We start from the raw sequence: 57671 nt of genomic DNA, 5'->3' as shown, positions 1-57671 counted from the left end.
GAAGAAATCGGTGATAACGAGAGGTGTCTTTCCAATATGCAAACCGAACCACAACAACAATCTGCTGAAAAAGTTCTTCGCGTACTCGTGTTTACCCTCATGATTACGGTGATGAGTGCTACGATGTTCAATATCGTGTTACCGCAAATCAGGACAGAATTTCATTTATCCTTTAGCCAAGTAAGCTGGGTTACGTCCGCCTTTTTGTTAATCTATGCGGTCGGAACCGTGATGTACGGAAAGCTAGCCGATTCCTACAAGCTCAAACATTTGCTTACATTCGGTTTAATTGTGTTTGCTATCGGCTCCCTTATCGGATTTTTTGCCCATAATTATGGCATGGTGCTTTTGGGGAGAATTGTACAGGCAGCAGGAGCTGCAGTTGTTCCGGCGACGTCTTCGATTATTCCAGTGCGTTATTTTCCGCCAGAAAGTAGGGGGCGAGCTCTGGGAATCTCGATGACCGGGATGGCGATCGGCAGCGCATTAGGTCCCGTTCTTTCCTCTTTGCTGGTCAGTCTGCTTGATTGGAGATGGCTGTTCTGTATGCCGTTGTTCACGCTTTTTGCCGTACCTTATTTCCGCAAGTATTTGCAGGAGGAGGAGCGGGAAGCCGTCAAAATGGACTGGATCGGCGGTGGGCTTCTCGCCATAACGATTGCGTTGCTTCTGCTGGCTATTACGAATCAGAGCTTGCTGCTCGCAGTGGGGTGCATCCTCTCATTCCTTCTGTTCTTGGTAAGAATTCGGACGACCGCAGAACCTTTTATTCGCCCTAGCTTATTCCGGAGCAAACGCTATTCGCTCGGGCTGGTCATTGCCTTTTTGATGATAGGGAGTGGCTATTCGTTCGCTTTCCTTAGTCCACAATTGTTGGCCAATGTGAATCATCTGGCACCGGGGCTCATTGGCTTTGTCATGGTACCAGGAGCAATTGTGACCGCGTTCTTGGGGAAAAAGGCCGGGATTCTTGCAGATAAGAAAGGGAATTCGTATTTATTTTACACAGCGTCTGCGCTACTTTTGAGCAGCTTTATCCTCTTCTCTTCCTTTGCGGGAGTATCCCCGTTCCTCATTGCGGTTTTTCTGATTTTTGGCAATGTCGGACTGTCGTTTATGATGATTTCGATGTCAAACGCAATCTCGCAGTCGTTACCAAAGGAACAGATTGGCGTCGGTATGGGACTGCTGGCGATGCTGAACTTTATTGCAGGTGCACTTGCAGCTACCTTGTACGGCAAGTCGATTGATGGAGGAGCTGCTGTGAGCTGGAATCTGCTCAATAGCTATCCAGGAGCGTCCGTCTATAGCAATATTTACTCCGCTTTAGTGCTCGTGATACTGGGTCTCGCTTGTCTTTATTACAGACAGTTCGGCCGCAGCTCGGTAAGAGGGTTCAATTAATTGGGTTATTAAAATTATTTTTATTGCTAGCCTCCATTGACAACCAGATAGAAACCGAATAAAATTTCAAACAATAATAAAAATAACGCGAAGAACGGGAACAGTAAGTGGTTTAATCTGTTTAGAGAGCTGCGGGATGGTGCAACGCAGTCTGAGAAGCCAGTGAAGCTCGCCCGGGAGCGGCAGGACTGAACAAGATGTAGCGCTGCATCGAGCAGTAAGTTCTGACGGTTAACCTCCGTGATCGGGTTGTGCTGATCGACTAGGATCAGTACATGAGGTGGACTTCCAGCGAGCAGCTGGGGTCAACGAGAGTGGTACCGCGATAGACAAGGTCTGTCGTCTCTTTGATAGAGACGGCAGGCCTTTTTTGATTGGAAAAACGACATAGAACAAACGCGAAGAACGGGAGCTAGTAAAGCAAATTTCTTGTCCAGAGAGCTGCGGGTAGGTGCGACGCAGTCAGGAAATGCTCGAATCTCACCCGGGAGCGGCAAGGTTGAAAACAGACAGTAGACCTTGACGGATCGTCCCACGTCATCGGGACAGCGAGGTGGATTCTCTTTTGAAAAAAGAGGGGATCAACGAGAGTGGTACCGCGGCAGCCAAAAGCCTGTCGTCTCTTGTATATGGAGACGGTGGGCTTTTTTTCATGAACAGATGATTAAAAAATGAGGAGGCAATACCCATGACAAAACGAATCCATATTTTTGATACGACACTGCGTGACGGAGAGCAAGCGCCTGGAGCGTCTCTTTCTCCAGAGCAAAAAATCGTCATTGCCAAGCATTTGGCAGACCTCGGCGTAGATATCATTGAACCGGGCTTCCCAATCTCCAGCCCTGGTGACTTCATGGCGGTGCAACGTATTTCGCAAGAGGTGCACGGCGTGGAGATTTGTGGCTTTGCTCGTGCGGTGAAAGAGGACATCGACGCTGCCGTTCGGGCTACACAAGCGGCAGAGCGACGCAGACTTCACATGTTCCTGTCATCCTCCAGCATTCATCTGGACTTCCAGCTCCGCAAGTCGAGAGAGCAGGTGATTAAGATCGCCCGCGAAATGATTGCGTACGGCAAACAGTTTGTGGACCGGATTGAATTTTCGCCGATGGATGCGACTCGTACAGGTGATGAGTTCCTGTTTGAGATGATCGAGGCGGCTATTGAAGAAGGGGCAACGATTATCAACATCCCTGATACGGTAGGGTACGCACTGCCAGAAGAGTATGGGGCCATGTTCACTCGTGTCATGAAAAACGTTCGTGGCAGCGACAAGGTAGAGTTCAGTGCACACTGCCACAATGACCTGGGACTCGCGGTTGCAAACAGTTTGGCTGCGATTCGTGCTGGGGTCACCCAAGTCGAGGTAACGGTCAACGGGGTCGGTGAGCGAGCAGGGAACTGCTCCTTGGAAGAGCTGGTTATGGCAATTGAGACGCGCAAAGAAGCACTGGATGCTGAGACTGGCATCAGACCGGAGCACATTTACACCACTTCACAAAAGGTGAGCCGTGCCATGAGCTTCCCGATTGCTTTCAACAAACCAATTGTCGGTCGCAATGCCTTTCAGCACGAAGCGGGAATTCATCAGGACGGTCTCTTAAAAGAGCGCAGCACCTACGAAATCATGGACCCGGAGAGCTTGGGCGTGCCTCGCAACATGATCATTCTCGGAAAGCACTCCGGCCGCCATGCCATTAAGCACCGCGTAAACGAATTCGGGGTACAGCTGACCGATGAGCAGATGGAGACACTGTACTTCCAATTTAAAGAGCTGGCTGACAAGCAAAAAGTTGTCCAAGATCATCAGCTGCTTGAGCTGGTGGGACATACCGTGAACGCGGTACTGGAGCCATTCACACTGGTCAATGCACAAGTGCTCACCGGCACATCCGGACATCGTATGGCTTCCTGCACGATTACGAACAATGCGACAGGAGAAGAACAAGCATACTCTGGCACCGGAGAGGGACCTGTTGAGGCATTGGTGGCAGGTATCAAACAGGCACTGCCGTTCGACGTGGAGTTTACGGACATGGAGCTGTATTCATTGTCGTCGGGAGAGCATGCGACAGGCGAAGCGATCGTGACGGTCAGCGCAAACGGAAGTCATTTCAAAGGAGTTGCCGAGCATCGGGATGTACTGATGGCGGTCGCACAGGCGTTTATGGCGGCGAGCAATCAGGCGGTGCGTGATCATCAAACCAAAGTTGTTGCAGCAGGGGCTAACTAGAGTCAAACATAAAAAGTCAGCCTGTAGATGTTTGCAGGCTGACTCTTTATGTGCTTATGGCTGTAGTGGAGAGAAGAATATTTCCAGTCTAGGCTCCAGGCTCCGTCCTGCTGGGGGTCAAGACTGCCCGCTCCGAAGGGATTCGCGGGGAAACGCAAAAGTGGTAGCCGCTACGTCGTATGGGCACGGTTGCGTTTCTTTTGCCCGCGAATCCCTTCTCCGCTCGGTAGGACTCCACAAGTCGCTACGTCTGGAAATATTCTTCTCTAGCGTAACTGATTGCATTCTTTATTCTTTTAAAGTCTTTTAAAACCCGTTCAAGCAGGGACAGCTCGTAGAGGAAACAGGAGAAATAAGCGAAGATCTTAGGGACACCGACCGAGACGGAATGCAAAAAGCGAAACACGCTCTTAAGCGTCCACCTCTGAAAAACTTCTCGAATGGACTACTTTGGACGCGGTTTCGCTTTTTGCATGGAGTCGGGCAGTCAATCCCACAGGGGGTGGCCCTAGAAGCTGAGCGTTTTCTCCTGTTTCCTCCCCACCACTACAGGAACGTACAAGGTTGTACGCCTTTTTAAATCAAGCAGTAAAAATCAACTCATACACCATCTTCACGATCAAAGTAATGGATACGACCAAGAACAATGGACGGACATAACGTACCCCTGTTTTGATGGCCATTTTGGCACCAAGGTTAGCACCCAACAGCATCGCTATCCCCATGATGAGACCAGTCATGAAGACGACCTTGCCCTCCATTGTGAAGACAAAAAGCGCAGAAATGTTACTGGCCAGATTCAAAATTCGGCCATTGCCGGCTGCAATTACAAAATCATAGCCAAACAAAAGCACCATCAGAAAAACAAAGAACGAACCGGTTCCGGGCCCGAAAAATCCATCGTAAAATCCGATTAAAAAGGTAAAAGGAATCCCGATGCCGAGCGTAAATTTGGTCAGCCCTTTGTAGTTGGAGTCTTGACCGAAACGTTTGTTGAAAAGGGTGTAAACAAAAATGAGTGCCATCATAATAACGACAAGGACCTTCAAAAACTCCTGGGGAACGAACAGAACTGTTTTCGCTCCGAAATAGGCGCCGATCAGCGAGACGGGAAATAAAATCAGCATAAGCTTCTTGTCAAATTTACCGCTCTTGATAAAGGTGTAGGAGCTGGTGGCAGATGAAATGGTGCCAGCCAATTTGTTCGTGCCAAGAGCAAGGTACGGTGGCATTCCTAGACCGAGCAGGGCGGGGAGGGAGATGAGTCCGCCTCCACCAACAGTACTGTCGATGAATGCTGCAATGAATCCAAAGACGGCGAGAAGTACGATCGTTGATAAGTCCATTTCCACTAGATATCACCTGATTCTCTTCGTTTGTAATAATCCAAGTCTAGCACTCTCCGTTTTGTTTGCAAGATGGAAATCTTTGAAATAATACATAGATTAATATACTTTGCATACCGATTTGTTGAAAAACTGTTTGGCTTGCAGTATAATGAAGGAGTAAGCTTGACCTACATAATTTGAGGAGGAATGTTACAATGGCACATCAACTTCCTGCATTGCCTTATGCACACAACGCTTTGGAACCACATATCGACGCGCAAACCATGGAGATCCATCACGGACGCCACCATGCTACTTATGTTAACAACCTGAATGCAGCACTGGAAGCACACGCTGACCTGCAAGGTAAAAGCATTGAAGAGCTGATCAGCAATCTGGATGCTCTGCCTGAGTCCATCCGCACTGCTGTTCGCAACAACGGTGGAGGCCATGCTAACCACACACTGTTCTGGGAAATCATGAGCCCGAATGGCGGCGGCGCACCAACTGGTGAACTGGCTGACGCAATCAATGCGGCTTTCGGAAGCTTTGACAACTTCAAAGCAGAATTCGCAAAAGCAGCTACTACTCGTTTCGGTTCCGGATGGGCTTGGCTGACTGCAGAAGGCGGAAAAGTAGCAATCAGCTCTACTCCTAACCAAGACAGCCCAATCATGGAAGGTAAAACACCTATCCTTGGTCTGGACGTTTGGGAGCATGCTTACTACCTGAACTACCAAAACAAACGCCCTGACTACATCGGCGCGTTCTGGAACGTTGTAAACTGGGATGAAGTTAGCAAGCGTTTCGCAGCAGCGAAGTAATTGTAACTTTTCCAGTCATAAGGCTTGTCGTTCTTTAGGAGCGGCAAGCCTTTTTTGTTCAGAGGAAAGAAACGGCATCGATTCAGGATACACTTGTAACTGTAATGAATATGAGATATAATACTTACTAAAAGTAACTAAGTTTAAAAAGTATAGAGGAGAGTGTATGCAAATGATGCCGTCTTTTTTCATTGCACATGGTGCCCCGTTGCTTGCCATAGAAAACAATGCCTATACAGAAGCACTGAACCAATTGCCTAGCCTGCTCCCGCGCAAGCCGCGTGCTATCGTCATAATTTCCGCTCACTGGGAAGCACATGATCAAATGGTGGGAACAATGGACACCTTCCCGACCATTCACGACTTTGGCGGTTTCCCGCAAGCATTATACGAAATCGAGTACCCGGCAAAAGGAGAGCGTGAAGTAGCGGATGAGACAATCCGACTTCTTCAAGAAGCTGGTATTCCTGTCGCTTTGAACACGACAAGAGGCTTGGACCATGGACACTGGGTTGTCTTGCGCCATATTTATCCGGATGCCGATATTCCTGTTGTTGCCTTGTCGGTTAATCCGAACCTGACTGTGACAGAGCAATATCAGATCGGCAAAGCACTGAGCCCGCTCCGCGCAAAAGACGTTCTGATCCTCGGCAGTGGCGGAACCGTCCATAATTTTTCCTATATGAACCTGAGAGAGTCCGATAGTGCTACTTTTGAGTGGGCGGAGCAATTCGAAGACTGGCTGCAAACAACATTGACAGACTGGAATGTCGAGGATCTCGCCAATTATCGCGAGCTTGCTCCGCATGCTGAAAAAGCTGTTCCCGCGTATGGAACCGAGCATTTTGTTCCGCTTGTGTACGTCATGGGAGCTGCCGACGATGAACGTACAGCGAAGCGCCTGCATATGAGCATCCGCTATGGAAGTCTCAGTCACACCCTTTGGCAGTTTGGTGATGCGAAATAATGACAGTGCACATGGAGGATGTTTATCGGGAGTATAAATCATTACTGTTTTCCCTTGCGTACCGGATGACTGGCTCGGTAACGGAAGCGGAGGACATTGTTCAGGATACGTTTCTTGCGTTGGCAGGTACCGACATCCAAGACATTCACCATGTAAAAAGCTATCTGTGCAAAGCTGTGACCAATCGCTGTCTGGACTTATTAAAATCAGCCCGTTGGAAGCGGGAGCAGTATGTAGGCGAATGGTTGCCGGAGCCGATGCTGGACGCTTCGGAAACCAATGATCCCTTGCAAACTGTGATTGCCGAAGAAGCAGTCTCGTATGGCTTGCTTGTTCTCTTGGAGAATCTATCGTCGACGCTACGGGCCGTTTTTGTGCTCCGAACGGCACTTGACTACGAATACAGCGAAATTGCCGCGATGCTCGAAATGACCGAAGTAAATTGCCGCAAGAAGTTTAGCCTTGCGAGAAAAAAGCTGGCTGAAGCAGGATATCAGGCGATCGTCCCTCAGTCGAATCGGACTTCGAGCTTGGTAGAAAAGCTGATGCAAGCCATCTCCAAGTCAGATGCGGAGTCGTTGATCGGACTTTTGACAAAAGATGCTGTGTTTGTCAGCGATGGTGGCGGGAAAGTCCGGGCAGCTATTCATCCGATCTTCTCAGACGAGCGGATTACTGCCTTCTGGATGGGGGTATGGCCGAGGTGGGCTTCTCATGCTACCATGCAGATTCGCTCGATCAATGGCCAAGATGGAATCGCCGTCTACTCCGAAGGTCATCTGAAAATGATCATCCAGATCACAATGAATGAAGAAGAAGATCGCATTGCACGCTTGTACATGATGGTCAATCCAGAAAAGCTAAACCATTTGCAAAAAGAAAATGGATGATTCGTCACAAGAAGGATACTTCACTCGTCTTTGAGGTTGAAAGCAAATTCGAGTGGAGAGGAAAGATGAATCATGAAAGCTAGATTCAATCATCGTACAACAAATCCCGAAGCGTATCAGACCATGCTCAAGCTGGAAAAATTCGTGAATGAGAGCGGCTTGGACAAAAAACTGATTGAGCTGATCAAAATTCGTGCTTCCCAAATCAACGGCTGCGCTTTTTGCATGGATATGCATACGCAAGATGCGCGCAAGCTCGGTGAGACAGAGCAACGCATTTATTTGCTCAGCGTTTGGAGAGAATCCGCGGTTTACACTGAGGCAGAGAGGGCTGTCCTTGCTCTTACTGAGGCTGTCACTGTTATTACGGCTAACGGTGTTTCTGAAGAGCTCTACCAGCAGGTCCGCGAGCATTTTGACGAGAACCAGTATGTTGCCTTGATTATGGCGATCAATACCATCAACAGCTGGAACAGACTCGCGATTTCGACAGGAATGAGCGCTCCATTCTCTATGTAAGGTGCATACTCATCCAACAAAAAGACACGCCTCTGACAAAGAGCGTGTCTTTTTTCTGCTTTCGGCTTTTATACGTCCATCTCCACTTTTCTTCCAGGGTAGAACTGCTTCTCTTCGGAAAGTGGATTACCTTTGGCGGTCAGCACAGTAGGCGTAATCCGGAAGATGGCGGTTGTACTGCCCATCGAAGAACGATACTTGATGACGTGCTGTAAAGGCAACGGTTCTGAATAGTAGCCGGGTACGTACTTGTCGATCATGGATTGCATCGCATCGCGCATCTCCTCAGGTTCAGAAACACGCTCAATTGTCCCGGCGATAAACACACTCATGTAAGCCGTATCGATATGGGCAGGCACAGGTGAGGCGATTGTGCCGTACTCCTCGCAAACACTGAAACATACGCGGTTATTGCCATTAATCATCTCGATTTTTCTGCCAGAATCCGCGCCATGAAAATAAATACAGCCATTCCACCAAGCAAAGTTCAAAGGCAGGATGTACGGCTCGATTTCATTGGACAATCCGAGATGGCCGACCTTTGCTACTTGCAAAAACTGGTCAATTTGCTCCTGATCAGTAATAGTACGCTTGGAATAACGAATTGGAATCATGTCGAGTCCCCCAGTCTGTCGTTGTTATTCTGATCGTAGTTGGTATTTGACTAGGAGAAAAGGTGCAATTTTGGCAAAAGTGAACGGGTCAGATCGCAAAAAAATAACCGCCCACTATTGGCAGGGGCGGTAGTCTCGTCTTATTACGAGCGTTTTGAATCCAATTTTTTGGTAAGCTGTTCTTCTCCGCGGTGGATCCAGCCGACGAAGGAATCGCGGATGGTCAGATCAAAATCGAGGTAGACCACGGCGACGAACATGTAGTGACTTTTCCCTTGAAAACGGGATCGGTAGCGCAGATCAATCCATTTGACCTCATAGCCAAAGGAGCGCTCTTTGGTTTCTACATGCACATGATGGGTAAAAGCCAGGAAGGACTGGACTTTGTAACTTTTCTTGGCTGCCGCAATCCGCTCATTTTCCGGTTTGATGGAGAAGGTGTCCAAGATGACGACGTCCCCCGAAATGACTTCACCTACATACCAATGCTGGTCTGTCTTGGCGACGAAGGTCCAATACGTCCAGGAAAGAGTAGGGATGATGGTGAAGGTACCAGTTTTGCCGATTCGCTGACGAACCAGCTCGGTCGTGCGTCTTTGCGCCTGACAACGCCAGTAGTAGTATCCGGCAATGATCACGTATATCCATAAAAAGACGTGTCCAGGATGCGCACCTGCCGCCCATAGCATAAAGCCGACGAGATGGGCAGCGAAAATGAACGGATCGAAAATGAAAATGGCGTTGAGCGCCACCCATTTGTCGCGAAACGGGTACAGGCCCTTTGTGCCATAGGAATTAAACAAGTCAACGAATACGTGCAAACAGACGGCCAGGAATATCCAGCCGAGCAAATGCAGCCAATGGGGCTGTGGCATCATGGCCTGAATGAGTACAAAAATGGCTCCAGTCCACAGAAATAAAGCGGGAACCGAGTGAGAAACGCCTCGGTGATTGCGAATGTAGGCAGCGGTACCACGAAGGCGGACTAAGCCATCCAAATCAGGCGCCTGCGAGCCAATGACCGTTCCAACCATGACGGCTACTGCAAGTGACGGAGTAGAAGCTACGACAGGATCAAGATAGGCGAGCCCGGCCAATCCAAAGCCCATGGCAAAATGTGTGGCTGTATCCATGGAATCGTTGTCTTCCTCCCTTCCTTCCACTTTTATTGTTTATTATAGCGTTTGCCTAAGGTTAATTCCCGCCCGTTCTGAAAATATTTGTGTGCTTGTTCGCACGGGGTGGGAAGGGTATGATGAAAGCGTTGAATCGTTAAAGGAGGAACATGTCGCATGCTAACGGTTTTCATTGAATACAAGATAGATGCTGAAAAACGAAGTCACGCTCTGCAATTGCTCACCTCGATGGCTGAGCGAATGGAAGCGATGGGTGCACGTCAGTATCGCTCAATGGAGGGCTTGGATCAGCCCGGTCTGTTTGTCGAAACGTTTGAGGTCGAGACTGTTCAAGTATACGAAGAAATCAAGGCAAACCGATTGGCAGACCAAGACTTTTGCGACTGTATTTCCGGCGGTGCTTCGAAACTGCATGTGTGGGCGTTTCGTCCCGCTAAACTGGGATGAAAAGGAGTAGAATAAAAGGAAATGGCAAGAAAAAAAGAAAGCTTGAAATATACACTACCTGAACAATTTCATGTGTTTGGCTTTGCCCAGGATTTGCTGGCCTGGTACGACTCACAAAAGCGGGATTTGCCTTGGCGGATCAACAAAGACCCATATCGAATCTGGGTATCGGAGATCATGCTCCAGCAAACACGCGTAGAGACCGTTAAGCCTTATTATGCGAATTTCATGGAGAAATTTCCGACGGTGAGTGATTTAGCGAAAGCACCCGAGGAAGATGTCTTAAAAGCGTGGGAGGGACTCGGTTATTACTCCCGCGCGCGCAATCTTCAAGCCGCAGCTCGCGAGGTAACGGTTCGCTACGGAGGAGTTGTGCCGGATACACCAGAAGAGATCGCTACACTAAAAGGTGTCGGTCCGTATACGGCAGGTGCCATTCTTAGCATTGCCTATGAAAAGGCGGAGCCGGCCGTGGATGGGAATGTTATGCGTGTCTTTTCACGCCTGCTGTATTTAACCGACGACATTGCCAAGCTTGCCACAAGAATCAAAATCGAGCATCTCGTGCGACAGGTCATTCCAGAGGGAAGAGCGGGAGATTTCAATCAAGCTTTAATGGAGCTGGGAGCGATGGTCTGTGTACCGCGCACTCCGCAATGCTTGACCTGTCCGGTGTTTGACTACTGTATGGCGCGTCAGGAGGGAGTGGCTGAAGAGCTGCCGGTCAAAGGCAAAGCCAAACCTCCACGCCCTGTTGATCTGCAAGTAGGCATTATCATTCGCGACGGCAAAGTTTTGATGAACAAGCGTCCCGATCAGGGGCTTCTCGCCGGCATGTGGGAATTCCCTACTGTTGAAACTGAGCAGGAAAGTGATGCTGCCAAGCAGGAGGCACTTGCAGTTGGTTTGCGTGAACGATTCGGAATCGATGTAGAAGTCATGCAGCCGCTAGGTACGGTTCAACACGTCTTCTCCCATTTGCAGTGGAACATGCAAGTATGGTCCTGTGACTGGATCGAAGGGGACAAGCTCCCTGTTCATGCAAGATACGCAGCTTGGGAGGAATTAGATGCATACACCATCCCGATGGCGCATCAAAAAATTCGCGAGCTGTTGGGGCAAAAATAACAAGTAGGCAAAGCTGTCGAGCATTTCTCGGCAGCTTTTATTTATTTCATCAGACCGATGTAACGCAAGCCGTGAGATATCCCGCCATCATCGACGTGTCGCGTTACATAATTGGCATGCGGCAACAAAGCTTCATGCGCATTGCCCATCGCGATCCCCATCCCGACATAAGAGAGCATCTCTTTGTCATTCAGACCGTCTCCGAAAGCAACTGCCTTGCTTGGCGCAAGCCCGATATGCGAGAGGAGCGCTTCAATACCGAGGGCTTTTGAACCGCCTTTCGCAAAAACATCCATACAATACTCATGCCAGCGTATAAACGAGAGAGCGGGAATCTCTTCTCTGTACTGTTGTTCATGTGCATCTGGTGTAAACAACAGCGCTTGATAAATATTTTCAGAATGGACGAAGTCCGCATTGTGATCGGGGGTATCAAGCTTCAATTGCTGAAAAGTCCAATCCAAATAAGGATGCTGCTTATGGGTAGAAAAGCCCGCCGTACTGCCTTGAAATACGATGGGATGGTCGTGCTGGGCCGCGATCTGCTGCAATTGATCGAGTGTTTTGGTCGGGAGGGGGCGATCATAGATCGTTTTTCCTTGATAGACGACATATGCGCCATTGCAACTGACATACGAATCGATGCCGCACTGCTGGGCAAGCTCGTCAAAATAATAATGAGCTCTGCCTGTTGCTAAGACGACTTCGATCTTGTTTCTTTGCAGCTCTTGAATGGCTTCGAGTGTATCTGGTGGTATAATTTTTTCTTCGTTGACGAGTGTTCCATCAATGTCTAAAAAGACGATTTGATACTCCATGATTTCACTCCCCACTTTTCTCTTTTGAATCCATTATAAAGCTTTGAGAGAGGGGAAGAGCAGCGGAAAATAAAAAGATCATGCCCCCGCAGACATGATCTTTGTAAAACTGTTTCTTTTTATCGAATCAAAAACTCTGGAAATTGTGTAACGATCTGATGCTTTTGTTCTTCCATACGTTTCAGCGCTTGCTGTTGCATGTATTTTGCTTCAATTTGCTTCGGTGTCAATTTCCGTTTCTCAATAATGATTGTGAAGAAAATCATTGGAATGTACATGAGTGTATCCCTCCCATCCCGTTAATTTGGTGCAGTCAGCTGCCATCTATCGCTTTGACTCCTGTAAACCTCATCATCTGACGCCGTTGTTTGTTTTTCATACCAAAATCCCTCCTGTAGTCAAGTAGTGGTGTCCATTAAATACGGCTCACAAATTGTGCAGCTTCAAAAGCATGTTCTTCGGCGCGTTCTTCGAGATAGCGACAGCGAGCAGATTCTCCGAAAAGTTTCTCTGCTTGTTCCTTATTGCGTTCAATCTTGACTGTGAAAAGCAAAAAGTTCAGTACCATTACCAATCACCCCCTTTCAAGGTGGAAAATGTTAATTGGCGAGAAAGAAAAAGACCACGGGCGAAAGCCTGCGGTCTTCTGGCAACAAAAACGGACATGCCGTTTTGAAGGACATAGAAAGACCACAAGCAACAACACCTGTGGTCGGTAATAGACGAAATAGAAATGTTGAAGAGTACGAATACTACTGGAATTCGTCGACCCAGGAGGCGCTGCTATATTCAGTTGAAACATCCACAAGACGATCAATAAAAGCTGGTTTTAGATTCATAGCTATCATCATCATTGTGCTGCCTCCTTTCTTTCCGTAGTAGTAGTGTGTGGAACGTACTCTTAGAATATGGCATTTTTTTCTTGTTGTAAAGCGATTTTTTACCTATTTCCAGAAGAAAGTATATTCTGAATATAATAAAAAATAATAAATAATAAACTTTTATGCGTTTGGTTGGCAATTTTAGGTTTACTCATGCATATGGCGGGTATTAATATAGGAAAATGATAACACGCAGAAAGGTGATGCAGCGAATGAAAACACCTAGACTCACTGTAAAATCCAAGCTGATCGCTACATTTTCCACAATATTAGTCATCCCCCTGCTGACACTTGGATGGCTCTCGTATCAAAGTGCCAAGGCAGAGTTGTCAGATGAATTGCTTACGACTGCCTCTGAAAATGTCCGTTTAGTAGACGCGCTTTTGAATCGTACACTTTTGGAACAATCAAGGAATGTGGAATGGGTCGCTGCTGATATTGTACGCAACGATATCATGGAAGAGACCAGAACAATTACGCAAAAAAAATTACAGCGCTTTCTCGCGATAAATCCAGAAGTTAGTGAAGCGTATATCGGGGATGTGAATGGCGGCATGATGACCGCAACCGGCTCCAAGCTTCCAGACGGATATGATCCGCGAAAAAGGGATTGGTACATAGCAGCTATGAAGCAGCCAGGAAAGAACATCATTGTGGACCCATACATTGATGCTATTACCGGAAAAGTCGTGGTGGGAATTGCGATGGCCTTGCCTGATCAGTCTGGTGTTTTTGGAATTGATATTCAACTGACTGCACTGGACGAGACGGTCAAGCAAGCAAAGATCGGTACCCAAGGGTTTATGGCCATTTTGGATAAAAATCGCAAAATGCTGGTCAATCCAAATGGAGAGTCTGGAGTTGAGGTTGCAGAGTCTTGGGCGGATACTGTATATGCAGAAGAGTCAGGGCGTTTGCAATTTCAGCACGAAGCAAATCCCGTCCAAGCCGTGTTTACTACGAATGAAAATACGGGTTGGAAGCTTGTAGGAGTGATGTATGAAAGCGAAGCAGCAGAAGCAGCAAATCCGATTTTTTACACGATGCTCGTGATTATAATTATTGCACTTGTGGTAGCTGGCGGAGTCATTTACCTGATTTTGCGCTCCCTACTCCGACCTTTGCGCATGTTGACAGAAGCAGCGGAAAAAATGAGCCAAGGCGATGTGACACAACAAGTAGATATACGAAGTGACGATGAGTTGGGTACATTGGGCAAAGCCTTCAATCATATGGCGGAATCTCTTCGTTCCTTGCTCCATTCTGTAAATGATTCCGTTCAGCAGCTGGCTTCTTCGGCAGAGCAGCTCGCAGCAAGCGCGGATCAGACGAGTAAAGCAACAGAACAGATTGCGGAGACTATACAAGAAATGGCGGAGGGAGCCGAGCAGCAAGTCTCCCATTCGCAGGAGGGTAACGCAGCAGTCGAACAAATGTCGGCAAGAATCGGTCAGATCGCAGAGTATACACAAAATGTATTCACCGCAGCTCAGGAATCGTCGCACTTGGCAGTAACCGGAAACCAATCTATTCAATCGGCTGTGTTGCAAATGAACGCATCCAGCGAGTCGATTCACAGTTTGGCAAAAGTCGTGGATAATCTGGGTACGCGTTCCCAAGAAATCGGAAACATTGTGGATGTGATCACTGCCATCGCCAATCAAACCAACCTGCTTGCACTAAATGCGGCAATTGAAGCGGCTCGAGCAGGGGAGTATGGACGAGGCTTTGCTGTGGTGGCTGATGAGGTACGCAAGCTGGCAGAGCAATCTGCAAGCTCGGCACAACAAATTAGTCAGCTGATCACCGCGATTCAAGCGGAGACAAACCATGCTGTAATTGTCATGGATCAAAGCAAGCGTGAAGTAACGGAAGGGATTGAAAAAGTGAACGAAGCTGGCCAGTCCTTCGAACAAATTCAGTCAGCCGTCAATGAGGTGGCAGAGAAAATCGGTCAGGTATCTGAAGCGACGCGTGATTTCTCCACAAGGGCACAGCAAGTGGTTGAGATCATTGGTCATATTTCCGAGGTGACACTACAAGCGTCTGATGGAACACGAAGTGTATCCGCAGCTGCGGAGGAGCAGCTAGCCTCTATGGAAGAGATTGCTTCTTCAGCCGTTTCCCTCGAACACCTCGCGGAGGAATTGCAAAACCAGATCGGCAAGTTCCGTATCTAATTAATAAGCCCGGCGCCGTGTTTACATACACGAGCAGCCGGGTTTTTTACTTAATCGTAAATAGGTGACGAGGAATGATCCCATCCCCCGCTGTCTCCATTCACTGGTCCACGGGATTCAAGCTCATGGATGACTTTGACGTGAAGAGAGGCTCCCTCTGCACTGAGGTAAGCTGCCAATTGTGAAAAACTGTGGTGGTAATAAAGCAGCTCATTCATTTCCCAATCAGCCAGTGGCACCATGGTTAATTCGGACAATTCCCGACCTATGTACACCCTGCCATTCCTCCTTATGTGGTAGTGGTTTGCCTGATACCGCGAGTTTAGTATGGCTATAGTTGAGAGGATCAAGTCATGCCGGGATTTTTTCCGCAGGTAGAAAAAGCGCAGGTGGAGTTGTATAATGAATAAGTGATTTTTACTTATTAGTACCTGCTATTAATAGTTGGTCAGGTTGGGAGGCAATCTTTTTATGAATACAACGAAAAAAGTAGCACTGGTAACTGGCGGAACGCGAGGGATCGGAAAAGCGATTGCGCTTCAATTGGCGGAACAGGGCTATGACCTGGTGCTGAACTATTTGCGTAACCGCACAGCGGCAAGAGAAGCGGCAGCGGAGCTGGAAGCAAAGGGCGCTCGTGTCCATCTGATCAAAGCCAATGTAGGGGATGTAGCAAAAATCAAAGAGTTGTTCGCAGAAATCGACCAGGAATTCGGTCGTTTGGATGTATTTGTGAACAATGCGGCATCGGGTGTACTGCGTCCCCTGATGGAGCTGGAAGAAAGCCATTGGGACTGGACCATGGAAATCAACAGCAAGGCACTGTTGTTCTGTGCGCAAGAAGCGGCAAAACTAATGATCAAGGGCGGCAACGGCGGAAAAATCGTGAGCTTGTCCAGCCTTGGGTCCATTCGAGTTCTCGACAACTATACAGCGGTTGGCGTATCAAAGGCAGCTGTAGAAGCGATTACTCGTTATTTGGCAGTCGAGCTCGCACCGCATAACATTGTAGTAAACGCTGTTTCTGGCGGAGCTGTGGATACGGATGCACTCAAGCATTTCCCGAATCGTGAAGAATTGCTCGGCAGCTCAGCAGAGCGTACGCCAGCAGGACGCATTGTGGAGCCGGAAGATTTGGCTAATGCTGTGATGTTCTTGCTCTCCGACAAAGCTTGGATGGTTCGCGGACAAACATTGATTGTAGACGGCGGTATTTCTCTTTTGACATAATGATTTATTGTAGAGGGAGTAGGGAGTTGGAGACTTTATGGTGTTGCGACACAAGACAAAGTTGTCCATGTGTTGTACAATAGAGGAAGAAGGTTACGAAGGAGGCAACACATGCTGATTCGTCCGTTTCGACTCGGTGACTATTCGGCTATCACACGTATTTGGCAGGAGACGGGGTTGGACCAATCGGACAAAGAGTCATTGAACGATTTGGCCCAGCATTTGGCTTGGGACAGCGATCTGGTAATGGTTGCAGAAATGGAAGGCAGAGTTGTAGGGGTCGTGGTTGGCACGATCGACGGAGCACGTGCCTATTTCTACCGATTGGCTGTACTTCCAGAGATGCAAGGCTCAGGTATTGGTCGCGAACTCGTTGAAGCAATTGAAAAGCGTTTCAAGCAACGAGGTGTCAATAACGTCTTGATCATGGTCAATCAATCAAATCCGGAAGTCCTTCCGTTTTACCTTTCACTTGGCTATGAAGTACAAAAATATGTTACACTTTCCAAAAAGCTCTCTTCTTAAAGGAGGCTTGTCCCCATTCAAATAGAGAAGAGAAGAAAGGGGAGAGTCATGTCACCAACTCCGGGCTCCAATATCCGCATAGAAAGTTATAAACATGACCATTCGTTGCACCGCATATGGGACAAATCTACGTTGATTCATACCAGTGATGCGGTGGTGATTGGGGGAAATGATCGGGTCAAGGTGACAGAAGCAGACGGGCGGGAATGGCGTACGCGTGAACCGGCCATTTGTACATTTGGTAGAGGCCAGTGGTTCAATACCATTGCCATGATTCGTGATGACGGTATTTATTATTATTGCAACATTGGTTCGCCCTTCAGTATGAAGGGACAATTGCTAAGCTACATAGACTATGATCTCGACGTAAAAGTGTTTCCCGATATGACATACTCGATTCTCGACGAAGAGGAGTTTCTTTTGCATAGCAGACAGATGAACTATCCTCCATTTGTTGTGGAAAGAGTGCAGACAGCATTGCGAGAGGTGCTGGATTGGGTAAGCGCACGACGCGGCCCTTTTCAAAGCGGCTTCGTCCAACGTTGGTACGAGCGTTATCTTTTAGTGCGAGATGATGAGGAATAATCCCTTTCCCGAATGACCGGGGGAGGGATTTCCTTGTTTGCAAAGGAGGTATGATGGTTGAGCATACGCCGCTATTTGGTTTATGTCCTGCCCTATTGGAAACAAATATTGGGCACTATTTTTATTGGTATTTTTAAGTTTGCGATCCCACTTGCTCTGCCGCTTCTTATCAAATACGTCATTGATGACCTGTTGCCAAGTCCGCTTCCTCAAGAGGAAAAGCTGAAACAGTTATTTTGGCTGATGCTCGGGGCCTTTTTGTTATTTACTGTCGTTCGCGCTCCTATTGAGTACATCCGGCAATACTATGCACAGTGGGTATCCAGCCGTATCTTGTTTGACATCCGCAATCAATTGTTCTCTCATTTGCAACGACTGTCGATGCGCTACTACAACAATACAAAAACGGGTGAGGTCATCTCTCGGGTTATTAACGACGTGGAATCTACCAAAAGCTTCGTGGAAACGGGATTGATGAATCTCTGGTTGGACCTGATTACGATTACACTGACGATGGGGATCATGCTCTATATGGATGTGGAGCTGACGATTGTCGCGATTATTGTTTTTCCTTTGTACAGTATCTCCGTCAAATTTTTCTACAAGCGCTTGCGTCAATTGACAAAGGATCGTTCTGCAGCTCTGGCGCGTTTACAAGGATATTTGTACGAACGCGTGAACGGCATGTCGCTCATCCGCAGCTTTGCATTAGAAAAGCAGGAGAGCAAGGAATTTGCCAAGGAGAACAATCAGTTTTTGGAGAAGGCGTTGGCACATACGCGGTGGAACGCCCGAACCTTCGCCGTGGTCAATACGGTGACGGATATCGCACCGCTCCTGGTCATTGCCTATGCTGGCTACCAAGTTATTGGCGGGAGCATGAGCGTAGGGACGCTTGTTGCGTTTTATGCATATTTAGAGCGCTTGTACACGCCGCTACGACGTCTGGTCAATTCCAGCACGGTACTGACACAGGCAATTGCCTCGATGGACCGGATGTTCGAGTTTATCGATGAATCGTACGATATCGTTGACAAGCCAAACGCGGGAGAGCTGCCTGTAGACCCTGGAACCAAACGCATTCGCGGAGAAATCCGCTTTGAGAACGTGTCCTTCCGCTATCGGGAGGAAGGCCCTCTCGTCTTGAACAATGTCAATCTGAGCATCTCTTCTGGTGAAACAGTTGCGATTGTCGGGATGTCAGGCGGAGGAAAATCTTCGCTGATCAGCTTGCTGCCGCGTTTTTGGGACGTGACTGAAGGGAAAATTACGATTGATGGCATCGATATCCGTGATGTGAAGCAACAAAATTTGCGTCACCACATCGGGATGGTGCAGCAAGATAATATTTTGTTTAGTGAATCAGCAAAAGTGAATATTTTAATGGGCAATCCTGATGCGGATGACAGTGCTGTGCAAGAAGCTGCGAAGGCGGCAAATGCCCATGACTTTATTAGTGAATTACCGAATGGTTACCATACGGAGCTGGGAGAGCGCGGCGTGAAGCTCTCGGGCGGACAAAAGCAGCGGATCGCGATTGCGCGTGTTTTCCTGCGTGACCCCGGTATTCTGATTCTCGATGAGGCGACGTCTGCACTCGACTTGGAATCAGAGCACACGATTCAGGAGTCTTTGTCCAGATTGGCAAAAGGAAGAACCACGCTCATCGTGGCCCATCGACTTTCGACGATTACCCATGCAGACAAAATCATTGTCATGAAAGAGGGACAAATCGTTGAGGAAGGCACGCATGAGCAATTGCTGGAGAGCAAGGGAGTATACTATGGCCTGTGGAGTGTGCAAGATTTAGGAAGTACGTCCGACCCGCAACTGGGATAAGCAGATGGGATTGGAGGAAATCCGATGGAGATATGGCGCCGTAATTTATATGTGCTCTGCGGATCGTTGTTTTTCGTCATGGTGGCGATGAGCATGATCATGCCTTTTTTACCGCTTTACATTCAGCAGGATTTCGGAATTGAAGACCCTCATCAGGTTACGGCTTGGGCGGGGATTATTTTTGGAGCCAACTTTTTAACGGCGGGCCTCGTCTCGCCTATTTGGGGAAATTTGGCTGATAAGCACGGGCGCAAGATTATGATTTTGCGCTCGGGATTTTTCATGTCCATTACCATGGCACTGACCGGTTTTGCGGGAAGTCTGTGGCAGCTTTTGGCCCTTCGCCTGCTCAATGGACTCGTAGGGGGAATCATTCCTGCCAGTACCGCGTTGGTAGCATCCTCTGTGCCAAAAGAACGAATTGGCTGGGCAACAGGGTTGCTTCAGTCTTTTATTACGGCCGGAACCATTATGGGACCGCTGTTTGGCGGTGTTCTCGCGGAGAAGATTGGCTTTCGGATGATTTTTGTGATTACCGGCAGCGTATTATTACTGGCGACCTTGGTCATTACGTTTACGGTGAAAGAGAATTTTGTTCCACCTGAAAAAAAGGAACGGTCGAGTCTGCGGGAAGATTTTCAGATGATCTTCTCTTCCAAAGAACTCCCGGCGCTCTTTTTTGTAACCGTAATGATCCAGTTTGCGTTGTTTAGCATTATCCCTGTGTTGCCGATTTACATTTCGCAATTGGTTGGATCAGAAGGGGCAAAGGTAGCGTTGTGGGCCGGTATTGTCCAGGCATGCATGGGGGTAGCAAACGTCTTTGCCTCCCCACAGCTGGGGCGTTTAGGAGATCGGTTCGGTTCGCAAAAGGTGCTCTTGTTCTCACTTTTAGCTGCAGCAATCATCTTCATTCCACAAGGTCTGGTACATACGGTATGGCAACTGGTCGCGCTCCGGTTTTTGTTAGGCTTGTCGCTGGGAGGATTGCTTCCATCCGTCAATGCTTTGCTGCGACGAGCAACACCTGTACATATGGTCAGTCGCGTCTACGGCTATAACAACAGCTTTGTCAGTATCGGCAGTATGCTTGGGCCGATGATTGGCGGCTTTTTGGCAGGCTATGTGAGCATTAGCGGAGTCTTTTATATGACGAGTGCGTTCTTGTTTATTAACGCAGGCTGGGTGTACTACAGCTTTTTCCGAAACAAATCTGTACAGCATACTGATTCTGGAATAGAATAAGAGGTAATTTTCGCGAAAAGAGGTGCACCTCCATTGTGATGGCGAGTCGGTGTGAATAACTTCATATTCCATCAGGACGTATAGGCTGGTCCTGAACCGACAGGAGGGTGTGCTTTATGTGGCATCGACGCTTTATTTGCCTCTGGGCGGGTCAGACATTGGCCAACCTTGGGGATGTATTTTATATTGTCGCGTTTATTTCGGTCATGTACGCTGCAACTGGCTCCGTCATGTACACGGCGTTTATACCGGTTGTCATCGTAGCTTCGCAGTCTGTAAGCAGCTTGTTGGCTCCGTTGGTGTTTCAGCGCCTGTCGTTGACGGGCATGCTCGTGCTGTCGCAAGGATTGAAGACGTTACTTTTGGCTGTAGCCTCATTAGCTGTCAGCAGCGGTGTAGGAGAGCAGGGAGAGTGGATCTGGCTGTTGTTCGGATTGGGGTCAGCCATCGCCTTTATGGATGGCTGGGCAAACCCTGCGCGCAACGCTATGGTGCCGAAGTTGGTAGGACGAGAAGACCTCATGCGAGCGAATGGTTTGCTTGCCACCTCGGATCAAACCGTTCATTTTGCTGGCTGGGCCGCAGGGGGATTACTCGTTTCTTGGCTGGGAGCAGGTGTTGTTCTGTGGGGAACGGTTGGTGCCTATGTAGTGGCAACGATCGCGATGGCAGGCATTGCACCGGCAAGTGAAAAGCTGCATGAAAAACAGGCAGCCAGGGCGACGACAAACTGGCTCACTGGCTGGAAAACAATTCGCGATGTCCCTGTACTGCGATTGCTGGTCGCGATGGATGTCGTGATCGGCTTGTCCGGGGGTGTGTGGATCGCTGCGATTATGCTGCCATTTGTCCTCGATGTGCTTGGACAAGGAGAAGAATGGTGGGGCTACATCAATGCCGGTTACATGCTTGGAGCCATTGCGGGTGGGACGCTGCTTTTGATGTATGCGGAGCGAATGCGTCGCCATTTATTTCGCTGGATCGTTTGCAGTACGATTGGCGTCGGATTTTTTACCTTTTGTTTTGGCAGCAGTACGAACGCGCTGGTGGCACTGTTGTTTTCCTTTGCGCTGGGCCCGTTTTTGGAAATGGTGCATGTAAGCAAGCAGACACTTTTGCAGCAAGAGACGGAGGAAGCAGCACTGCCCTATGTCATGTCAGCAAAAGGAACGATTGATTTACTCGTTTTTGGTGCGTCTGCCTTGATGATGGGGGCTATCGCTGAATGGCAGGGAGTCCGGGCTGTCTATTACGTATCTGCTGGATTGTTGCTCATCGCTTTCCTTTTGGCGTTGCGTTTGCAAAAAAAGCAGACGGTGCATTCTAGTGGGGTTTCCGTAAATTAAAGCAAAAGCAGGCTGTCTTATCCGTAGACTTTTCTACTGGTAAGGCAGCCTTTTTTGATGATATGCTTCTTGATCATAAGAAGGTATATGTATTTTTTATCTATTTCCATAAAAAAATTTTATCGTAGTACTTACATCAGCTTCCTCTCTTTAATAAAATCAACAAACGCTTTTAATAGAGAGATTTGCATCGATTCCTTCTGATAGATCATCCACGATTTGCGCAAGATCGGCTCTCCGTGCTTCGTTCGCAATTGAATCCGGTAAAAGTCTTCACTGCCCGTCAACACAATCTGCGGGATGATGGCATAGCCGAATCCGCTCAAGACCATCTCCTTGCACCTCTCCATGTGATCCACTTCCATCGTGATTGAAGGCGGCTTGGAAAATGTCTCCTTCCACCAGTTGTCAAACAAGTTTTCCAGCGAAATATCGGTTTTGTACATGATTCTGGGGAGCCCGGGCAACTCATGCAGCGAAATCTCCCGCTTGGATACGATCCAGATGTTTTCTGTCATGATGAGATGCTTTTCCTCCGGCCAGTTGTAATCTCCGCGGATGAACCCGATATGGACATCCTGCTTGTACACGGAGTTCGTCAGTTCTGAGTTGCGGCTGGATGTTACCTTGAACTCCACGCCTCTCCTGCCCCGGTGCATGATCGTAATCCCGAATTCTTTTTCTAGCTGCTGAATGCGGTAGCTGAGCGAGGGTTGAGAGACATACAAAACCTCCGCTGTTTTGGTCATATTTTGCTGCTCGTAGAGTGTTTTCAAAAGCAGCCAATCCTTCAGCGGAAATATGGATCAAATCGCGAATGGCATCAATGACCTGAACAGCTTGACAGTCGAGATTCAGCGATTTACGGAGCAGACGCGAACGGCTTCCCTTGATATGATGGATGCTTTTCAGGAAGGGAAAGAAGCTGTCTTAGAGGCGTCTGCCAAAATGAATATGGTACAAAATCTGATGAACCAGAGCATGGAGTCCATGACAGAGCTGCATGTCCAATCAGAGCGAATCGGGCAAATCTCCACCATGATTTCGTCAATTTCCAACCAGACGAATCTGTTGTCGTTAAATGCAGCGATTGAAGCAGCGAGAGCGGGGGAAGCGGGCAGGGGATTTGCGGTGGTAGCCGATGAAATTCGCAAGCTGGCTCAGCAGACCGCTGATTCGACGCAAGACATTCAAGGGATCATTGATAACATCCAGTCGCAAATCTACCAGTTCATGAAGCGTTCAGAGGAAGGACATGGAGTGATCGAGGAGGGCGTTCGAATCGTTGGACAGACTGGCAAAACGTTAGGGGAATCCGTGGAGCGGGTACAACAGACCGTTGCCTCGATTGACGATATTAAACAGCGGATGGATGAGCAGGCCAAGCTGTTCAGGCAGATGGTCGATGCCGTTTTGGAAGTAACGGCTCTCTTGGAGGAAACATCGGCTGGCTCAGAGGAAGTACGTGCTGTGGCGGAAACGACGTTGGGCGATATGGACAGGCTGACGCAGTCTGTGACAGAACTGGATAAAATGACCCGACAGTTTGAAGCGTTGGTGAAGCACTTTAAGGTTTGAGTAAGCCAGATTTTCTCACTACAATAAAGAGGAGGGAAGAATAGGAGTCAGGAAGGGTGAGCACATGAACATTCTCGTTTTGCATGGAAGCTCCAGAGATGCGGGGAATACGGAGCAATTGACAAATCTAGCATTGGAAGGCGTGCCGCACACCAGTATCCGTCTGCGAGAGAAAAATATTCGCCCGATTCACGACCAGAGGCATGACGAGGGAGGCTTCGATGCAGTCGCGGATGATTACGATGAAGTGACAGAGGCGGTGCTCGCCCATGATTTTCTGATTTTCTCCACGCCGATTTATTGGTACGGCATGTCCGGTCATATGAAAAACTATGTGGATCGCTGGTCGCAGAGCTTGCGTGACAAGCGTTATTCCTTCAAAGAATCTCTCGGACAAAAGCAGGCATATGTCATTACGACTGGCGGAGACCAGCCCAGAGTAAAGGGACTGCCACTGATTCAGCAGTTTCAGTATGTTTTTTCTTTTGTCGGAATGCCATTTGCGGGCTATATCATCGGGGAAGGCAACAAACCTGGTGATGTATGGTCAGATCAACGGGCAGTAGAGGAAGCGAAGATTTTTAATGAGTGGCTGAAGGCCAAACAATAGCCTGAAAGACCGGAGAGAATTCCGGTCTTTCTTTTCTTTAAAACGAGCTCCTCATTCATCTAATAAAACTGCTTGTAGCCCAGCTACCTATGTGTTAGTAGTTACAGGGTAATGGTCAACAAGTAGGTAGGGCGATTGGACATTTCCAAAAACAGGGTAAAAAGCACTAGATTGAAAATAAAAAAAGGACTTTATGCTTATTTATGGTAATCGAAACAACTACTACCATTAATTTATCTATCAATAATGGTCTATTTTGGTATAAGAGATAGAACATTGGATATATCCACGGAGGGAGGAGTCTACGTGAGTAATCGGGTTTTAACCTATGGAAATATTCAAGTGACACCTTACAAATTCACGCATTTGCAATCACTAAAAGTGGTTAAAAAGATGAACGAACACGCGAAGGTAACGATCACGGGCATTATTCCAGATGAGCTGAGAGACAGCTATGTGAATCTAACAAATGAACAAACGCATATCAAAATAGCTTTGACGGACGAGAAGGGGCAGCCGAAGCCATGGTTTCAAGGCATCGTGACGAATGTAAACATCCAATCTGTCAGGGGCATTTATTACCTAACAGTGAAGGCTGTTTCACATAGCTACTTATTGGATGTCAAACCGAGAAAACGCTCATTCCAAAATCCAGCGATGACTTATGCGGCGCTAGTCAAAATGGTGCTGTCCGCATATGGGAAAGCCGATTTTATTGATTCGGTCACGAACGGCAAGGCGATCAATACGTTTGTGATGCAATATGATGAAACCGACTGGCAGTTTCTCAAGAGGATGGCTTCGCGATTCTATACGGGCTTGGTGCCTGCAACGGCTTTTGATCTACCCAAATTTTATTTCGGTCTGCCTAAAGGGAAGGACAAAGGCAAGCTAGAGGTCGCGCATTATACGGTACAAAAGAGGGTGGGGGAATATCAGAGCGCTGCGGAAAACCGAGTGCCAGGAATTGATGATCAAGATTTTACGGTATATGAAGTGGAAAGCCCGCAGATCCTCGAAGTCGGTGATGAAGTGAGCTTCAAGTCCAAGAAGCTTGTCGTCGGAGAAGCTGTCACTGAAATGAAGGAAGGAATACTGACGCATACCTACAAGCTCTTTCCACATAAGGGACTCTCGCGCAAGAAAATGTATAACAACGCGATCATCGGTGCCTCTATCCAAGGGCGCGTTCTTCAGATTCAAAAAGATAATATCAGAGCCAAACTAGACATGGATGATCAACAGGATGAGAGTACCGCTTACTGGTTCCCTTATTCGACGATCTATACATCCGAGAACAATACAGGTTGGTATGTCATGCCGGAAATAGGCGACCAGATACGAATCTACTTCCCGAGCAAAAAGGAAGAGGACGGTATTGCCATCAGCTCGGTGCTCCGAGATAACCCAGATGCCAAATCTCCGGCTCCCCAAAAGTCCTCCGCTCCAAGTAGCTCAAGACCGAGCGCGGGCGCGGGTCCCGATCGGATGAAAGATCCGGCTGTGAAGACCTTCCGCACGAAATACGGCAAGGAGATCATGCTGGCGCCAGATAAGATCGTGATATCAGCAGGCGGTATGTCTATCACAATCAGCGATGATACCGGAATCGAGATCGTGAGTGATAAAAATGTGAGCATTAGTGCTAGTAAAGAGGCGTATCTGATCGGGCAAACGCTACGCGTCAAAGCTGATAAGATCGAGCTGATTGGAAAAGGAAACACCATTTCATTAAATGAAAAGATCGAGATCAAGGGAACAGAGATAAAAATGAACTAATGGGAGGAACACACGGTCATGATGAAAGAAGAAGCACTCCAGCATCTGCACGACCAGGTGTTTTTGCCTGCTTTGGCAGAACGGGTGGCGGCAGTCCAGCTATTTTTCCATCAACATCAAGCCCAGCTCGTCGATGAGTTTGTGGAGTCGTTTCGACAGATCGCAAGTCGGATCAAAGTCATGCAGGATCGTGAGGAGCTAGCACCTGTTGGATTTATTCATTACTCCATGCTGAGGACATCTATTCTGGAAGGTACTTATACCTACCTCATCGAGGCTTATACAGATCAGTGGTATTGGGAACCTGTCGAATGCTATGCCAGATACGACGCCAATTGGGCTTTTCAAGAGATTTCATCGTTGATTCGTCTTCTAGATGAGCAGCGTAAAAAGTACATCGGTGTTCTACACACAGCGGATGTGGAGCATATGGTATGGAAGCGTTTGGATTGTTTTGGTCAAATGGTGACGGATCTGATCCGGATAGCGATCCAAGAAGCCATAAAACTCCCAGAGTATTCGGAGATAAATAAGGCGAAATGTTTGCGCATCAGAGTCGGGGAGTTTAAAGACTTTAGCGAAGATGTGCATATCGATGATGGTTCCACACGAGATCAAATCAAGGGGGCGGGATGACTTGAGAGATTACTACCAACTCATGGATGACAGTCGAATCGCTCAAAAGGTGAAACCGCTGGGTCTACGAAAGGAAGACAACTTCGCACAGCTCCCGCCTGTCTCGATTTTAGATGTCGCTGAACATAGCTTCAACGAATACACAGACTGGCTGGAAAAGCCTGTGCCTATGATGTCACAACAGATGAAGTCGATTATCGAGAAATACAATCCGAGAATTCAGTGGAAATGTGTCCATTTGATAGACAAGCGATCTGGCTCACAAAACGTGTACTGGGTCATGCAAATACCTACCTTGGATTGTCTTTCACAGGATAGCGAGTTTTATCTAAATGGAACCGTAAAGAGACTTGTGTTAGACCACGAAAAGATCAAGGCGCATCATTTTTTTGCCATTGAAGGAATTTTGGAGCCGTATATCGTGGTGAGTCTCGATGCAGCAGAAAGCTTACTGCGTAGAAGCTATACGGGCTTCGTTTTACAAAAAGTAGAGCAGGCGTAACGGAGGGAGTTATGACCGTTTACTGGGATGAGAAGATCTTGGATGCCTGGAATGACATCCAGAAACGACGTGAAATCAAGGAAGTAGAAGAGAAGATGGCACAAATGTCACCTGAAGAATGGCTGGCAGGAGTGCAGCTTGGTGTCATAGAGTACGAAGGGCAAACGATTTATTGTGAAGAGAAGCTATTTTTCGACGAGCAGGTGGCGATTCATCTCCCAACGTCTATGTGGCTGATTCCTAGAGGGATCGAATCAAAAGGAAATACAACTCACCAGCATGATCAGATGACTTACAAAAATGAAAAAGGCACAGTCATGTTTGGTCTGACACATATGACGCACCTCATACAGATGGACGATGTAGAGCAATTTTTGAGTACAATGACGATTCAGTTGAAAAAAAAGCAAGCGGGCTTGCAAGTCGTACATAACGAAGTGATTGAGCTCAGTGAAGTGAAGGTGGTGAGTAGCGAATTCGTCATACCGCTAAAGAACGGGAAGTATTATCAAATCTTGTTTGTTACTGCACTAGAGGGGAGATTGCTGCTCGGTAGCTTCCATTTCGCAGCTGACGAAGTGATTGTATGGCAGCCATTAGCTAGGGCCTTGATTCGAACGATGCGACTGGTATGAGTTATTGCAACGTTATGTAACGAAAGGGGAGTAGGGAGATGCTTTTGTCTTTGCTTCAACTTCTGGCTCCGAAGGCACACGGTGAGTATTCCTATGTTGTACGTGGGGCAACCGTAAAATGCAGTGAGGGAACAGACACCAGCTTTTTAAATTTGCCGCAATGCCACGGAGTATACGCGCGTGGTAAACCGGTCATGAATATTGCCGATAACGTTGTCGATGCCAATATTGGATGTTTTGGTATTTGCAGGGAAACAGGAACCGTATGTAGACCAATGATAGCTAACAAGTGGACGGATGGAAAGCACGATGTACTGGTAAAAAACGAGCCAGCATTACTCAGTAAGTCGGAGCTGATTTGTACTGTCAAAGGGATTATTACGATTGAAAAGGATGGGCAGGATTGATGTGATTGAAGGAGAGGAGTTTATGCAGGGAACTGATGGAGTCATGACCTACCAGGATATACAAATTGTCTGGTCCTATGGAACGATCCGACTTGATCGGTTGGAATTTGTCCATCAAACTGGCGAACATGCAAAATTACGCTTTACAGGTATTGTTCCCGAAGAAAAAGAAGATGAGATTATACATAGAGCAAGCAGCCACGACGTAATTGAGCTGTGTCAGAAGGTAGGAAAGCAGAAGAAGTCGATATTTATCGGACGACTACATCATGTGGAGATCAAGGTTGTCCGTGATGTCCACTATTTGACGGTGGAAGCTGTATCGCATACCTATGCCATGGATATGGGCGTGAAGATGTGTTCTTTTCAAGACGAGAGCCGATTGTACTCAAGTATTGTAGATGAGCTGGTGTCGAAGTATCCTGGTGGAGATATGATCGATAATGCCTTCAATGATCTCAAGCAGGGCAAATACATCATGCAGTATGAAGAGACGGACTGGATGTTTTTAAAACGAATTGCCTCTCACGTAGGGGCTGTCCTCGTACCAGATGTGAGTGCGAATAAGGTGCGCTTCTGGGTCGGTCTACCAGAGGGAAGAAAGCAGATCAAGCTGAAAGACAGGCCATACGAGGTTAACCAGTCCATCGCACCATACAGAACCTACACGTTTGAACACGACGATGTTTTAGAGCTTGGGGATGAAGTGCTGCGAGAGGGGCAGACCTTCGCTATTACCAAGCGAATAGCAAGCATGGTAGATGGTCTATTCAGGTGGACGTATGTTTGCGCAACTCGCAAAAGTGTGAAACAAAAGAAGATCTATAACAAAGCCATCATCGGTGCCGCTATCGACGGGAAAATCATTCAAATCGGACGAAACCAAGTCAAAATCCATCTTACTATCGATAAAACGCAAGACAAGAGCAAGGCACAGTGGTTCCCGTATGGGGCGGAAGGCAACCAAATCCTATACCTCATGCCGGAGATCGGCTCTAAAGTAAAATTGTATTTCCCAGGTGCCGATGAGGACGATGCGATGGTCATCAACTCCGTCCGTCATGCGCCACAGGGAAGCTTTGTCGAGAAGAACGACAAGCGAATGGTGGACCCGGGAGTCAAATCGTTTGGCATCCCACAAGGAAAAGAATTCACCATGGGAGACACCGAACTGAGGATGACCGCCAAAGAAGGTGCGTTGGAAATCTCGCTGAGTAGCCTCTGGGGTGTGAGTCTGAACAGTACCACGAATGTAAACATTCACGCGTCAGGAGAGCTGAATGTAAATGGTGCCGCTGTCTACATGGTGGGTTCGGCAGGGATGTACCTCGATACAGCTGCGGATACGATCGCATTAGTAGAAGAGAACGACACGAGTAGCGATCAGATTCTTCTGGATGCGGAGAAGAGTCATTCGTTTGCACCAATCTTGAGTCCGTTTGAACAAGATATTAAGAGTCTAGGCTGGCAGGGCGCGGTAGATAAACGACTCGCAGATCACGATACGGCCGAAGCCAAAGGGGAAGGTGAAGTCGTTGAAGAGACCCTGTCGTCGCTATGGAACTTTGCCGTAGATGTTGTCGATGTTGCCTACACGGGAGTACAATTGTTAGCGAGTGATGAGGGGGAGACGGTCACCAACATCAGGGGAACTAAGGTTAAGTCGTTAACCGAGGGGAACAACTTAGCAAAAGAAACAAAACAAAAAGCTACGAGTGCGGCAAACTATGTAGGAGATGTGTTTCAGGGCGAAAAGTCGTTAGGTGAAATCGGTCAAGATCTACAAGCGGCTGGTACAAAAGTCGGTGAGAGCGTCATGCAGGACTACGTTATTCCGGTCGGGGTGAATTGGCTACACCATATAGAAGACAAGTATGGAGGTAAAGAAGCAAAGCTAAAAAGAACACTGGAGGAAAGCTACCAACGAGGTAGGAATAGGGGAAGAGTGGATGTCATAGGTGCTGAGGTAATCGCGAGTGGACTGTCAGGTGGAATGGGTGGAGCCGCTATAAAGACAGTGACTACAGCAGCCAAACTGAAGCCAGATGGACCAAATAGGGATCGTACGCCAGATGGTAACGGCAGAGATGGTAGCAATGGAAGCGACGGAAATGGAACTCCATTATTCGGGCTTTTTGACTCTATTAAAAAAGATATGGAAACGCTGGATGGGAAGTTCAAAACGAAGGCGAAGACTGTTGAAGATGCGTTGAAAGAAATGCAAGAGATGGTTGATAGTTTTTTAGCTGCTATGCAAGGATTTTCCAAGCTGGTTCCCGATACAGGTAGGCCGATGTCATTTTCGTTGGACGGGAATGGTGGTGGCGGGCATAACAATAATCATGGGAATAATAGAAATAATAAGCCAGATAATGAGGGGACGGATAAAGCTAAGGGAACTCATGAGGGTAAGTATTTAACTGATCCTGCGGAAATGAGACCATATATAATACCTCCAGAAGATGGATTTCAAGCTTTTATTGAGAGAAAATATATTGATATAAGAAAAATAGGTTTAGAAGATGTACCAACGGTTGCCAAAAATACAGGATTAACGGAATCTGAAGTTGCCGGGATTAAAAAACATTTGTTTTTGACTATTCATGATCTATCAGTAGATGGTAAACCTTATCAAAAACTATATATGCAAGGAGATCAAGATATTGCTTACGGTTGGCAACAGGCACAAAAAAGAGAACTCAAAAAAGAAGAAAAGGACTGGTTTAGGGAGCTTGCAAATCATGAATTGAAAGAAAGCGATATAATGAAGTTTGGGGTTAGGAACGAGAAGGGAGAAATTATTTCTGGACCATTGCCGTTAAGAGATCAATCTACATGGAACGTTGACAAAAAAAGATTTAATATTGTACCTTCGAAAAATGCACATGATAAAGCGGATGAAACTGACCCGAATCCGCCACCATTCCCAGGATATGATCCTGTGAAAGACGTAAACAAATACTATGCTGATGATCCTGATGACTATTAATTTTGAGGTGACGATAATGAATCTGAAAGTGGCAATAGCAAGAATTAATAATATAAGATGGGACCGAATCGGGTCCAATTCTTCAGAGGTAGAGGCTGACTTAGCATGTGAATTTTTAAGAAGACTAGCTCAGTTTTTTAAGGAGAATTCAATAAAACCAATGCCACCTATTATTGCAAATATAGCCAAACTCTTAGGTGACAATGAAGACGAAGTGACTATTTCAGATTATTGTAACGTGGAATCAATGGGGGCTTCTGGTAAGAATGTTTACGTGTATAAAGTGTTTGAATACTATTTACAATTAGCGAAGTTTGCAGACAAAAATAAAGATGCTATAAAATATTTAAGTGTATATGAACCATTATTGAAAATCTTTGAGAGAGAAGGAATGGTTGTTCTTAAACCACGTGAGTTAAATGTAGAAAAATGTGCACATATTCCGTTAAATAGTTGGTATGATAAATTCGTTGACATGAAGCCATTAGATATTGACAATTTATGATTCTTAGGATCTGTCAAAAATTTAGCTTAAACTTGGTTTACAACCCCAACAACAAGATCGTACAATACAACCAACAAAGCCACGATACGAGCTAGCGGCCCGTGTTGTGGTTTTTTTCGTTCTCTGATAAGATGGCGATGGATGATTAAATAGATCCCACTCAGTTCTGAATGAACCCATCATTCAACCAATTACATACTTAACCCATGTAATTTCTGTATAAAGGTTTCTTCATTTTGGTTATACGCACATGGAGCTTGAATTCAATTCAATATAATAGCATTACATTGAACAGGTTGATTATGGTCAGATACCACCATGATTGACCTGTTTTTATATGCAGATGATTTGTACATCATCCCCGAGCTTGGCTCAAAGGTAAAGCTGTACTTCCCGAGCGCCGAAGAGGACGACGGCATGGTCATGAACTCCGTGCGCCATGCGCCTAAAGGAGCGGATGCTGAGAAGCAGGAGCGGCAAATGCAGGACCCCGGTGTGAAGACGTTTGGGAATCCACAGGGGAAAGAGTTCACGCTCGGGGATAAAGAGCTGATGATGACGGCCAAGGAAGGGATGCTCTACATCTCGATGAACAAGGATGTTGGCGTCAGTCTGAAAAGTACTTCTAAATAACGTTATTCTGTTGCAATGAACAGGTCGATTATGGTCAGATACTACCATGATTGACCTGTTTTTATGTGTAGCCGAATGAAAGTAGATTTTGTAGCTAATGAAAGAGAGCAATTGACTACTGAAGTTCTATTGAAAAGTAATTGTAGGAAACCGAAAGGCTGCGTGTAGAGCTTTCAAGAACCAGGTGGCGAAAGAGAAGTATAAGAACATTCATTGAAGTACTTCATAATCAAGGAAATCCTATCACACCAATAAAAAAAACGGGAGGTTAGACCATGATTCCTAAATTAAATTATAGAGAGATTTTGAACTCATTTGATGAGACATTTCAGGAATATAAATATAGGAACATGAGTAATTTAGAAGCATTGGCCAAGACTTTCGAAGATTTCGAGCTAATAATGAAAAGTGGTGATCTAGAAAAAGCTACAATTTTAGTTAGGTATAGTGAGCTAGTATTAAAGCAACCCTACGTATTTCATAAATCAAAAGACATAATAATAAAGCTTTTAGATGAGGTTGACTACGAAATTCTACGACATATACTATCTGAAAGCGAATATAAAGAGTTAATTAAGCGAAAGAAAGAAGTTTTATATAATCTAAGTAAAAAACAATTAACGAATAATGCAAGAGCGATGTGGTACTATGACGAAATGATTGATGAAGTAAACAACTACTATCATTCTATAACTTTAAAAGACAAAACTCCTGATCAAATAGCAAAAGAGGTATTGGAGAGATTTAAAAGAGATTGTAGAAACACAAAGAGTGAAAAAATCGGAGTCTACACTACATTAGCTGAAAGATTATTAGAGGACGGATTGACGGATACTATTGAACTTAAACATATTGAAATTACCCTTAAAGAAATTAACGTTGATGATGTAGGAGAACAACTGTCTAAAAATGAAAAACAAAAATTGCAATTGAGAATAGAACGGGTATTAGAACGTTTGGCAGATAATTTAAAGCTCAACCTCATAATAAGTACTTGACTCTTTAAATATAGTAGCTGCCGACGATTGCATGGGTATGTCAAAAGTTTGGAGTAAACTTGGTTTACAACTCCAACAGCAAAATCGTACAATACAACAAATCAAACACAAAAAAGCTTAAACTAACTTTCAAAGGCTTATTCCAACTTGAACGATGAGAAGGAATGAGCCTTTTTCTTTTTGCAGCGAGAGGTAACCATATTTTATACCCCATGCCAGAAATATAGGTACAGATGCATGAGAATCGATTTGGTCAGGCTGACTCATTCCCAGGCTATAATTTATTCGATAATGTACTGAAGCATTCAGATAAACCTAATAAGATTTAATAATGAGGTGAGAAAATTGTATCTAAACGAAGTAGTTTCAAGGATAAACCAAATTAAATGGAATGAAGTACGTACTAAAGAAAACGAGGAAAATTCTAAACTAGGTATTGAATATTTGAGGAGACTGGCAGTTTTTTTCAGGGAAGAATCTGTGAGGCCAACACATCCAATGATAGCAAATATAGCAAAAATACTTGGTGATTTTGAGGAAGGAATCAAAATTTCGGATTTTTGCAGTAAAGAAGCATCAGATTTTTTAACTAAAGAAGCGTATTTTGGTAAAGTATTTGAGTATTACATTCAGTTAGCAAGATATGTTGACATTAATCCAACCTATTCCAAGTATCTCAGTGTTTATGAACCACTAATTAGAATTGCAGAAAGGGGTGGGTTTTTCGTTCTTAAACCTCATGAGTTGGATATAATAAATGTATCATACATTCCTTTGGGTAATTGGTATGAAAGATATGTGATAAAAGAACCTATCGATATAAGCAACCTATAAACTAATATTTAGGGAAAGAAAAAACTGGTGGTGGGGCTACACAGTAGGGTCTGTCAAAAGTTTGTGTAAACACGTGTACAAACCCAACAACAAGATCATACAATACAACCAACAAACCCAACACTAAACAACTCAAACACTTGATAAACTATCAAAAGCTCTTTCCAACTTGAACCATGAGTAGGAATGAGCTTTTTTGCATGTCTGGAATGAAAGATTTGGCGGGTAACAGGCCATTCCTTCGTCAGGAATCTAATACGGGTACATGGTTCATATCGTGGGACGGTGGTGGTGATTCTCGGGATGAGCAAAGGCTACGGGAAAAGGGAGACGGTCACCAACATCAGGGGAACTAAGGTTAAGTCGTTAACCGAGGGGAACAACTTAGCAAAAGAAACAAAACAAAAAGCTACGAGTGCGGCAAACTATGTAGGAGATGTGTTTCAGGGCGAAAAGTCGTTAGGTGAAATCGGTCAAGATCTACAAGCGGCTGGTACAAAAGTCGGTGAGAGCGTCATGCAGGACTACGTTATTCCGGTCGGGGTGAATTGGCTACACCATATAGAAGACAAGTATGGAGGTAAAGAAGCAAAGCTAAAAAGAACACTGGAGGAAAGCTACCAACGAGGTAGGAATAGGGGAAGAGTGGATGTCATAGGTGCTGAGGTAATCGCGAGTGGACTGTCAGGTGGAATGGGTGGAGCCGCTATAAAGACAGTGACTACAGCAGCCAAACTGAAGCCAGATGGACCAAATAGGGATCGTACGCCAGAGGGTAACGGCAGAGATGGTAGCAATGGAAGCGACGGAAATGGAACTCCATTATTCGGGCTTTTTGACTCTATTAAAAAAGATATGGAAACGCTGGATGGGAAGTTCAAAACGAAGGCGAAGACTGTTGAAGATGCGTTGAAAGAAATGCAAGAGATGGTTAATAGTTTTTTAGCTGCTATGCAAGGATTTTCCAATCTGGTTCCCGATACAGGTAGGCCGATGTCATTTTCGCTGGACGGGAATGGTGGTGGCGGGCATAACAATAATCATGGGAATCATGGGAATAATAGAAATAAGAAGCCAGATAATGAGGGGACGGATAAAGCTAAGTACGATTATAAAAAGGTTGAAGAGGTAGAGAACAGAATTAGACATGAATCTAAAGAGCATGGGCAGTTTTTTGACAAGGATGGTAATTTAATTGGGGACACAGTTATTGGTACTGAGAAGGCAATAGATGTTAGTGATTATAGGGACAGAGGAAAAGATGCTGTGTTTACTCATAATCATCCTACTAATGGACCGTTTAGTTTGGAAGATATGATGGTAGCTGTAGACTTTGATATGCTAGAGATGAGAGCAATAACTCCCAATGGAAAGACGTTCAGTATGACAAGAGGAATTGACGGATGGAAAGTTGATGGACAGTCAGTTCGAATGGTGTATCGATTAGTACAAGAGGAGTTAAGAGCAGATGTTAATTTCAATAAGCTATATAAAGAGGGACGAATGGATGAAGCATGGGACATGTTTTATGATAAGGTAGCAGAAAGAATTGGTGGGGAATATAAACGAAAATAGGACGGTGATAAATATTGAACAAGAAGTTTCTTTATAGTAAACCTAGTATTATAGGGGTATTGGATTCAGGAAATGATGAATTTAACGATATAGGTTCTTGGCTTTTTGATGATTCACCAGCATTACTCAGAAAAAAATTTAGGGAAGATTCTTTGGATGAATTAGTAATGGAATTAATTGATATTTTCCGAGAAGGAAATCCGAATTATCAGGAACTGGCTGGTTTATTTGGCTTGGTTAAAATAGAAGAGGATGAACAAGAAGGATTAAAAATATGGAACGTAAGGAATATTGAACGGCTAGCAGGTGATTTAAATAAAATTGAAATGCACATTGATGCTCAAAGTTTAATTATTAATAAGCTATATTTATATATAAACGAGTTGTCTAATTTACAAACAATTAAACAGAAATTAAATGATAAGTTTGAAGAGGTATCTTATCAGGATATTAACGGAGGGCTTATATTTAATGAAAAAGAGCTTATTATAGGCATTATAAAAGTACCAGAGGAGAAGTAAAATGGTGAAGCCTTAGCGTGTTCATCAAAAAAATAGTGTAAACTTGATTTACAACTCCAACAACAAGATCGTAAAATACAACCAACATTGCCACGATACGAGCTTGCCGCCCGTGTTGTGGTCTTTTTCGTTCTTTAGTATGAATACAGCGGTTGATGAAATAGACCCCCAACCAGTGCCGAATAAACCCATTGTTCAATAAATAACACATATAGCCCATGTAATACCCGCATAAAGGATTCTTCATTTTTGTTGTACGCACGTGAAGCTTGAATTTTATAACCTATTTAACGTAATAGCATTGCATCGAACAGGTCGATTATGGTCAGATACCACCATGATTGATCTGTTTTTTGTTATCTTCGCTTGCTCACAGCTTTTTTTTAATTTATCGCAACAATTTGGCAGAATAAAACGATGGTTAGTGTGAGGAGCGGTCAAAGAATTTTTCATCGCAACTAAGCGAGTAGAAGTTCCGACTATTAACGGTGTAGAGTTCAAAATCTAGTGACGACCAGTTTACATATATTAGGCGATGGTAACGTTGAATGGCTAGCCACCTTCCCAACTTCATAGCCGCCATGCGGTGGCATAAAACGATGAGAAGGATGGTAATAAAAATGAGTAACTTCTGGTTGATTAAGAATAACCAAGCCACTAATGAGAAAATGGACGCGGTGAGTCAAGAGAGTCAGTTCACGTCACAGCATAAGGGATTTACCAAAGTGCCGCATAAAATCCATCGGGCTTCGGTTTGAGTCCGTATGAGAAGTTAATTCTGATTGACCTAATCGCTTATATGAGCGACAAGAGTCAGTTCTATCCGACCATTGAAATGATGGCTAGAAACATCGGGTGTAGTTCTAAGTCAGTAGAACGTCATATCAAGGAATTGGCAGGCAAGAAGAATCCGGTAACGACGACACATAAAAAACCCCCACTTCAACCGGTAGGTAGGTGGGGGGAGTATTCATTTTCCCTCGAGATGACGCAGGATCGCCATCAAATCCAGCTCGCCCAAGCCTTCTTCCAATGCATGACGATAGGTCGCATTTACGGATTCAGCCAATGGGGTAGAGACGCCTGCTTCATTCGCAAGGCGAAGGTCCTTGGCCATATGCTTCAGGGCAAAGGCAGCCGGATAGTCGTCAGCGAGGATGGATGCCGCTTTTCCGCGAATGAGTGGTGTTCCTACGGCGCTCTCGGAAATGATGTCCAGCATTTGCTCCGTACCAATGCCGAGGGATCGTGCGAATAGTAATGTTTCAGACACACCTTGTACTGTAATGCCGAGCAGCAGGTTGATCGCCAGCTTCGCAGATGTACCCGCTCCGTTTGGTCCCAAATAAAACGCGGCTTTACCCAGCTTGTCCAGCATAGGCTTGGCTACCTCAAAATCAGCCTGCTCTCCGCCTACCATGATGACGAGCTTGCCTTCTTTGGCAGGCCCTACGCTACCGGACACAGGTGCATCGAGAAAGCGCAGTCCAGCTTCCTGGGCTTGGTCCGCGATATAACGGGATGTATCCGGTGAAATCGTGCTCATATCTACTGCAAGCTTGTCTTGAATGGACAGGCTCAAGAGACCGTCTGTGCCAGTATAGATTGCTTTTACTGCATCATCATCGCTTACCATCGTGAACAGTACATCGCATTGTGCTACCAAATCTGACAGAGTGGCTGTCTCCTTCGCACCCAATGCCACCAATGGTGCAGCTTTTCCCGGTGTACGATTCCAGACACGTACGTCGTAGCCTGCAGTCAGCAGGTTGCTAGCCATTGGAATGCCCATGTTTCCCAAACCAATCCAACCGATGATCATCGTCTTGTTCTCCTATCCGCAATTTATGCTTTTATTTGTTGTTGGACAAGTATCTTTAAAGCAGCGTGCTTGGATTCTGTCATCGCAAACAACTCGTCAAATCCAGAAGGAAGCGTCTTGTCAAGAACACGCAAGCCTTCCTCGGTAATGCCACCCTTGGTAGCAACACGTTCGATCAGCTGGTCGAAGCCAAGCTGTTCGTTTTTGAGCAAAAGAGCCGTTCCCAGCATCGTTTCCACCAGCATGCTTCTCGCTGTATCCAGGTCAAGCTCTGGTGTTTTGCGAACGGCTGCCTGCGCGAACGAATCAAGAATCCCTGCGATCAGTCCTGGGGCGCTGCTGGTGAGGATCGTCGCTGTTTCGATCTCGACCTCGGATACTTCCTGTGATTGACTAATGGAGGACAGGAGGGTGAGCAGCTGTTTGCGATCCTCTGTAGTTGTTTTACTGCTGCATGTAAACAAGGATACACCACGCAACTCTTGCGAAGTGACGGTAGGAATTACTTTGCTCACGGCTCCAGCATGAACGGTTTCCAAATCATCGATGCTAACACCTGCTGCTACAGAAACAATATGTACACTTTCAGGGATAGACAACTCACGGAGAACAGGCAGGATATCCAGTGGTTTTGTGCAGAGAAAGACCAGATTTGCCTGGTCGCAAACCTCTTGCGCACTCTCGGCTATGAGAATGCCATGTGATGCTTGCAGAGTTTCAGCCTTTTCTCTTGTTCGATTGAAGACGGTGATATGCTCGGGCTGGATCACACCGCTTTTACAGAGTGATTTCACCAGCATTTGTCCCATACTGCCTAATCCAATGATTCCAATACGCATGTGCAAAACCCCCCGTCTTATTGTAACGTAGCCTCATGAAAAAAGGTACAGCCTCCCAAATGAGAGAGCTGTACCTTTGCAGTTTCGTTAAACGGATTAGTCGTCAGAGCTTCGGAAAATCATGATGTATTTCGCCAACTCCAGAACAGAGATCAGAGCGGCAGCTACGTACGTCAGAGCGGCTGCGCCCAGTACTTTGCTTGCTCCACGTTCCTCTTCATTGCGGATGAAGCCCATTTTGAGCATCAGTTCTTTCGCACGGCTACTTGCGTTAAACTCGACAGGCAGTGTGACCAGCTGGAAGGCAACCGCTCCAGAGAAGAAGATAATCCCGATGAGCAAGAGTCCAGCCATTTTAAAGAAGAAACCAGCCAACAGCAGCAACGGCGCCACACCGGACACCAGGTTGACTACCGGGAAAATCCGATGGCGCGCTACCAGCATCGGGTACGATACCTTGTGCTGAATCGCATGGCCGACCTCGTGACAAGCAACGGACAGAGAGGCAATTGAGTTGCCGAAGTATACAGGATCAGACAGGCGTACGACACGGTCAGTCGGGTCGTAGTGGTCAGTCAATGTACCTGGGATATGTTGAACAGGAACGTTCGTCAAGCCGTTGGCATCGAGCATGCGGCGGGCGGCCTCTGCACCGGTAAGACCGGAGGAGGTAGGAACTTCGGCGAATTTGTTAAAAGTTCCTTTCACACGGAACTGAGCCCAGAGCGACAGTCCGAATGCAATCAGAATCAGGAAATCCATAGGATGGAAAAACATTCCACACTCACTCCTCGTTGTAATCTATGAAAACGAAATGTTGCTAAGCCATACATGTAACCTTACTACTTCATTCTGTCCCATATTCATGTATACGAATAAGTCCTATGACAGTTTCACTATTTTATTGTACAATCTCTGACCATTATTGACAATGTTGCTGCATACCAAAAAAACAGACACATTCCTCGTCAGCATGAGTGGGAATGTGTCTGTTTTGATGCTCACCTGTCGTGATTTTGGGTTTTGTGATGCTCGGTTTTTCGCGGGTTTTGAAAGCCCTTCACTTCGAGCATTTTACTGCTCATTTTTGAATCCAACGTCTTTTCAGGAGCCTGCGGATATGATTGTTCACCTTTGGACACCGGGATATCCTCCTCGAAAACATTATCGCGAACAGGCTTATTATTTCCTCGGACGGATGCGAAAGGACGTGGGAATGGTTTACAGCTGAGAAAAGGCGCGGTTTACAGCCGCAATGGTGTATTGAATGTCCTCTTCTGTATGAGCTGTCGTCACGAACCAAGCTTCATATTTGGATGGTGCTAGGCATACCCCTTCATTCAGCATCAGCTGGAAGAAGCGGGCAAAAATTTCTCCATTCGCTTTTTGAGCTGCATCGTAATCATGAACAGGCTCGTCCGTGAAGTAAACTGCCAATGCCCCTTTTACACGATTGAGCTGGATGGTTACGCCGTGTTTGTTTGCGGCCTCGATGATTCCGTTCGCAAGCATAGCGCCCAGACGTTCGAATTCATCGTACACGCCCGGTTGCTTCAATACTTCCAGGCAGGCAATTCCCGCACGGATGGAAGCAGGATTACCAGCCATTGTTCCTGCTTGATAAGCAGGTCCGAGTGGGGCGACTTGCTCCATGATTTCCCGACGACCGCCATAAGCACCGATCGGCAGGCCGCCACCGATAATTTTGCCCAATGCAGTCAGATCAGGCTCGACTCCGAGTAGGTTTTGTGCTCCGCCATAGCAGAAGCGGAAGGCCGTAATCACTTCATCGTAGACGACAAGTGCGCCTGCTTCGTGCGTGATGCGGTTAACCTCTTCCAAGAAGCCAGGCTCAGGTGCCACGATACCGAAGTTGCCGACAATCGGCTCAACGAGTACGCAAGCTGTTTCGTTACCCCATTTGCTCATAGCATCTGCGAAGGCTTCGATATTATTAAAAGGTACCGTAATGACTTCGCTGGCAATGCTTTGTGGAATACCTGCACTGTCCGGAATTCCCAGGGTAGATGGCCCGGAGCCGGCAGCAACGAGCACCAAATCAGAGTGGCCGTGGTAGCAGCCTGCGAATTTGATGATTTTGACACGACCAGTATAGGCGCGTGCTACACGAATGCAGGTCATGACTGCTTCTGTACCAGAGTTGTTGAATCGAATGCGCTCCATCGAAGGGATTGCTTCGCGGATCATGTTTGCGAAGGTAATTTCCCATGGAGTAGGAGTACCGTACAGGGTGCCGTTGGCAGCTGCTTCGCAAATCGCTTTGGTCACATGTGGATGTGCATGGCCAGTAATGATGGGGCCATATGCTGCTAAATAGTCAATATATCGATTGCCGTCCACGTCCCAGAAATACGCGCCCTGGGCACGTTCCATCGTTACGGGTGCTCCCCCGCCTACAGCCTTGAAAGAGCGGGAAGGGCTGTTCACCCCGCCTAGAATGACGTCGAGTGCTTGCTCGTGCAGTTGCGCGGATCGTTCACGTTTCATGCATATTCCCTCTTTTCTTTTGGAAAAAGTCCTTCATTATCTTACCACAGCTGTTCAACAACTGGATATGAACGGAGAGCTATAGATGAAGGAAAAGAAAAATGATACAATTTTCAAGCAAATCACTCCATGGATAAAGGCGGGGTCATCATGAAACTTGAGTGCATCTCCATGAAAGGAAGCGGCAAAAGCAATGAGGACGCCTATGTGATTCAGCAGGTCAAGCATGTGTATGCGGTTATCGACGGCATTACGTCCCTGATTCCGTATGAGAACGCAGCCGGACAGACAGGCGGAGCTATCGCGGCTGAGCTCGTTAAAAAGCAGCTGGAAGCAATGCCAGAGGATGCAGCTTTGCATGATTATTTGGAGACGATTAACGAAGCCCTTCAGGAGCAGATGCGGCAAAGCGGCATCGATCTTGAGAAAAAGGAAGCGTTGTGGGGTGCGGCCTGTGCAGTCGTCCGTGTAGGAGATGCCCATATCGAGTACGCGCAGTTGGGAGATTGCATGATATTTGCCGTTTATGAGGATGACACTGTACGACCCCTGACGCATACGCAAGTCAGCCATTTGGAACAGGCCGCCTTGACGAAGTGGGAAGACGGAATCAACGAAGGATTGTGTACCCGAACAGAGCTGTATGAACGATGTATGGACATCCTGATCCATAACCGCTATCAGGCGAATGGACCAGGAGGCTACGGCGTGTTGAATGGCGATGTTGCCTGTCGGGATTTTATCGAGTATGGACGCATGAATCGAGTTGGCGTGAATGCATTGGTGCTGGCAACGGATGGACTTTTCATGCCGAGAGCTTTAGGTGGAGCACAGCCGAAGTGGGAAGAGACGGTGCTGCCAATCGTACATAAAGGGCTGCAACGTTATACAGACGAACTTATCACTCTGGAAAACAACGATCCTGAGTGCACTCGCTATATCCGCTTTAAAAAGTCAGACGACAAAACGGGAATGATTCTTTATCTTCATTAACAGTTTGGTGCAGTTTGCCTTTTGCACAATTCGATTGGCTCATATACACTACAAATGGTATTTAAGCGAAGAAAAAAGGACGGTTTTCCATGATTCAAGTAAATCATTTGCAAAAGGATTTCCGCATCCATCAGTCCAGACCGGGCCTTGGTGGTGCTTTTCGTGATTTGTTCAGTCGGGAGTACAAGACGGTAAAAGCAGTGGATGACCTTTCCTTTACAGTAGAGGAAGGGGAAATGTTCGCGCTGATTGGGGAAAATGGTGCCGGAAAATCGACGACGATCAAGATGCTGACTGGTATCTTGACCCCGAGCGACGGCGAAATCGTCATTAACGGCTATGTGCCTTTCAAGCAGCGGGAAGAGTACGTTCGATCCATCGGAGTTGTTTTCGGGCAGCGCTCTCAGCTTTGGTGGGATCTATCTCCGCTTGAGTCATTTCGTCTGTTGAAAAGTGTTTATAAGGTTGATGAGGCAGAAGGAGAAAAGTGGCTGGAGCGCTTGATTGAGGAGCTGGAGATTTCTTCGTTTGTCAGTCAGCCAGTACGCAAGCTGAGTCTCGGTCAGCGGATGCGCTGTGAAGTGGCTGCTTCGTTGATTCATAAGCCACGCCTGCTGTTTCTGGATGAACCGACAGTTGGACTCGATGTACTTGTTAAGCAAAAAATCCGTGAGTTTCTCCGCAATCTGAACGAGACGGAAAATATGACGATCTTGTTGACGACTCACGATGTGTCAGACATCGAAGCACTCTGTAAACGCGTGCTTGTCATGGACAAAGGGAAGCTGATCTTCGATGGCTTGCTGAATGACCTCAAGGAAAAATGGGGCAATGGCACAGAGGTGTCCTTCCAAATGAAAAAGCGCACTTCAGCAGCCGCACTCCGTCAGGCATTGGGAGAGATGCCTTGTGAGATCGAGCAAATCAATGATTTTACCCTCAGTGTAAAAGTAGCGCGGAGTCAGGAAATGCTGCCCTTTGTTTTGTCGACGGTCATGTCATCGTTTGAAGTCAGTGACGTGAAAATCGAGGAGACGAGCACAGAGGATATCGTTCGCAACATTTATTCCTCAGACCAAGAGGTAAGAAGCCATGCGTAAGCTTTATATGGAACTCATCCGCATGAGGTTTTTGACGATGCTTGCCTATCGTGTGAACTATTACAGCGGAATCATTATCTACGCGATCAATATCGGTGCGTACTACTTTTTGTGGGGAGCGATCTACGGAGGGCAGCAGCAGCTGGGCGGGCTTACGGTGGAACAGATGACTTCCTACGTTGCGATTGCATGGATGTCGCGGGCGTTTTATTTTAACAACATCGATACAGAAATAGCCCAGGACGTCCGAGAAGGCAAGGTCGCGATCGAAATGATACGCCCTTATAATTACTTGTCCGTGAAAACGGCGCAGGCGTTTGGGGAAGGGATCTTTCGCTTTCTCTTTTTTGCGGGTCCAGGGATCTTCCTTATCAGCTTGATCATTCCGTTCAGCTTTCCGGCGACAGCGACTGGATGGGGGCTGTATTTGATCAGCTTAATGTGTGCGTTTTTGATCAATACACAAATCAATCTGGTGACAGGCTTGCTCACTTTCTTCCTGTTCCGAAACGATGGCATGATGCGAGCCAAGCGGGTCGTGGTGGATCTGTTGTCTGGTCTCGTGCTGCCGATCAGCTTTTTCCCGGGCTGGGCGCAAACGGTAATGGGTTACCTTCCATTTCAGGCGGTCAACTACTATCCGAGCCTGATCTTCACAGGTGCGATTACAACGGAACGTTCCTGGGAATTGATCGGTTTTCAGGTCATCTGGATGTTTGTCATACTGGTTCCCATCTTGGTGATGTGGCGTCTTGCCCGCAACAAGCTGGTTGTGCAAGGAGGGTAGAGCATGCAAAACATGAGACATATTTTCAGTATTTTTGCCGACTACCTGAGCCAGTACTTCAAGACGAGACTAGCCTATCGCACAGATTTTATCGGGGATTTTGTGTCCAATCTGGTTTCTGAGTTGATCAATCTCATCTTTATTATTGTCGTGTTCACGCATGTTCCGCTTATGGGGGATTGGACGCGTGATGAGATTATCTTTATCTATGGTTTCTTCTTGGTTCCATACGCGTTGTTCTCGATGTTCTTCGGGTTTTGGGACTTCAACGAACGGTATATCATCCGGGGCGAGATGGATCGCATCCTGACGAGACCGATTCACAATCTGGCGCAGGTGTGCCTCGAGTCGATTGCGCCAGACCGTATTTTTGGAGTCATAACCGGGATTATCATCATGGGGTATGCTGCCATTCAACTCGATTTGTCGTTTTACTGGTACGACGTGTTCATCTTTATCGGGCTCTCGATCAGCGGGGCATTGATTTACGGTGGCGTGTATACCGCGATTGCTGCGGTTAGCTTCTTTTCCGACTCACGTACAGGGATTGCCCCGATGATTTACAACATCCAGCAATATGGGCGCTATCCGGTAGACGTTTACAACAAGGCTATTCGCTTTGTGCTCACCTACGTGCTGCCGTTTGCCTTCGTGGGTGTTTATCCGGCGGCATACTTTTTGCGCAAGGAAGTCTGGTACACATATGCGGCAATGACACCGGTAGTGGCTGTCATTTTCTTCGGTATCGGGCTTCTCGTTTGGAACTGGGGTGTCACGAAGTATCGAGGAGCGGGTTCTTGATGATTTATAATCTGAAGTCGTTGTGGTAATATTAAAAGCATAATGTAAAAAAAAACGTCCCGGCGGCAACCGGAACGGTCGGTACAATAGGCGCTTCCCGCAAAGGGGTGCGGCTCAGATCTGGGTGTGAAATAGACCGCTGAGGTGTCAACTCAAGGGCGGTCTATTTCTTTTTGGTCAAGGTAACTACCAAGCCGATTATTGTTATACCAACTAAACAAATCGGAAAAATAAACAAAAAGTGTCGCTTTGGCAGTTTCCTCTATTGTCAAATCAAAAAACAGCAGTATAATATGCTGTATACAACTACACATTCCTTCGGGGCAGGGTGAAATTCCCGACCGGCGGTGATCATGCTTTGTGCATGTTAAGCCCGCGAGCCTCCCGAGCTGCAAGTAGCGACGGAGTGCAGGATCTGGTGTGATTCCAGAGCCGACAGTACAGTCTGGATGGGAGAAGGATGACGACAGTACGTTTATCACACGTGCTTGTTTGCCTGTGCAAACGGGATAAGAACGTTGAGGCCAGTCCTCTTGTTTCTTGTACCTTTTATTTGCGCATGGTTTTGTCATACGCTTGCAAATGCCCTGTGGAACTTATAGCCACAGGGTTTTTCTGTTTGTGTAACAAGACGTGTGAGCTTACAACGACTGTTGCCATTCCTCAAGAAGGAGTAGAAAAATGAGGAGATGGTAAACATGAAAGAAACAGCGCTGCATTCTTCGCGCACACGTGCAACCCAAAAGCTGGTGACGATTCCCATGCTGGCGGCCGTTGCATTTATTCTGCAGTATCTCGAGGTTCCTGTTCCGCTGATGCCAAGCTTTTTGAAGCTCGATTTCAGCACACTCCCGGCATTGATCGGGGGACTCATGTACGGACCTGTAGCCGGCGTTATTATCGAGGTACTGAAAAATACACTGCACATGCTATTCAAAAATACAGACGGTCTGTTGATCGGTGAGCTCGCAAACGTTGTAGCGGGATCAAGCTTTATTTTTGCGGCTGTCTACATGCAGCGTCTCGGCCAAGGCAAAAAAGGCTTCCTGACGGGTCTTGCTCTGGGAACGCTGTTGATGACGATTGTCATGGCTGTCGCAAATGCGTATGTGCTGTTGCCTGCGTACGCTGTGCTTTATCAAATGCCGATTGAACAGCTTTTGACCATGTTCAATGCGACAAGTATCTGGTCATTGGTTCTGTACGGAATCGTACCATTCAATCTCTTCAAAGGTGTTATGATTTCAGTGGTTGCCTATCCGATCTACGTGAAGCTCGGCTCCAGAATCGCTGCCCGTATCAACAATTGACAACCACGATGTGACTCGCTAATATGTTTAGTTAATAGATAGTCACAAAAGGCTATGAAAGGACCCGCAGCTATTCCCTCGTAACAGAGAGTCGGCCCTAGTCTGGAAGGCTGATACGTAAAGGATAACTGCACCCCATCCTGAAGCCGCTGGTGAAGAGCTGAGCCGGATGCCCACCGTTATCGGGTTGTCGAGAGGACTATGGCGTATGCTGTAGTCAATCAGGGTGGTACCGCGGAAGTTGATCCTCCGTCCCTTTTAGGGATGGGGGATTTTTTGCATTTTACGTAAGAATAAAAAGGAGCGTAGACGGATGAAAGAGGACAAAGCGTTTGTAAAAGAAATTACACCGCAATCGGAGGATTTTTCGCGTTGGTACATCGATGCCATTAAAAAGGCGGATTTGATGGACTACACACCGGTACGCGGCTGCATCGTGTTCAAGCCGGATGGCTTCGAGCTATGGGAGCGAATTCAAGAGGCGATGAATAAGCGCTTCAAGGAGACAGGGCATCGCAATGCCTATTTCCCGATGCTGATCCCCGAGTCCTTCTTTCAAAAAGAAAAAGAGCATATCGAGGGCTTCAATCCAGAGCTGCCTTGGGTAACAGAGGCTGGGGGCGAGCCGCTAGAGGAAAAGCTGGCGCTACGTCCAACCTCTGAGACGATCATCGGTCATATGTACAGCCAGTGGATTCAGAGCTACCGCGACCTGCCTGTATTAATCAACCAATGGGCAAACGTTTTTCGTTGGGAAAAGCGGACAATGCCGTTCTTGCGTACATCGGAGTTTCTCTGGCAGGAAGGCCACACGGCACATGCGACAGAGGAGGAAGCTCGTCAGGAAACGATGCAAATGCTGGAGATTTACCGAGAGGTCGTCGAGCAGGAGCTGGCGATTCCGGTTTGGAAGGGACAAAAAACACCAAGTGAACGCTTTGCTGGTGCTGTCGACACGTATTCCATTGAAGCGATGATGAAGGATGGCAAAGCAGTGCAAGCGGGCACCTCGCACTATTTGGGCGATAAATTCGCGCGCGGCTTTGAAATCAAGTTTTTGGATCGTGACAATCAGTTCAAGTACGTTCACACCACATCATGGGGAACCTCTACGCGGCTGATTGGTTCGATGATCATGGTGCATGGCGATGACCGCGGTCTCGTGTTGCCGCCTCGCATGGCTCCGACACAGGTTATTATGATCCCAGTCGGTCCGATGAAGCTGCGCGAAAAGGTGATGGAGGCGTTTGATCCACTCTTTGACGAGATCAAGACCGCAGGCGTGCGTGTCCGTGCCGATCTTCGCGAAGAAACACCAGGCTGGAAGTTCAATGAGTGGGAAATGCGCGGAGTTCCTCTGCGTCTGGAGCTCGGCCCGCGTGACGTGGAAAATGGTCAAGTAATTCTGGCTCGTCGTGATACGGGGGAGAAGGTGACGGTTTCACTTGAAGGTATCGCGCAGACAGTTGTTCAACTGTTGGAAGAGATTCAGCAAAATATGTTCCAAAAAGCACTCGCCTTCCGTGATGAGAACTCACATTTGGGGATCGATACACTGGAGCAGCTATCCGCTCATATTGCAAAAAACGAGAGCGAAAACAAGACGAGCGGATGGGTGTTAGCTGGCTGGTGTGGGGATGATGCTTGTGAATCGAAGATCAAAGAGGAAACAAAGTTCACCTCTCGCAATATCCCGTTTGAGCCTCCTATACAAAAGAAAGCCTGCATTTGCTGCGGCAAAGAGTCACAGCATAGTGTCTGGTTCGGAAGGGCGTATTAATCAAACAAAGGGTGTGTCCACGCTTCGGCGGCAGGGCACACCCTTTTTTCATCTAGCGTCCGAGTATCCAATCGGTAAAAGCTCGCACATCCGTAAAGTGGTAGTCAGGCTCGGGATCGAATTTTCCAGACTTTTGTGTAACCAAAAGCCAATCCACACCGACGGTTCGCAAACCAGCGGCTCGACCAGCCAATACGTCAGCATCACTATCGCCTACGAAAATGGTTTCCGCAGGCGTTGCGCCTAGCTGGTTCATAGCGGTAAAAATACCTTCTGGATGAGGCTTTGGATGTGTGACCTCATCCCCTGTGATCACGACGGAAAAATACGAATCCAATCCCCATTCTCGAAGGGAGATGTCAGCGCTTTTTCGTCCTTTTCCTGTTACGATTCCCATTTGGATACCTGCTGCGTGAAGTTCATCGAGCATGCTTCGGATATTTTCAGGGTTTTGTACGCGGGAGTGTTCATCTGTGTATACACGATAAAAATGAGCGAGGGCGTTGTCATGCGCATGTGAGGGAAGCTTGTTTTGCAAAATGCCTGTCTCTGTGGGGCCAAAGAGAGCTACAATCTGCTCGTCGGTATAATGCTCTTGTAAAAACTGCTGAAAGGTAGAGCGAAAAGCAGTGAAGATCAAGGGGAGGGTATCGGCAACTGTGCCGTCGAAATCAAACAAGATCGTCCGCATTGGAGTCCTCCTTTGATTAGAAAATGAAAGAAAACCATCGCATCTGATGGTTTTCTTGGTGACTTACTCATCCGAATCATCAAAAGGATCATCAGCATCATCTGTTGGGTCAGCTGGAGTCAATGGGAACAGGATGTCGAAAAACTTGAATTTTCGACGGCCAGATTCCTTTTTGAACCCTTTGTACTTTTGCAACAGCTCAGAGATGTCTTCCACAAATTGATTGCGTTCATCTTGACTCAAATAAAATTCAGTCAAATTATAAGCGAACGTATTTTTGTATTCTTTCCGAACATCTTGGTCGCTTGCGACGAAGCGATTGAGAGTCCTCATGAGGTCCTTTTCCGTTGTACGAAACGGCGTAAACATGACATCACTTAATTGTTGAGCGTTTTCTTCAATCATCAATTGAAGCTTGACCTGAATGACCTTGGCAACAGGCTCATAATATTTCTCCACAATGGAGCCTTTTACCCGGGTATCCACTTGCTCGAGCAGCCCAACACGCACGAGCTCCTTCACATGGTAATGTAGCCGTGCTGCATTTTCGCCTAGTTCTGTAGCGATTTGTTTGGCCGTTCTGGGCTCCAAATCTTCAAAGAGTTCCAAAATCTTAACACGTTCCGCTATAGCAAGCGATTTCAACGCTTCTGGATCTGTTACTTCAAAAAACTCTTTCATGTTAATTCACCATCCAACTGACTAGGCCAAATTTTATTTTTTTTAATTCTATCCTTTTCTGCATCAAAGCGCAACTTGTATGCGGATGAAGTGACTACTAGATTGTGGTAAAATGGGACCAGCGAAAACAGGATATTATCGAGAGGAGGGAAAAGTTTGACGGCAGTAGGACAAGCTGCACCTGCATTTACGTTGCAGGCGAGCGACAATCAGACCATCTCACTTTCCCAATTTCATGGACAAAATGTCGTGCTTTATTTTTATCCGAAGGACCAAACGCCGACATGCACCACAGAAGCATGCGACTTTCGTGACTTCCATTCAGGCTTTGCTGAATCGAATACAGTCGTTCTTGGAATCAGTCCGGATTCTGTGAAATCGCATGACAAATTTATCGCGAAGCATGAATTGCCTTTTCCACTTCTGGCAGATCCGGATCACCAAGTGGCAGAGGCTTATGGTGTGTGGGTGTTGAAAAAAATGTACGGACGAGAGTACATGGGCATTGAACGCACGACGTTCGTCATCGACAAAGAGGGTAACATCGCAAAAATATGGCCAAAAGTAAAGGTCAAAGGACATGTGCAGGAAGTGCTTCAATTTATTAAGGAAGAGCTTCAATCCTAACGTTTATTTCGCAATGGGCGAATGGAGGAACATACAAATGAGTGTATCTACGGAATATGTCGTGCAAAGCTTTTGCCAATTGGCGAACATCCCAAGTCCATCTGGCAATACGGAAAAAGTAATGGCCTGGGTTGCACAAGAATTAGAAAAGCTTGGCGTTTCCTTTAAACGAACAAACAAAGGGGCAATCGTTGCAACAGTAGCGGGGGCCAATAACGAAAAGGCAAGACTCTTGACAGCTCACGTCGATACGCTGGGCGCGATGGTAAAAGAGATTAAGAGCAACGGGCGCTTAAAGCTGACCTTGATCGGCGGCTTTGCATTCAATGCGATTGAAGGGGAGCACTGCGTTGTAGAGACTGGCAGCGGTCGTCTTGTAACCGGTACCATTTTGTCCACTAAAGCTTCCGTGCATGTATACAGCTCAGAAGCGGGAAAAGCTGAGCGCAATGATGCGAACATGGAAGTCCGATTAGATGAAAAGGTCACAACCAAAGAGCAAGTACTGGAACTGGGGATTTCCGTCGGAGATTTTGTCTCTTTTGATCCACGGGTGACTGTAACGGATAGCGGCTTTATCAAGTCCCGTCATATCGACGACAAAGCAAGCGTAGCTGTGCTGCTGGGGGTTCTGAAGGAACTGAGTGAATCCGGCTTGAAGCTGCCTTACACCACACACTTTTTTATCAGCAATAATGAAGAGATCGGCTACGGCGGCAACTCCAGCATCCCTGACAACGTGGTGGAGTACCTGGCTGTCGACATGGGAGCGATTGGGGACGGACAGACGACAGATGAGTATTGTGTGTCCATATGTGCGAAGGATTCCACAGGACCTTACCATTACGGATTGCGCAGTCATCTGACCAAGCTCGCACAAGCGAACGGTCTGAACTACCAAGTGGACATTTATCCCTACTATGGTTCTGACGCAAGTGCTGCGCTGAGAGCCGGATATGACGTTGTCCATGGCTTGATCGGACCGGGCGTAGATGCTTCGCACTCCCATGAACGTACACATAAAGAAGCGCTCGACAACACGGCAAAGCTTGTTATGGCCTACCTTCAATCAGAAGAAATGCAAGCATAGGAGGACCAGATGAGCAATATGTATCAATGGGCTGACTACTATGATCTCACTCAGCGCGGTGTTGTGGGTGATGTTGAGTTCTATCTGGAACAAGCCAAGCTGGCAGGGGGAAAAGTGTTGGATCTTGCTTGCGGCACCGGAAGAATCAGCATTCCAATGGCGCAGGCTGGCATCGACGTTACTGGAATTGACCTATCCCGGGATATGCTGGCAAGGGCTCAGGTAAAAGCAGAGGAACAAGGTGTAACATCCGGCTTGAAGCTATTGCAGGGGGATATGCGCGCCTTTGATCTGCAGGAGTCATTTTCCCTGATTATGATTCCTTTTCGGTCGTTTTTGCACCTGTTGCATGTCCAAGAGCAAATGAAGGCATTGACGTGCATTCGCAAGCATCTGGCTCCAGGCGGGAAATTCATCATGAACGTGTTTGTGCCCAAGATTCATCATTTTTACGAGGAAAATGAAAAAATGTCCTTGCGTGGCACCTATCCACTCCCGTCGGGGGAAGAGGTTGCGATGTGGGATTACACCCGTTATGACCATTTTCAGCAACTGTCCGAAGTGACACGCATATACGAGCGTACGGATGCACAGGGAGTTGTGACGGAACGGGTGAAAGGCCGATTTACTCTCCGCTACATTTTCCCCGCGGAGCTCCATCATCTGCTTCGCTTAAACGGCTTGAAGGTTACACAACGATACGGTTCTTTTGCAAAGGCACCATTTGATGCAAATAGCTCAGAATTGATTCTGGTCACCGAAGCTTTGTGAACGGAACCTGTGGAGGGGATACGGAATGAAGATTTATACAAAGTCGGGGGATAAAGGTGAGACGTCACTGGTTGCAGGTGTCCGCGTGCCTAAGTTTGCGGACCGTGTAGAGGCATACGGTACATGCGATGAAGCCAACTCGCAGATTGGATTGGCCCTGTCCCTGTTACCTGCAACAGAAGAGTGGAAGGAATTGCAGGATGTCTTCCATGTCATTCAGACAAAGCTGTTCCATGTAGGAGCTGAGCTGGCGACGCCAGAAGGCAAAAAGGTAGGTTGGCCAATTGCAGAAGAGGATGTTACTTTTCTCGAAGAGCAAATTGACATGCTAGATGCGAAATTGCCGCCGCTCACCAATTTTATTTTGCCCGGCGGACATCCGGCAGCGGCTGCCTTCCATGTTTCGCGTACGGTCGTCAGACGTGCAGAGCGCAAAGCAGTTCATGTGGCACAGCAGGAGCAGGTAAACCCGTCCGTGGTCAAATACCTCAACCGATTGTCCGATTATCTGTTCGTTGTGGCTCGTCATATTAATAAAGAAACAGGTGCAGTTGAGAAAACGCTACACGAATAGGCAAAAGCCCCCTGACATCAAGCAGGGGGCTTCCCTATTTTATTTGGTACGCAGGTAAGTGGTGATTCCCGGGAGAAAATCGATTTTCTCAGTGTGAAAAGTCTCGTAGAGAAGCTTTCCGTCCTTACATGCGTTTCCTTCCAGCAGCATGGTGAGCTGCGTATTGGTAATCGGAAAAAATGGGAATCTCTCCATCATATTTACCACAGGCTTCATGAAAGCAAGGGGAATGTGAATTTTATTGACCTTCTGCTTTCCGATGGCCTCGCCAATCGTATCTAGGATTTGTCCGTAGGAGAGTGGTTCTGGTCCGCCTGTTTCGTAAGTTTGATTGGTCGATTCGGGTCTGCTCAAGGCTTGGACGAATACATCGGCCACCGTCTTGCGAGCGACTGGCTGCAAAGGGTAGGAGCCATCGCCAATGACCGGTGTGACAGGTAAACGAACCAGATCAGCGAGCATGTTCACGAATTCATCCCCAGGACCAAAAATGACAGATGGACGGAAAATGACGTAGGGAATACCACTTGCTTGCACAAGCTGCTCCGCTTCGTATTTGGTTCGGTGATAGGCGCTCGAGGCGTTTTCGCGTGCACCAAGAGCACTCATATGGACAAAGCGCTTGATTCCAGCTTGCTTGGCAGCCTCTAGTACATTTTTTGTACCTTCGACATGGATGCGAGAAAAGCTAATGCCTTTCCCCGGTTGTTCGCGAATAATTCCGACGAGGTGGATGACAGCATCGCAGCCTTGCATCGCCCTCATCAATGATTCTTTATCAAATAGATCGCCAGTCGCTTCCGTTATAAGCGCATGGGCGGTTTCGTTGTAGGGAAGCTTACCTGTTGAACCAGCTCTGGTGAGGCAAACCGTCTTATATCCTTCTGCCTGCAAGCGCTCGAGTATACCCCGTCCAACAAAACCTGTGGCACCAGTCAGGAATACTTTCATGGAAAACCTCCTCCCGTTAAATACTTCCAGACTCATTGTACAACAGTTGCAGTCTGTGGTGCTATCGATCGCTGTGTTGACTAAGGCGGTATAATGTAGGGAAAAGGGGGATATATTTTATGGCACAACGCAAAGTACCTGTGGCCGACATTTTGGATAATTTGCAGCAGCTTTATCCGGATGCGCACTGTGAATTGAATTATACAACCCCGTTTGAACTTCTCATTGCGACCATTCTTTCTGCCCAATGTACAGATAAACGGGTAAATGAGATTACGGCACCCATGTTCCAGCAGCTAAACCAGCCGGAGCATTACCTTCATTTGACACAGGAAGAAATGGAAGAGCATATAAAAGGGCTCGGGTTGTATAAGAATAAGAGTAAAAACATTTTAGAGACCTGTAGAATCTTGTACGAAAAATACAATAGCGAAGTTCCGCAAACGCATGCCGAGCTCGAAGCATTGCCGGGTGTAGGGAGAAAGACTGCAAATGTCGTTTTGTCCAATGCATTCGGGATTCCTGCGATCGCGGTGGATACGCATGTATTCCGCGTAGGAAACCGGTTAGGCCTTGCGAATAGCGACAATGTGGACGAAGTGGAACGTCAGCTCATGAAGCGCATTCCGAAAGAGAAGTGGACGGATGCGCATCATTGGTTAATCTGGCACGGCAGACGTGTATGCTCGTCGCGCAATCCACAGTGCGGCAGCTGTACACTTCAATCCATGTGTAAGTTTGCACAGGCGGAAGCCAAAAAAGCCAAAAAGCCTGCAACCAAAAAGCCAGCAAAAGCTCAGTAAAAAACTTGATTTTCCACTTCTTTCTGTCCAAATCGGTTGAATGGATATTGACAGTTTTCGCCGACTAGACGTACACTTATTTATAGTAATTCTAATCAATGACATTAGAGAAGCTTGTTCTTTTGTCTTGCGAAAGACTGTGGGGTGTAACAAGATGGTACAACGTGTGGAGAAAGCTGTTGAAATCCTGAAGAATACCGGGGTTCGCATGACACCTCAGCGCCATGCAATTTTGACCTATTTGCTGGAAACGATGACCCACCCGACGGCTGACGAAATATATAAAGCCCTTGAAGGCAAATTCCCGAATATGAGCGTTGCAACGATTTACAACAATCTACGAGTCTTTAAAGATGCTGGATTGGTTACAGAGCTCACTTACGGGGATGCGTCCAGCCGATTCGATGCCAATGTGGAAGAAGATCATTATCACGCGATCTGTTCCTCCTGTGGTGCAATCAGGGATTTCCACTTTCCGTATTTGCGGGATGCAGAAGTAGCTGCTTCCAAAGACATCGGCTTCAAAGTAACCGGACATCGTATGGAAGTTTATGGCGTTTGTGATTCCTGTCAAAAGAATCCCCACTAAGAATGTATTTGATGGATGAGCACCTCCTGCTTAAATCGGATAATCCCGGTGATGCAGGGGGTGTTTGTTTTTGGAGGACATAACCCTTTCTGTCGATATCTGTAACCTTTTGGCTTCTCGTACGTCTTCTTCTTGGTAGGAAGTTTGACCGTGAATTACCAGAATACAAAAGGTTGTGAATGGATTGAACGAACGCTATGATCGAAATAATGAGTCAAATCATACAGCCCAAGTCAGAAGACAGGCTTATGTACCGGGAAGCAGGTGGAGATTATGAGCAGGGAGTCGGGGAGAGCTCTGCGACCAAGACGAAGAAAACGACGGGTTTTTCGCAGGCTGTTTTTGTTAAGCTTTCTCTTGTTAGCCATCTTCGGCAGCATTTACTGGTTTTTTGTGCTCCGTGCTTCAACTGAGCATGTGCAGCCGTATGATGGAGTTAAAAATGTGATTGTATACGAAGGCTCACGGAAAGAGTCCACGTATTTATTGGAATCAGAGCAAATATTGCTGCCCTTTGATTTCATTAAAGAAAACATTGATCCTGCGATTTTTTGGGATGAACCTACACGTTCCGTTATCGTCACGACGAAGGATAAGGTGCTTCGGATGGAGAGCGGAGAAATTGTCGCTTATCTGAACAAAAAACCTGTGGATTTACGCGTTCCAGTGAAAGAGGTCGACGGCACACGCTATGTCCCGTTGGATCCTTTGGAAAAGCTGTATCCTTATTCTTTTGAGCGAAAAGCAGATACGGGTGTCCTGGTCGTCGAAAAAGAGGGCTACGAAATCCAGCAAGCGAAAGTAATTGCTGCAGAGGAAAAACAAGCAGTCCGTACCGGTGCTTCCCATCGAACCCCGATCGTGGCAGAGCTGTCTGCGGGTGAAGTTGTCGACGTTCTTGGCAAGAAGGAAAGCTGGTATCGCGTTTTGACGGCCTCAGGAGTAGGCGGATTTATTTCAGAGAAAAGTATTGAAATGACGGATGTGCGCAAAGTTCATCTGGAGCACACGACCGCTACCGGACAACAACAAGCTGCTTGGAAGCCTGAGGGAAAGATCAACCTCGTATGGGAGCACGTCGTCAGTAAAAATCCGGATGTTTCAAAAATTGGTGCATTACCAGGGGTAAATGTAGTTTCTCCTACTTGGTTTGAAATGAAGGATGCAGAAGGAAATCTGTTGAACAGAGCTGATCCTGCGTACGTCAAATGGGCCCATAAGAGGGGCTACAAGGTTTGGGGTCTAGTTACAAATGGCTTTAATCCAGATTGGACCAAGTCTGTTCTCAGTAGCTATGACAAGCGAGATAAGTTAATTGCCCAACTCCTGTACTACGCCCATCTTTATGATCTCGATGGCATCAACATCGATTTTGAGAACGTATATTTAGAAGAAAAAGAGGAGCTCGTACAGTTTGTTCGGGAGCTGACGCCGTATCTCCATCAGCAAGGACTAACTGTTTCCATCGATGTGACGATCAAGTCAAACGCTAAGCAATGGTCCATGTTCCTGGATCGGAAAGCTTTGGCCGAAGTCGTCGATTATGTTGCGGTGATGACGTATGATGAGCATTGGGCAGCGAGTCCAAAAGCTGGTTCTGTCGCATCATTGCCGTGGGTGGAGCGAGGCTTGCAAGGAGTTTTGGAAGAAGTCCCTAATGAAAAGCTGCTGTTAGGTGTACCTTTCTACACACGCTTGTGGACAGAAGCCAAGCAGGCTGATGGCACTGTGAAGGTGAGCTCCAAAGCTTATTCCATGACGAAAGCGCAGGAGTGGATCAACGAACGCAAGCTGACGCCAGTTCTGGATGAAGCTTCAGGTCAACATTACGTGGAGTACAAAGACCCGAAAGATGGCAACGTCTATAAAATGTGGATAGAAGATGTAACTTCTATGAAGAAGCGCATGGAGATCGTCAATAAGTACGACTTGGCGGGCGCAGCTTCTTGGCGCCGAGGCTTTGAGGTGCCGGAGATCTGGCAAGCAATTGACGAGACTCTGAAATAATAGACAGACAGCTTTCACAAAAGAAAGCCACCTGCACCCGAATGCTCGGGAATTAGCAGGTGGCTTTTTACGTATAGATGAAAAGAATCATATTATGTCTGGTTTTGCTGAGGATGTCCGTCTTCTAGGAGTAAAGGTTGTCCACAAAACATACAGGCGTCTTCTTTTCCCAACATTTTCGTGACTTTTTGGCATGAAGGGCATTGCACCTGTGGAGCTGAAGTGGAGACCATACCGGAAATCATAAACAAGACTGTACTGCCCATTGTCAGAATGAACCCGATGATCAAAAGCAGCGTCATAAAAATGTAAGAGCCTTTTAAGAGGCTTCCAAGTAAAGGAATAAAGTCCAAATAACCTGCAAAAAATGCGTACCCTGTATACATCAGCAAAATGCCGATTACCATGCTCCAGTTGCCCCATGTGCGCATGCGTTTGATCTTGCTCAGGCGTTCTGTATTTTTCATGATCATTCCTCCTACCCTATAGTATAGCATACAAAGGATTTGTCTGTTGACAAGCAGGAAACGAACAAGACTTGTAGAATCCATAAGTTCAACCCAGGGGGCAGGGAGGAACAAGGCATGACTTTAAGGCAAACGTATC

62 protein-coding genes, 1 riboswitch and 2 other annotated features (1 of these 65 only partly in view) are annotated in these 57671 nt (G+C 46.8%); of the genes, 45 read left to right on the top strand and 17 right to left on the bottom strand.

All coding sequences use genetic code 11. The features are described 5' to 3' along the window. Positions 1-36 precede the first annotated feature (36 nt). Positions 37-1404 (top strand): MFS transporter, encoded by a 1368-nt coding sequence (locus tag EL268_RS24995; RefSeq protein ID WP_106654256.1) that lies wholly within the window; start codon positions 37-39, stop codon positions 1402-1404. 81 nt (positions 1405-1485) lie between these two features. Further along, positions 1486-1754, top strand: a binding site (T-box leader). Positions 1755-1796: 42 nt separating this feature from the next. Then, positions 1797-2031, top strand: a binding site (T-box leader). Between the two features lie 61 nt (positions 2032-2092). Then, positions 2093-3637 (top strand): 2-isopropylmalate synthase, encoded by a 1545-nt coding sequence (locus EL268_RS24990; protein WP_106654257.1) that lies wholly within the window; start codon positions 2093-2095, stop codon positions 3635-3637. 581 nt (positions 3638-4218) lie between these two features. On the opposite strand, the gene EL268_RS24980 is transcribed toward EL268_RS24990, so the two are convergent. Then, positions 4219-4989, bottom strand: coding sequence for a sulfite exporter TauE/SafE family protein (locus EL268_RS24980; protein WP_106654259.1), 771 nt, complete (start codon positions 4987-4989; stop codon positions 4219-4221). A 191-nt stretch (positions 4990-5180) separates the two neighbouring features. Between EL268_RS24980 and EL268_RS24975 the strand changes: the two genes are divergently transcribed. The 4 genes from EL268_RS24975 (at position 5181) to EL268_RS24960 (ending at position 8165) form a co-directional block, all read left to right on the top strand. Then, entirely contained in the window at positions 5181-5789 is a 609-nt protein-coding gene (locus EL268_RS24975; RefSeq protein WP_012684750.1) for a superoxide dismutase, read from the top strand. Between the two features lie 172 nt (positions 5790-5961). Continuing rightward, positions 5962-6756 (top strand): dioxygenase family protein, encoded by a 795-nt coding sequence (locus EL268_RS24970; protein ID WP_106654260.1) that lies wholly within the window; start codon positions 5962-5964, stop codon positions 6754-6756. Next, positions 6756-7646 carry an RNA polymerase sigma factor SigJ gene (gene sigJ, locus EL268_RS24965; RefSeq protein ID WP_106654261.1) on the top strand — a complete coding sequence of 297 codons (891 nt, stop codon included), beginning with the start codon at positions 6756-6758 and terminating at the stop codon, positions 7644-7646. Before EL268_RS24970 ends, sigJ begins: the two co-directional genes overlap by 1 nt. 72 nt (positions 7647-7718) lie before the next feature. Next, positions 7719-8165: a carboxymuconolactone decarboxylase family protein gene (locus EL268_RS24960; protein ID WP_106654262.1), complete on the top strand. Its 447-nt coding sequence runs from the start codon at positions 7719-7721 to the stop codon at positions 8163-8165. 68 nt (positions 8166-8233) lie between these two features. Here EL268_RS24960 and EL268_RS24955 read toward each other — a convergent pair whose 3' ends face one another. Together EL268_RS24955 and EL268_RS24950 are read right to left on the bottom strand one after the other, a co-directional pair. Then, complete coding sequence (locus EL268_RS24955; protein ID WP_088906053.1) at positions 8234-8779, bottom strand: pyridoxamine 5'-phosphate oxidase family protein; 546 nt, start codon at positions 8777-8779, stop codon at positions 8234-8236. 143 nt (positions 8780-8922) lie between these two features. After that, the gene (locus tag EL268_RS24950) at positions 8923-9912 is read right to left on the bottom strand and encodes a metal-dependent hydrolase (protein ID WP_106654263.1); all 990 of its coding nucleotides are present in this window, start codon (positions 9910-9912) and stop codon (positions 8923-8925) included. 159 nt (positions 9913-10071) lie between these two features. On the opposite strand from EL268_RS24950, the gene EL268_RS24945 reads away from it, so the two are divergent. After that, positions 10072-10362 carry an MFS transporter gene (locus tag EL268_RS24945; RefSeq protein ID WP_106654264.1) on the top strand — a complete coding sequence of 97 codons (291 nt, stop codon included), beginning with the start codon at positions 10072-10074 and terminating at the stop codon, positions 10360-10362. A 21-nt stretch (positions 10363-10383) separates the two neighbouring features. After that, on the top strand, positions 10384-11490 hold the full coding sequence (gene mutY / locus EL268_RS24940; protein ID WP_106654265.1) for an A/G-specific adenine glycosylase: 1107 nt from the start codon (positions 10384-10386) through the stop codon (positions 11488-11490). Between the two features lie 41 nt (positions 11491-11531). Here the strand turns inward: mutY and EL268_RS24935 are convergent, their stop codons facing one another. From EL268_RS24935 to EL268_RS32970, 3 genes are all read right to left on the bottom strand, one after another. After that, entirely contained in the window at positions 11532-12308 is a 777-nt protein-coding gene (locus EL268_RS24935; protein WP_106654266.1) for a Cof-type HAD-IIB family hydrolase, read from the bottom strand. A 119-nt stretch (positions 12309-12427) separates the two neighbouring features. Then, entirely contained in the window at positions 12428-12586 is a 159-nt protein-coding gene (locus tag EL268_RS24930; protein ID WP_106654267.1) for a YrzI family protein, read from the bottom strand. A 137-nt stretch (positions 12587-12723) separates the two neighbouring features. Further along, positions 12724-12876 (bottom strand): hypothetical protein, encoded by a 153-nt coding sequence (locus tag EL268_RS32970; RefSeq protein ID WP_164724519.1) that lies wholly within the window; start codon positions 12874-12876, stop codon positions 12724-12726. Positions 12877-12911: 35 nt separating this feature from the next. On the opposite strand from EL268_RS32970, the gene EL268_RS32965 reads away from it, so the two are divergent. After that, positions 12912-13187: a hypothetical protein gene (locus EL268_RS32965; protein ID WP_164724413.1), complete on the top strand. Its 276-nt coding sequence runs from the start codon at positions 12912-12914 to the stop codon at positions 13185-13187. A 214-nt stretch (positions 13188-13401) separates the two neighbouring features. Further along, a complete protein-coding gene (locus EL268_RS24925) occupies positions 13402-15369 on the top strand; it encodes a methyl-accepting chemotaxis protein (protein WP_106654268.1) in 1968 nt (655 codons plus the stop codon). Between the two features lie 50 nt (positions 15370-15419). On the opposite strand, the gene EL268_RS24920 is transcribed toward EL268_RS24925, so the two are convergent. Continuing rightward, a complete protein-coding gene (locus EL268_RS24920) occupies positions 15420-15644 on the bottom strand; it encodes a hypothetical protein (RefSeq protein ID WP_007729801.1) in 225 nt (74 codons plus the stop codon). A gap of 196 nt (positions 15645-15840) precedes the next feature. On the opposite strand from EL268_RS24920, the gene fabL reads away from it, so the two are divergent. The 6 genes from fabL to EL268_RS24890 all read left to right on the top strand — a co-directional run bounded on the left by fabL (position 15841) and on the right by EL268_RS24890 (position 22139). Continuing rightward, the gene (gene fabL, locus EL268_RS24915; RefSeq protein ID WP_012684763.1) at positions 15841-16599 is read left to right on the top strand and encodes an enoyl-[acyl-carrier-protein] reductase FabL; all 759 of its coding nucleotides are present in this window, start codon (positions 15841-15843) and stop codon (positions 16597-16599) included. A gap of 111 nt (positions 16600-16710) precedes the next feature. Then, positions 16711-17124, top strand: coding sequence for a GNAT family N-acetyltransferase (locus EL268_RS24910; protein ID WP_017250148.1), 414 nt, complete (start codon positions 16711-16713; stop codon positions 17122-17124). A gap of 48 nt (positions 17125-17172) precedes the next feature. After that, positions 17173-17709, top strand: a complete 537-nt coding sequence (locus EL268_RS24905) for a DUF402 domain-containing protein (RefSeq protein ID WP_106654269.1) — start codon at positions 17173-17175, stop codon at positions 17707-17709. 57 nt (positions 17710-17766) lie between these two features. After that, on the top strand, positions 17767-19548 hold the full coding sequence (locus EL268_RS24900) for an ABC transporter ATP-binding protein (RefSeq protein ID WP_106654270.1): 1782 nt from the start codon (positions 17767-17769) through the stop codon (positions 19546-19548). A gap of 24 nt (positions 19549-19572) precedes the next feature. Further along, positions 19573-20793 carry an MFS transporter gene (locus EL268_RS24895; RefSeq protein ID WP_106654271.1) on the top strand — a complete coding sequence of 407 codons (1221 nt, stop codon included), beginning with the start codon at positions 19573-19575 and terminating at the stop codon, positions 20791-20793. Between the two features lie 116 nt (positions 20794-20909). After that, positions 20910-22139: an MFS transporter gene (locus tag EL268_RS24890; protein WP_106654272.1), complete on the top strand. Its 1230-nt coding sequence runs from the start codon at positions 20910-20912 to the stop codon at positions 22137-22139. 131 nt (positions 22140-22270) lie between these two features. Here the strand turns inward: EL268_RS24890 and EL268_RS24885 are convergent, their stop codons facing one another. After that, on the bottom strand, positions 22271-22933 hold the full coding sequence (locus EL268_RS24885; RefSeq protein WP_269149414.1) for a LysR family transcriptional regulator: 663 nt from the start codon (positions 22931-22933) through the stop codon (positions 22271-22273). Positions 22934-22940: 7 nt separating this feature from the next. Here EL268_RS24885 and EL268_RS24880 point away from each other — a divergent pair, with 7 nt between their 5' ends. The 15 genes from EL268_RS24880 (at position 22941) to EL268_RS33530 (ending at position 37099) form a co-directional block, all read left to right on the top strand. Further along, the gene (locus EL268_RS24880; RefSeq protein WP_106654273.1) at positions 22941-23717 is read left to right on the top strand and encodes a methyl-accepting chemotaxis protein; all 777 of its coding nucleotides are present in this window, start codon (positions 22941-22943) and stop codon (positions 23715-23717) included. A 64-nt stretch (positions 23718-23781) separates the two neighbouring features. Then, positions 23782-24327: a flavodoxin family protein gene (locus EL268_RS24875; RefSeq protein ID WP_106654274.1), complete on the top strand. Its 546-nt coding sequence runs from the start codon at positions 23782-23784 to the stop codon at positions 24325-24327. A gap of 306 nt (positions 24328-24633) precedes the next feature. Next, the gene (locus tag EL268_RS24870) at positions 24634-26106 is read left to right on the top strand and encodes a contractile injection system protein, VgrG/Pvc8 family (RefSeq protein WP_106654275.1); all 1473 of its coding nucleotides are present in this window, start codon (positions 24634-24636) and stop codon (positions 26104-26106) included. 18 nt (positions 26107-26124) lie between these two features. Next, positions 26125-26742, top strand: coding sequence for a hypothetical protein (locus EL268_RS24865; RefSeq protein WP_106654276.1), 618 nt, complete (start codon positions 26125-26127; stop codon positions 26740-26742). A 1-nt stretch (position 26743) separates the two neighbouring features. Beyond that, positions 26744-27244 (top strand): imm11 family protein, encoded by a 501-nt coding sequence (locus tag EL268_RS24860; RefSeq protein WP_106654277.1) that lies wholly within the window; start codon positions 26744-26746, stop codon positions 27242-27244. 11 nt (positions 27245-27255) lie between these two features. Beyond that, positions 27256-27879, top strand: coding sequence for a hypothetical protein (locus EL268_RS24855; RefSeq protein WP_106654278.1), 624 nt, complete (start codon positions 27256-27258; stop codon positions 27877-27879). Between the two features lie 38 nt (positions 27880-27917). After that, positions 27918-28286, top strand: a complete 369-nt coding sequence (locus EL268_RS24850; protein WP_106654279.1) for a DUF4280 domain-containing protein — start codon at positions 27918-27920, stop codon at positions 28284-28286. A gap of 22 nt (positions 28287-28308) precedes the next feature. Next, positions 28309-31275: a late control protein gene (locus EL268_RS24845; protein WP_197724033.1), complete on the top strand. Its 2967-nt coding sequence runs from the start codon at positions 28309-28311 to the stop codon at positions 31273-31275. 16 nt (positions 31276-31291) lie between these two features. Beyond that, entirely contained in the window at positions 31292-31780 is a 489-nt protein-coding gene (locus EL268_RS24840; protein WP_106657720.1) for a hypothetical protein, read from the top strand. 318 nt (positions 31781-32098) lie between these two features. Further along, complete coding sequence (locus tag EL268_RS24835) at positions 32099-32413, top strand: hypothetical protein (protein ID WP_232030051.1); 315 nt, start codon at positions 32099-32101, stop codon at positions 32411-32413. A 275-nt stretch (positions 32414-32688) separates the two neighbouring features. After that, positions 32689-33411, top strand: coding sequence for an Imm3 family immunity protein (locus EL268_RS24830; protein ID WP_106657719.1), 723 nt, complete (start codon positions 32689-32691; stop codon positions 33409-33411). A gap of 345 nt (positions 33412-33756) precedes the next feature. Beyond that, the gene (locus EL268_RS24825) at positions 33757-34245 is read left to right on the top strand and encodes a hypothetical protein (protein WP_106657718.1); all 489 of its coding nucleotides are present in this window, start codon (positions 33757-33759) and stop codon (positions 34243-34245) included. A 303-nt stretch (positions 34246-34548) separates the two neighbouring features. Then, complete coding sequence (locus EL268_RS33150) at positions 34549-35820, top strand: hypothetical protein (RefSeq protein ID WP_197724032.1); 1272 nt, start codon at positions 34549-34551, stop codon at positions 35818-35820. 14 nt (positions 35821-35834) lie between these two features. Then, positions 35835-36341 (top strand): hypothetical protein, encoded by a 507-nt coding sequence (locus tag EL268_RS24815; RefSeq protein WP_106657740.1) that lies wholly within the window; start codon positions 35835-35837, stop codon positions 36339-36341. Between the two features lie 620 nt (positions 36342-36961). Continuing rightward, complete coding sequence (locus EL268_RS33530; protein WP_232030049.1) at positions 36962-37099, top strand: hypothetical protein; 138 nt, start codon at positions 36962-36964, stop codon at positions 37097-37099. Between the two features lie 212 nt (positions 37100-37311). On the opposite strand, the gene EL268_RS24805 is transcribed toward EL268_RS33530, so the two are convergent. The 5 genes from EL268_RS24805 to EL268_RS24790 all read right to left on the bottom strand — a co-directional run bounded on the left by EL268_RS24805 (position 37312) and on the right by EL268_RS24790 (position 41510). Beyond that, a complete protein-coding gene (locus EL268_RS24805; protein ID WP_106657739.1) occupies positions 37312-38163 on the bottom strand; it encodes an NAD(P)-dependent oxidoreductase in 852 nt (283 codons plus the stop codon). 23 nt (positions 38164-38186) lie between these two features. Beyond that, positions 38187-39002, bottom strand: coding sequence for a pyrroline-5-carboxylate reductase family protein (locus tag EL268_RS24800; RefSeq protein WP_106657738.1), 816 nt, complete (start codon positions 39000-39002; stop codon positions 38187-38189). A gap of 96 nt (positions 39003-39098) precedes the next feature. After that, entirely contained in the window at positions 39099-39779 is a 681-nt protein-coding gene (locus tag EL268_RS24795; protein WP_048031441.1) for a zinc metallopeptidase, read from the bottom strand. 224 nt (positions 39780-40003) lie between these two features. Next, positions 40004-40144: a hypothetical protein gene (locus EL268_RS32960; protein WP_164724518.1), complete on the bottom strand. Its 141-nt coding sequence runs from the start codon at positions 40142-40144 to the stop codon at positions 40004-40006. A 79-nt stretch (positions 40145-40223) separates the two neighbouring features. Next, a complete protein-coding gene (locus tag EL268_RS24790; protein ID WP_106657737.1) occupies positions 40224-41510 on the bottom strand; it encodes a glutamate-1-semialdehyde 2,1-aminomutase in 1287 nt (428 codons plus the stop codon). Between the two features lie 150 nt (positions 41511-41660). Here EL268_RS24790 and EL268_RS24785 point away from each other — a divergent pair, with 150 nt between their 5' ends. From EL268_RS24785 to proS, 6 genes are all read left to right on the top strand, one after another. Further along, the gene (locus tag EL268_RS24785) at positions 41661-42503 is read left to right on the top strand and encodes a protein phosphatase 2C domain-containing protein (protein WP_232030047.1); all 843 of its coding nucleotides are present in this window, start codon (positions 41661-41663) and stop codon (positions 42501-42503) included. Positions 42504-42592: 89 nt separating this feature from the next. After that, entirely contained in the window at positions 42593-43603 is a 1011-nt protein-coding gene (locus EL268_RS24780) for an ABC transporter ATP-binding protein (RefSeq protein ID WP_106657735.1), read from the top strand. Further along, complete coding sequence (locus tag EL268_RS24775; RefSeq protein WP_007729824.1) at positions 43596-44390, top strand: ABC transporter permease; 795 nt, start codon at positions 43596-43598, stop codon at positions 44388-44390. The genes EL268_RS24780 and EL268_RS24775 overlap by 8 nt, the downstream gene beginning before the upstream one ends. Before the next feature lie 3 nt (positions 44391-44393). Next, positions 44394-45191, top strand: coding sequence for an ABC transporter permease (locus tag EL268_RS24770; protein ID WP_106657734.1), 798 nt, complete (start codon positions 44394-44396; stop codon positions 45189-45191). Between the two features lie 310 nt (positions 45192-45501). Then, positions 45502-45656, top strand: a riboswitch (FMN riboswitch). A 233-nt stretch (positions 45657-45889) separates the two neighbouring features. Beyond that, positions 45890-46501, top strand: coding sequence for an ECF transporter S component (locus tag EL268_RS24765; protein ID WP_106657733.1), 612 nt, complete (start codon positions 45890-45892; stop codon positions 46499-46501). A 313-nt stretch (positions 46502-46814) separates the two neighbouring features. Continuing rightward, the gene (gene proS / locus EL268_RS24760) at positions 46815-48281 is read left to right on the top strand and encodes a proline--tRNA ligase (RefSeq protein WP_106657732.1); all 1467 of its coding nucleotides are present in this window, start codon (positions 46815-46817) and stop codon (positions 48279-48281) included. A 52-nt stretch (positions 48282-48333) separates the two neighbouring features. Here proS and EL268_RS24755 read toward each other — a convergent pair whose 3' ends face one another. Then, positions 48334-48972, bottom strand: a complete 639-nt coding sequence (locus tag EL268_RS24755) for an HAD family hydrolase (protein WP_106657731.1) — start codon at positions 48970-48972, stop codon at positions 48334-48336. A gap of 63 nt (positions 48973-49035) precedes the next feature. Further along, positions 49036-49653, bottom strand: coding sequence for a winged helix-turn-helix domain-containing protein (locus EL268_RS24750; protein ID WP_106657730.1), 618 nt, complete (start codon positions 49651-49653; stop codon positions 49036-49038). A gap of 156 nt (positions 49654-49809) precedes the next feature. Here EL268_RS24750 and bcp point away from each other — a divergent pair, with 156 nt between their 5' ends. The 4 genes from bcp to EL268_RS24730 are packed head-to-tail and all read left to right on the top strand — an operon-like array spanning position 49810 to position 52715. Then, the gene (gene bcp / locus EL268_RS24745; protein WP_106657729.1) at positions 49810-50280 is read left to right on the top strand and encodes a thioredoxin-dependent thiol peroxidase; all 471 of its coding nucleotides are present in this window, start codon (positions 49810-49812) and stop codon (positions 50278-50280) included. A 37-nt stretch (positions 50281-50317) separates the two neighbouring features. Continuing rightward, on the top strand, positions 50318-51370 hold the full coding sequence (locus EL268_RS24740; RefSeq protein WP_106657728.1) for a M42 family metallopeptidase: 1053 nt from the start codon (positions 50318-50320) through the stop codon (positions 51368-51370). Between the two features lie 9 nt (positions 51371-51379). Beyond that, positions 51380-52141 (top strand): class I SAM-dependent methyltransferase, encoded by a 762-nt coding sequence (locus EL268_RS24735; RefSeq protein ID WP_106657727.1) that lies wholly within the window; start codon positions 51380-51382, stop codon positions 52139-52141. Between the two features lie 25 nt (positions 52142-52166). After that, complete coding sequence (locus EL268_RS24730; RefSeq protein ID WP_106657726.1) at positions 52167-52715, top strand: cob(I)yrinic acid a,c-diamide adenosyltransferase; 549 nt, start codon at positions 52167-52169, stop codon at positions 52713-52715. 39 nt (positions 52716-52754) lie between these two features. Here the strand turns inward: EL268_RS24730 and EL268_RS24725 are convergent, their stop codons facing one another. Beyond that, on the bottom strand, positions 52755-53666 hold the full coding sequence (locus EL268_RS24725) for a complex I NDUFA9 subunit family protein (protein ID WP_106657725.1): 912 nt from the start codon (positions 53664-53666) through the stop codon (positions 52755-52757). Positions 53667-53785: 119 nt separating this feature from the next. On the opposite strand from EL268_RS24725, the gene nth reads away from it, so the two are divergent. The 3 genes from nth (at position 53786) to EL268_RS24710 (ending at position 57065) form a co-directional block, all read left to right on the top strand. Continuing rightward, positions 53786-54469 (top strand): endonuclease III, encoded by a 684-nt coding sequence (gene nth / locus EL268_RS24720; RefSeq protein ID WP_106657724.1) that lies wholly within the window; start codon positions 53786-53788, stop codon positions 54467-54469. Between the two features lie 154 nt (positions 54470-54623). Continuing rightward, on the top strand, positions 54624-55058 hold the full coding sequence (perR, locus tag EL268_RS24715; protein WP_047073745.1) for a peroxide-responsive transcriptional repressor PerR: 435 nt from the start codon (positions 54624-54626) through the stop codon (positions 55056-55058). 273 nt (positions 55059-55331) lie between these two features. Continuing rightward, on the top strand, positions 55332-57065 hold the full coding sequence (locus EL268_RS24710) for a glycosyl hydrolase family 18 protein (RefSeq protein ID WP_106657723.1): 1734 nt from the start codon (positions 55332-55334) through the stop codon (positions 57063-57065). Positions 57066-57157: 92 nt separating this feature from the next. Here the strand turns inward: EL268_RS24710 and EL268_RS24705 are convergent, their stop codons facing one another. Further along, the gene (locus EL268_RS24705; protein WP_106657722.1) at positions 57158-57532 is read right to left on the bottom strand and encodes a YgzB family protein; all 375 of its coding nucleotides are present in this window, start codon (positions 57530-57532) and stop codon (positions 57158-57160) included. Positions 57533-57649: 117 nt separating this feature from the next. On the opposite strand from EL268_RS24705, the gene EL268_RS24700 reads away from it, so the two are divergent. Beyond that, positions 57650-57671 carry the 5' portion of a hypothetical protein gene (locus EL268_RS24700; RefSeq protein WP_106657721.1) on the top strand. The gene runs 839 nt beyond the window's last position, so only the first 22 of its 861 coding nucleotides appear in the window; its start codon is at positions 57650-57652; its stop codon lies beyond the right edge, outside the window.

Origin of the sequence: Brevibacillus brevis (assembly GCF_900637055.1) — a bacterium.
In the GTDB taxonomy this organism is placed as follows: Bacteria; Bacillota; Bacilli; order Brevibacillales; family Brevibacillaceae; genus Brevibacillus; species Brevibacillus brevis.
The sequence above is the reverse complement of the archived record's forward strand: the minus strand, read 5'-3'. Positions and strand labels throughout refer to the sequence as shown.

Excerpts from the sequence above, each read along its gene's own strand:
- EL268_RS24995 (WP_106654256.1), top strand. The coding sequence starts at position 37 with ATGCAAACCGAACCACAACAACAATCTGCTGAAAAAGTTCTTCGCGTA.
- EL268_RS24990 (WP_106654257.1), top strand. The coding sequence starts at position 2,093 with ATGACAAAACGAATCCATATTTTTGATACGACACTGCGTGACGGAGAG.
- EL268_RS24975 (WP_012684750.1), top strand. The coding sequence starts at position 5,181 with ATGGCACATCAACTTCCTGCATTGCCTTATGCACACAACGCTTTGGAA.
- EL268_RS24970 (WP_106654260.1), top strand. The coding sequence starts at position 5,962 with ATGATGCCGTCTTTTTTCATTGCACATGGTGCCCCGTTGCTTGCCATA.
- sigJ (WP_106654261.1), top strand. The coding sequence starts at position 6,756 with ATGACAGTGCACATGGAGGATGTTTATCGGGAGTATAAATCATTACTG.
- EL268_RS24960 (WP_106654262.1), top strand. The coding sequence starts at position 7,719 with ATGAAAGCTAGATTCAATCATCGTACAACAAATCCCGAAGCGTATCAG.
- EL268_RS24955 (WP_088906053.1), bottom strand. The coding sequence starts at position 8,779 with ATGATTCCAATTCGTTATTCCAAGCGTACTATTACTGATCAGGAGCAA.
- EL268_RS24950 (WP_106654263.1), bottom strand. The coding sequence starts at position 9,912 with ATGGATACAGCCACACATTTTGCCATGGGCTTTGGATTGGCCGGGCTC.
- EL268_RS24945 (WP_106654264.1), top strand. The coding sequence starts at position 10,072 with ATGCTAACGGTTTTCATTGAATACAAGATAGATGCTGAAAAACGAAGT.
- mutY (WP_106654265.1), top strand. The coding sequence starts at position 10,384 with ATGGCAAGAAAAAAAGAAAGCTTGAAATATACACTACCTGAACAATTT.
- EL268_RS24935 (WP_106654266.1), bottom strand. The coding sequence starts at position 12,308 with ATGGAGTATCAAATCGTCTTTTTAGACATTGATGGAACACTCGTCAAC.
- EL268_RS24930 (WP_106654267.1), bottom strand. The coding sequence starts at position 12,586 with ATGTACATTCCAATGATTTTCTTCACAATCATTATTGAGAAACGGAAA.
- EL268_RS32970 (WP_164724519.1), bottom strand. The coding sequence starts at position 12,876 with ATGGTACTGAACTTTTTGCTTTTCACAGTCAAGATTGAACGCAATAAG.
- EL268_RS24925 (WP_106654268.1), top strand. The coding sequence starts at position 13,402 with ATGAAAACACCTAGACTCACTGTAAAATCCAAGCTGATCGCTACATTT.
- fabL (WP_012684763.1), top strand. The coding sequence starts at position 15,841 with ATGAATACAACGAAAAAAGTAGCACTGGTAACTGGCGGAACGCGAGGG.
- EL268_RS24910 (WP_017250148.1), top strand. The coding sequence starts at position 16,711 with ATGCTGATTCGTCCGTTTCGACTCGGTGACTATTCGGCTATCACACGT.
- EL268_RS24905 (WP_106654269.1), top strand. The coding sequence starts at position 17,173 with ATGTCACCAACTCCGGGCTCCAATATCCGCATAGAAAGTTATAAACAT.
- EL268_RS24895 (WP_106654271.1), top strand. The coding sequence starts at position 19,573 with ATGGAGATATGGCGCCGTAATTTATATGTGCTCTGCGGATCGTTGTTT.
- EL268_RS24890 (WP_106654272.1), top strand. The coding sequence starts at position 20,910 with ATGTGGCATCGACGCTTTATTTGCCTCTGGGCGGGTCAGACATTGGCC.
- EL268_RS24880 (WP_106654273.1), top strand. The coding sequence starts at position 22,941 with ATGGATCAAATCGCGAATGGCATCAATGACCTGAACAGCTTGACAGTC.
- EL268_RS24875 (WP_106654274.1), top strand. The coding sequence starts at position 23,782 with ATGAACATTCTCGTTTTGCATGGAAGCTCCAGAGATGCGGGGAATACG.
- EL268_RS24865 (WP_106654276.1), top strand. The coding sequence starts at position 26,125 with ATGATGAAAGAAGAAGCACTCCAGCATCTGCACGACCAGGTGTTTTTG.
- EL268_RS24855 (WP_106654278.1), top strand. The coding sequence starts at position 27,256 with ATGACCGTTTACTGGGATGAGAAGATCTTGGATGCCTGGAATGACATC.
- EL268_RS24850 (WP_106654279.1), top strand. The coding sequence starts at position 27,918 with ATGCTTTTGTCTTTGCTTCAACTTCTGGCTCCGAAGGCACACGGTGAG.
- EL268_RS24845 (WP_197724033.1), top strand. The coding sequence starts at position 28,309 with ATGCAGGGAACTGATGGAGTCATGACCTACCAGGATATACAAATTGTC.
- EL268_RS24840 (WP_106657720.1), top strand. The coding sequence starts at position 31,292 with ATGAATCTGAAAGTGGCAATAGCAAGAATTAATAATATAAGATGGGAC.
- EL268_RS24835 (WP_232030051.1), top strand. The coding sequence starts at position 32,099 with ATGATTGACCTGTTTTTATATGCAGATGATTTGTACATCATCCCCGAG.
- EL268_RS24830 (WP_106657719.1), top strand. The coding sequence starts at position 32,689 with ATGATTCCTAAATTAAATTATAGAGAGATTTTGAACTCATTTGATGAG.
- EL268_RS33150 (WP_197724032.1), top strand. The coding sequence starts at position 34,549 with ATGAGCAAAGGCTACGGGAAAAGGGAGACGGTCACCAACATCAGGGGA.
- EL268_RS33530 (WP_232030049.1), top strand. The coding sequence starts at position 36,962 with ATGAGTAACTTCTGGTTGATTAAGAATAACCAAGCCACTAATGAGAAA.
- EL268_RS24805 (WP_106657739.1), bottom strand. The coding sequence starts at position 38,163 with ATGATCATCGGTTGGATTGGTTTGGGAAACATGGGCATTCCAATGGCT.
- EL268_RS24800 (WP_106657738.1), bottom strand. The coding sequence starts at position 39,002 with ATGCGTATTGGAATCATTGGATTAGGCAGTATGGGACAAATGCTGGTG.
- EL268_RS24795 (WP_048031441.1), bottom strand. The coding sequence starts at position 39,779 with ATGTTTTTCCATCCTATGGATTTCCTGATTCTGATTGCATTCGGACTG.
- EL268_RS24790 (WP_106657737.1), bottom strand. The coding sequence starts at position 41,510 with ATGAAACGTGAACGATCCGCGCAACTGCACGAGCAAGCACTCGACGTC.
- EL268_RS24785 (WP_232030047.1), top strand. The coding sequence starts at position 41,661 with ATGAAACTTGAGTGCATCTCCATGAAAGGAAGCGGCAAAAGCAATGAG.
- EL268_RS24780 (WP_106657735.1), top strand. The coding sequence starts at position 42,593 with ATGATTCAAGTAAATCATTTGCAAAAGGATTTCCGCATCCATCAGTCC.
- EL268_RS24775 (WP_007729824.1), top strand. The coding sequence starts at position 43,596 with ATGCGTAAGCTTTATATGGAACTCATCCGCATGAGGTTTTTGACGATG.
- EL268_RS24770 (WP_106657734.1), top strand. The coding sequence starts at position 44,394 with ATGCAAAACATGAGACATATTTTCAGTATTTTTGCCGACTACCTGAGC.
- EL268_RS24765 (WP_106657733.1), top strand. The coding sequence starts at position 45,890 with ATGAAAGAAACAGCGCTGCATTCTTCGCGCACACGTGCAACCCAAAAG.
- proS (WP_106657732.1), top strand. The coding sequence starts at position 46,815 with ATGAAAGAGGACAAAGCGTTTGTAAAAGAAATTACACCGCAATCGGAG.
- EL268_RS24755 (WP_106657731.1), bottom strand. The coding sequence starts at position 48,972 with ATGCGGACGATCTTGTTTGATTTCGACGGCACAGTTGCCGATACCCTC.
- EL268_RS24750 (WP_106657730.1), bottom strand. The coding sequence starts at position 49,653 with ATGAAAGAGTTTTTTGAAGTAACAGATCCAGAAGCGTTGAAATCGCTT.
- EL268_RS24740 (WP_106657728.1), top strand. The coding sequence starts at position 50,318 with ATGAGTGTATCTACGGAATATGTCGTGCAAAGCTTTTGCCAATTGGCG.
- EL268_RS24735 (WP_106657727.1), top strand. The coding sequence starts at position 51,380 with ATGAGCAATATGTATCAATGGGCTGACTACTATGATCTCACTCAGCGC.
- EL268_RS24730 (WP_106657726.1), top strand. The coding sequence starts at position 52,167 with ATGAAGATTTATACAAAGTCGGGGGATAAAGGTGAGACGTCACTGGTT.
- EL268_RS24725 (WP_106657725.1), bottom strand. The coding sequence starts at position 53,666 with ATGAAAGTATTCCTGACTGGTGCCACAGGTTTTGTTGGACGGGGTATA.
- nth (WP_106657724.1), top strand. The coding sequence starts at position 53,786 with ATGGCACAACGCAAAGTACCTGTGGCCGACATTTTGGATAATTTGCAG.
- perR (WP_047073745.1), top strand. The coding sequence starts at position 54,624 with ATGGTACAACGTGTGGAGAAAGCTGTTGAAATCCTGAAGAATACCGGG.
- EL268_RS24710 (WP_106657723.1), top strand. The coding sequence starts at position 55,332 with ATGAGCAGGGAGTCGGGGAGAGCTCTGCGACCAAGACGAAGAAAACGA.
- EL268_RS24705 (WP_106657722.1), bottom strand. The coding sequence starts at position 57,532 with ATGAAAAATACAGAACGCCTGAGCAAGATCAAACGCATGCGCACATGG.